This is a genomic window from Pseudoalteromonas sp. BZK2 (assembly GCF_014349195.1).
In the GTDB taxonomy this organism is placed as follows: domain Bacteria; phylum Pseudomonadota; class Gammaproteobacteria; order Enterobacterales; family Alteromonadaceae; genus Pseudoalteromonas; species Pseudoalteromonas simplex.
In genome coordinates this window covers 230,686-285,706 of record NZ_JACSOG010000002.1, presented here as the reverse complement: position 1 = coordinate 285,706, position 55,021 = coordinate 230,686, and the positions used below count along the sequence as shown (strand labels likewise).

The window sequence follows — 55,021 nt, the reverse complement described above, 5'->3', positions numbered from 1 at the left end:
ATCTAATTTTATTTGGTACATTACTATAATCACTCACATCACACACATAGTTTTGTTCTTCATAATAAAACATAACTCGACTTGTCATTGCTAAAGCTTGCTGTAATAGAGACTGATAAGATTTTGTTATATCACTTGATGTTAAACCGATGCGCTTCCAATAAACTTCACCATTTGAACTTACTAATGCTAACAGATTACTATCTTCTAATTGTATAGCTATAACTTCAGAGTAATTACACTCCACACTGAAAACTTTGCTTGATGAAATTAAACAGATTAAAAGAAAAATTACTTTACTCATAAAAACTCCAAATTAAAAAATAAAATTATTTTAAAATAAAAAGACAATAAAAAATTAAATCTAAGAAGCTATATAAATGAAATTAAACTCAAAGTCTCTTTAGGTCAACTTTACTTATCGTCGTTTTTTGAATTTAACAAGAACATATATAACCAGAAAAAACGTAGCGTTTACTGATGACTATATTAAATTTAAAAATCAATTAATTAACTCAATTCGTTTCAATGTTTCAAGTTCGTTGAAAACATTACAACTACCTGTTCCAATAAATAATAGCTTTTCATTTGTCGCTTGGGCCTTAACAATAAAACTCAGCATAGCTTTGGTTACTTCGTTATTTTCAAGAGGTAATACTAAATCCCACTTAGAGTTTTTATGGCAAGATGCACTGCTAACTTCAATTGTGTCTAGCTGTATGAAAAGCTTATCTCCAATATCTTTATCCAACATAATGGTTGAAATATTTGCTAACCTACTTTCAGCAGCATGCGCATTGCAAAAATTGGACACCACGAATGTAAATGCAATCAGCTTTAAAAATCTCATAATTCAACCTTTATTTATGTAGATTAACTAGGTGGTTATATATTTAACTAGACAGTATTATTTAATAAAACTTTTATAATTTATTCTTATTTTTAATTTAGTTACATTATAGCTACATAAATAGCTCTATATATACATTGCAATTTTGTTTCCACTATAGATGCCAAGATAAAGAAATAATCTTCTGTAAAATGTTATAAAAATTAAGGGAGTCTAACTGCATTAGCTTTACAGAAATTTAGATTGCTCAAAACGAAATTTTCGGATTCAGCCTTATATTGAACACATACTTGACCAGATTGAAACTTTGCTCCTAATATGGCTGAGTAAGCCAATGATTTATTCTCACCATTATGTGGAAGGTAAAACCTGTAGCATTCTGATGGGGTACTTTCTAGTTTGAATTGAACACCATAGTTATCACTCCCTGTTGTCCAAGTATCAACATTTTGAACCTTTCCACAGTGCCATTTCCAATTTTCAGACTTTACTGAAAATGAAACTAATAGGGTAAGAACTAAACAAAGTAATTTTTTCATAACAATCCTTAGAGTGAATAACCTAGAAAATTGACATCAACTTGTAGTTAGATGTTAGGTGGCCAGCAATAGTCTTTGATGACTGGTTCAACTCATACATAACATTAAATTCTTTATTTGCTAGTTTGTATGCAAGTAAAGTATTCATCAATGCAACATCTTCTGCTTCGATATAAGTTCGGCTATTACAGCTATCATCTATCGCTTTAGTTACAATAAGTGCATGAGCATTACTAACAAATCCAGAGCTATTAAGGCTTTGTACATATAATGTGGAAACTTTTACGTTGGTTACTAGATTAGCTGCGGACACAGCAGTAGAGCTAAACGCTATAAGAATTGACAAAATTTTTAAGGTTTTCATATGATTCCTTTCAAATACTGCATTAACCTTGACTGAATGGTAACACTAAACAGAAAGACAGTTAATAAACCTTTTTTCTTAAACAGGTAAAAAACTTAAATCAAGAACTTCTATCTGTTAATTTCAGAAAGTCGTCACAAAATATCACGGTAAAATTCAACTCTGAACAGCTTAAAACCATGATAAATTGCACCTGTTCCACTGTAGTAGTTTATGAAAAGCTCTTTTTTTGCGTATTTTGGAGCTAAGATAAACAAAACCATTACAAACAAAAATAAAACAGCCGAAAGTACCATCAAAATAATAAGAAAATAATCTATCATTTCACCAGTTCACATTTTCATATTTATCAGTAACTTACTATACCAATAAAAAGCAAGTTATGCTCCAACCAAACTTAAACACAATCTGGTGTTTTTAGTTGATAGTAAAGCACTGCGTTTGCTATTTTACGTCTAACACTAAATCAGTAATCGAGGACACATGGAAGCGCCTACTTTTGAATTAACCCGTGATAACTTTAACTCAATCTTTTTTCAGACTTTCATAAAAACGAAAGTGCAACCTGAAATACCTATCATAAGATGCGCAGTGCCTTTACCGAAAGCACAGAAATTCAAGGCAAAATTAATTACTGCCGTTATTTTCATTATTGCTTGCCACCTTGTTTGGAAAACACAATCCGGTGCAGGTGCAATTGCCGCTGTGGTCATTACTTATCTTAGTTATTTTTTAATTCAGATGTTTATTGCCAATAAGCGTTATTTCATCCATGAATCTCCCTTGTGCGAAATTAAAATAAACAAAGAAGAGGTTTACCTGCCTGCACTTTTATTCGATGACAGAAAAGCACGAACACTTAAAAGAGAAGATTTACTTAATGTTGAGGCCGTATGGAATTTTACACGCACCAAAAGCGGCTACGATATTAACGATCCACAACCTAGGCGTGCATATCTATTTTCTGTTATTTTTAAAACTCGCTATGGTGATTCAATTCCTTTAAATGACTGGAGCTTAGAACATCCTGAGCTTTTCAAGACACTTGTTGAGTATGATTACCCAGTCACTATGATCAGAACAGCCAAACGCGGGTCACCAATAACAGTTCACATAAAATGGTTCTTCCTATTTACCTTTATATGTACTCTCATCTACTCACTTATAAAGTATGTAATTTAGCGGACTTATAAATATGCAATTGGCAAAGTAACTGCGAACAAGCGCTTTGCCTTAAACTTACGCTTTATTGTTAAACAGCATACCAGAGTGATTACTAGAAGTAGGAGCAAACAATGAGTTTATCATCGTAGAAACATTACTTTTTACGGCAAGCTGGACTGCATTTATTTCTTCATCAAGTTGTTTATTAAGCTCTAGTAACTCACTTTCTCGTTGTTCTGGAGCTAGGTCTTTATTGCTTTTTAAACTATTAATCTTATTTTGTAACTCCTTTATTTTTACTACTAGCTCTTGTTGTGTTTGTGATATCTTTGGTTGAGCCTCAACTTCCGGTTCAGCATCGACGCCCGCTCCTTGTTGTTTAGAGCCTTGAAGGCTTCTTGCTCTTTCACTTGCTGGGTTTAGCTCATTTTTATTTTGCTGATCTAATAATCGCTCTTTTAGGAATGAAGATGTGTACGAAGTTAGCTGCATAGTTTTCCTATCGTGAATTTTTTGGCGTTTAGCTATAAACTTTTTAAAATCAAACTAGATGCACGATCCGTACCCATTTGGAACCCAAAAGCCATTATACGGCTAAATATGTAAAATCCTCTAAAGTTAGCGTTATTAAACTTTAACTTTTGAATCCTCATTTCAAATAAACCAACACTAAAGAACTACTTTTTAACTTTTAAACAACCTTTTTTGATCTTTTTTTAAACACCGTCCGTACGCCTTATTGAAGTGGACACGTCGTAACGTCCGAACATACAAAGATATAAGGAACAACGATGAAATACATACTCCTGGCTAGCAGCTTACTTTTTCTCACCGCGTGTAGCGATGATGATGACGATAATACCGAAGTTGTTACCCCTCCCCCAGTTGAAGAATTCACTCCAAGTAAAACCTATTCTGTAACTTTAAGTGGCAAACAAGAAGTGCCAATGAATGACTCAATGCAAACAGCGACTGCAACGGTAGAGCTTGACGAAAGTTTAATGCAATTTCGTGCAACACTTGATGCAAGCTCAGTCGAAGGTTTTAGCGCAGCACACATACACGACGGCGATTTGGGCGCTAATGGTGATGTTGCTTTTGCATTTGAAGCCACTACCGATGGTATGTATGAAGTCGCAATTACCGACCTTGATGAAAGCCTAATTGCTGATTTAATGGATGGTGATTGGTATATAAACCTTCATACTGAACAGTATGCAAGCGGTGAACTTCGTGCGCAAATTGTGCCAGATACAACGAGTATCATCACGTTTGTTTTAAATGGCGATCAGCAAGTGCCTATGAACGACAGTGACGCAATGGGTTATGGCTATGCATCTTATGACAGCGCCACGACAGAATTACGGCTTCGCGCGGTGACTATGGGTGTTGATGACGCAACAGCAGCTCATATCCACACGGGTAAATTAGGCTCAAATGGTGACGTATTCGTAACTTTAGAGCAAGACGACGAAGTCATGACTGACTGGGTTGTACCAGAAAATACCATGATCGACAGCGACACTTTGGCAGTACTTTTAGACGGCGGTCACTATGTTAATGTTCATACGCCTGAATTTGCCGGTGGCGAAATTCGCGGCCAAATCTTAACAGACAACTATGCAGTTGCGACCTTTGACTTAAGTGGTAATCAAGAAGTGCCTATGGTCAGCACCATGGCTGATGGTGATGGTTATGCCCTTGTTGATACAACAGACTACAGCGTAGAGCTTACTGTTGTAACATCAGGCTTAGACGATGCAAGTGCTGCGCATATTCATACAGGTCGTATCGGGACTAATGGCGATGTATTAGTGGCTCTTGAACAATCAATGGACGACAGTAACGTCTGGATGACACCAAGCAACACACAAATCAACGCGGATATTTTTGCAGTGCTGGCTTCTGGCGGTCACTATGTCAATGTTCATACACCTGCTAATGCTGGCGGCGAGCTTCGTGGGCAAATCCTAACCAGTAACTATGGTTTTACGAGCTTTAAACTAAGCGGTGAGCAAGAAGTTCCTGCTGTCGAATCTGATGCAAGTGGTGAAGGTTATGCATTAATTAACATGGATAACTATGGCTTAGAGCTATTAGTAAACACAATGGGTGTTGATGATGCGACAGGTGTACACATTCATACTGGCCGAATTGGCACCAATGGCGACGTTCTAGTAGCGCTTGAGCAGTCAACAACTGATGCAGGCATGTGGATGACGCCAGCAAATACCATGATCAACGCAGAGATCTTCGAGGTACTTGCATCAGGTGGTCATTACGTTAACGTACATACACCTGCTAACACGGGTGGCGAAATTAGAGGTCAGATCCTAACAGATAACTATCAACTCGTTACTTTCCCACTTAGTGGTATGCAAGAAGTTCCAGCGGTTGATACGATGGCATCAGGTAGTGGTTATGCATTAGTTAACATGGATAACTACCATCTAGAATTAAGAGCGTTAACCGAAGGTGTGAGTGACGCCACTGCTGCTCACATTCATACGGGTCGTATAGGCACTAATGGCGACGTACTTGCCGCGTTAGAGCAATCAAGCGATAACATGAACTTATGGCAAACACCTGAAAACACCATGATTAATGCAGATATTTTTGCAGTACTTGCATCAGGTGGTCATTACGTTAATGTGCATACTCCTGCTAACCCAAGTGGCGAACTTCGCGGTCAAATCCTTACCGACAACTATGTGTTTGTCACCTTTCCGCTAAGTGGTGAACAAGAAGTACCTGCGGTCACAACGGATGCGTCTGGCGATGGTTATGCGCTAGTGAATACCAATGATTACAGTGTTGAGTTGCAAGTGCTTACATCAGGTGTAAGCGATGCAACTGCTGCCCATATTCATACCGGTGTAGCAGGTGAAAATGGCCCAGTGTTAGCTCCACTTGAACAAGACAGTGATGATATGAATCGCTGGATGAGTAGCACTGGCTTGATGATAGACGCCGATATCTTTTCAGTTTTAGCTTCAGGCGGTCATTATGTAAACATTCATACCCCTGCAAACCCAAGCGGTGAGATACGAGGCCAAATTCAATAGTTTTATAGAGTCAGAGGCCAATATTTTTGGCCTCTTTTACTTACCTTTCAAGCTCAATTAATTTCACAATAACATCCCTCGGCGTCTGAATTAATAAACTGGCTATTAAAACCCGCTCGTAAGTTTGCAATTACTAACTCAACAAAGCCATTCTGACTTGAACAGGCGAGTCCTTTTGATAATGGCCCTGCATACACAAGCTGTTGATTTTCTGAAACAAGTACTGCCGCAGGTTGAGCGGGTAATATTGCAGCAACCGCAGATGTTGGTTTAATTTTTATTACTTTAATACCTTGCTCTGCTGCATAGCTGCTAAGGCTTATTATGTGCGGTTGTGAACGCTCTGAGCATACACAGGTATTTTCATCAATAATGTACAAGGTATCTGTATTAGTGATGCCAAGCCCCATACTTTGTTGAAAAGCAGGTAACCAATTAGCTGTGGCTAGCTTTTTATCTGGATCAAAGGTGCTTGCTTGTTGAGAATAAGCAAACACCAAGGCTAATGCTACAGAGGCAACCCAAAGTAGAGTTGCCATTATCAGCCATTTGCTATTTGAATTTAGCAATACCTTGCTCCAGTACATCGATACTTACATCAATTAACTGCACGCGATCGGTGAGTTTTTCAATCATCAAGTTGTCGTTGGCTTGGTTAGCAATTAAGGCCTGTGAATTATCGGCAATAGCACGCGTATTACCCGCTTGATTTTGCACTACATGAGCAACCGACTGTGAGCTACTTGCAGCAACATTCACCTGCTCTGTCATCTCGGTAATTTGCAGTTTCATCTGCGAACTAATGGCCGACAACTGCTCTATAAGCGCAACACTACCCTGCATCGACTTAGTTGATGATGCGCTGTTTTGCATCAAGCTTTCAAGCGTATTGGTGATTTTATCTGTGGTGTTTTTACTACGTGTTGCCAAGTTTCTCACTTCATCAGCCACCACTGCAAAGCCGCGACCTTGTTCTCCAGCACGGGCGGCTTCAATTGCAGCGTTTAGTGCAAGTAAGTTTGTTTGCTCAGCAATTGACGAAATCTCATTGAGTAATTCTGAGATATGCGAACATGCACTTACAAGTTGGCTAATGTTTTGATCTGCCTCTTGAAGGTTATTAGCAAGCTCAGCCGTTTTGCTGTCGGTATTCGCCACTTCATTGAGTGCCTCTGTGGCACTTAAATGGAGCTGCTCAAACTGTGTTTGTAGTTCATTACTTTCTTGTTCAACATGGGCAAAGCCTTCGGCGACACGTTCACCCGACTGTGCGATATCTGCAGATAACTTCTCACGATGAAGTGCTTGCTCATGTAACTCGTCGTGTACTTCAAGCAATTGTTTAGATTGATTTTTTAAAACACTACTTTGACTTTGAACATCACCTATCACACTCGATACAAAACCCAGTAAGCGGTTAAAGCCCGCCACGGCTTCACTGTGGGAGTCGTCTGCTCTTAAACTTATATTAATGCTGTTTTCGTCAGCCATTATCTGCTCAGTCGTTGTGCTTAACGATAAGCCAGAACTGCGTTCGCGGTGAAGGGTTTTAGCAATATAACCCGCTACAATTGCTTCAACAATGGCATACACGGCATGAATAAGTACAGTGCTAAAATATAATCTGTCTGGGTCAAAAACGTATAAGCCTACTTCGTTAATCTGTAAAAAGTAAAAGCTCAAATGGTGAACGGCCACAAAAGCAAGTGCAGTAATAAACACGCGCCATTCAACAAACATGATCAATACTGCCATTAAAATGAAAATTTCAAAATGTACTTCAATAAGGCCGTAGCTTTGTTGGATGTGTAAAAACGAAAACATCATGCAACCGGCAGCTACAACATGAGCAGTTAATTTGCTCGTTGGGTATTGATGGAGCATCCAAAGTGGTAAAGACAGCAATAATAAACCAGTTACTACCCCCGTTATCAAGGTCGAATAGATAAAGCCTAAAACCAAAGACTCAACAAACAATAAAAGGAACAAATAAGTAAAAAGGCGGCGCACACTCGTCATAGATAAAGCCTTAATGATTAAATACTTTACAAGAATACAATTAATCGAGCCATTACGGTTCGAACCGCATCGTGGTTCACTTTATTAATTGCAATAATGCTCTAAATTGATCGGTCCCTGCTTTTTCTAGCCATTGAAATATCACACTTTCTGTACAGGTAATAATAGCACCTGCTGCCAATAACTGCTTAATTGCTAACTCTTTGTGTTTTTCGTTGCGTGAGGCAATGGCATCTTCAACCACAAACACCTGATAGCCATTGGCAATTAAGTCTAAACAGGTTTGCAGTACACACACATGCGATTCTGTACCCGTCACCACTATTTGCTTACGATTAAAGCCAGCTAATTGGTGGTTAAATTGAATCTCTTGGCATGCGCTAAAATGTATTTTGTGATAGCAATTATTACCATTTATGAAGGGTAAAAGCTGTTCACTACTTTTACCTAACTTGGTTGGGTTTTGTTCAGTAAATAAATACGGAATGTCTAAAGCTTTAGCTGCATTTATCAACTTTTCGGTATAATTAACAGCTTGGCCAAAGTCGCTTATGACAGGCTCAAGCCCTGCTTGAAGGTCAATAATTAATAACAAGGCATGATTCTTTTGACTTATAAATGAATGACGCATAACTTTCCCTTAGGTTGCCTATTGGCTATTTATAGCACAGCTAACACTATGTTGTACCTTAATTAAACATTTACTAATTTATCTTTTCAGCTGACTCAATAACATTCATAATTGTGCTATATTTTGTTAAAAATTATATGCAAATAATAATTTAGGGTTAATCAGTCGGTGCCTAAACTTTTTCTTTTGATTTTCAATTTGCTGTTCTTCACACTCACCTTTTCAGTGAATGCACAAAACTATGCTTTGCAAATGCAGCGGATCTCTACAGATGAAGGGTTAACCCAAGGTAGTGTTACTAAAATCGTGCAAGATGATTTAGGCTTTATTTGGGTAGGTACCTATCAAGGCTTGAACAGATATGACGGCTATCAAGTAGCCGCTTTTGCTGGCGAATATATGCTTGATCAACGACAGATCACTTTTATGACTAAAACCAGTGATGGCAAGATTTTTGTGAGTACTGAGTTTTCAGGTGCTTACTTCATAAACCCAAAAACACTCAGTGTCGAAAAAGTCTATTCAGGAAAACTAACCCCTGAAGATGTTTATTTTTCCCCTATTCTTGCACTCGAAGAAGATGACAGCCATTTCTTTTTCGCAATCAATCAGCACCTTTATTCTTACCATAAGCAAACCAAAAAGTTTTTGCATGAGTTTTCAATCGATAAGCAAGATGACTTTATTCGTGCTTTAGCTCTGCATGATAATTTTTTATACATTGGAACAACCGCAGGACTTTTTTCAAAAAACTTAGTGGATGATCATGTTTCTCGTATTGAGCTTGCTGATGAAAATAAATTAAATAACGATAATAAAAACGCAAAATTTTTGCACCTTGATCCTCAATTAGGTCTCTTAGTTGGTACAGTCGAAGGAATGTACAACATTCCATTTAATGCAGATAAACTCCTCGCAGTAGATAAAACCAAACTATTGGTTCCTGAATTAAATATTTGGGATTTCGCATCTAGTAAATTTGGTGAGTATATTGTCACTGAAAAAGGCTTATTCGAATTTAATAGGGAAACTCTATCTGCCGAATTTATTTTGAGCTATGAGCAAAGTAAATTTTTAATGACCGACAATACAATTGTCGATGTGATGATTGATAAAACAGGATTGCTATGGCTTGCTTCTCGTTCGCAGGGAGTTTTTACATGGTCCACCTTAGCAAGACGTTTTAAGCATATCGAATCAACGTCTACTTCTGGTAATGTCAACAATAGTGTTTGGGCGGTATTGCAAGACAACGAAAACATTATTTGGATCGGCACCGAAAATGGCATGCTGAAGTATAACCAATTAACAAACTCCATCAGCCCTTACCTAGTTAATGACGATATAAAAGCCTTTCATGGAGAACATGCTGTATATGGCATTGCACAGGCAGAAATAGAACCATCTGAACGCTTTCTGTGGCTTATGAAGTACAGAGGCTTAGCGCTCTTTGATAAGATCAGCGGTGATTTAGTGCCTTTAAAAGGCACTAAAGAAGTGATTAATATATTAGAAAATGAGCCAAGTTGGGGCTTTCATGCTTTAGGTTCAGATCAATTTGCATTTATTACTCAAGAAAATTTTTATCGCTACAATGGTAAAACAGGTGAATTACGAACTATTAAGGGACTAAAAGAACAAGTCGATATTATCAATGCGCACTCTTTTTTAAAGCCACTCTCGAGTCACCCTAACGACTATTTGTTAAGTATGTCTGGCCATTTGTATCGTTATAATGAGCAAACTGAAAAATTGACACTTGTTTATCAAGTCGAAAACTTCAATCCACTCACATTTTCTGTGATTGATGATTGGGTTATTGACCACAATGATACACTTTGGCTGGCTTCATCTAACGAAGGGTTAATTGCTGTTGACTCTCACTCCTACGCTGTTAAACATCGCTTAGGCACTCAATCTGGTCTCAATGCAAAATCAGTGTATGGCTTACAAATCGACCGCTTTGGTTTTTTATGGGCTAGTTCGCAAAATGGCCTGTATAGAATTGATTTAAGTTCAAGAAGTGTCAATTCGTATTTTATCCGTGATGGCCTTTCAGCTAATGAGTTTAATGTTGATGCCGATGCAACGCTAGACAATGGCCAAATTGGCTTTGGTTCGACAAGGGGCTTATTGTTAATCGCACCTGAAGACTTTTTAACTTCACCAACAGACTTAGATGCGATAAATACTGAAATTACTCATGTTTCTTTGCTCTCTCGCGAGCTGAACTATCATCCATACAAATATATCAATAACCCTCTTCAAATGACTGCTGAAGACATCGGTCTTGAGGTTAGCTTTTCTAACTTTGATACTATCAATAAGGATAAAACAACTTATAAAGTAACTTTAGAGGGACCAACGTCATTAAATTACGACAAATTAACCACTAACAAAGTATTTTTTACCAAGCTACCTCCCGGACAATATATCTTGTCTGTTGCTTCTAACTCCGAGAGCTCCAAAGTCAGTTCAGCAACAAGACAATTACAGTTTAATATTGCCTATGCACCTTGGTCTTCACCAGTTGCGATAACAGGTTATGTGCTGCTCATTTTTGCCATACTCTTTTTCTTTTTTTGGCAATACAGAGCACGTCAACAAGTACTGAATAAAGCGCATGCTGATGTTGTTAAATCGCAACAACAAACTGAATTAGCACTGAGCAGTAACAAAAGTGGGGTATGGGAAGCCAATTTAAGCCAGCAAACGCTTTTAAATAATCGCTTTGTGACAGAGCTGGGTTACCACAAGAGTAACGAGAGTTTAGCCCTCATTGAGTTCCTTGATTTTATTCATCCAGCAGACCGTAGTGCCTACTTAAACCATTGGAATGCCTTTGCAAAACAATCAAATCAAGAACAATGGAATATCACCTACCGTTTAAATCATCAAAATGGTAAGTGGTTATGGTATCAGGACATTGGCCGTGTCGTCGAAGTTGATGAAGCAAATAAGCCAATAAAAGTAACAGGTATCTATACCAACATTACCGAACAAAGAGCAAATGCACTACAAGCAAGTGTGCTCGGTGAAGCTTTCAGCCAGATAAATGACTGGCTTTTAATTTTAGACAGCCAGTTAAAACCATTTTCAGCAAATACAAGCTTCAGTGATACGTTTGATATTACAGGCAATATAACTGATCTAACAATTAAGGACTTTGTTCGCACAATAGGTAGGGCTCAGTTCTTAAAATACATCAATGTGTTAAAAACATTAAAACCAAAACAAAACTGGAAAACAGAAGCTTATATACACACTCAAAAAAATCCATCCCACCCTGTTCATATCAGTGTTACTGCAGTTGCGAAAGATAATCAAGCGATTAGTCATTATGTGATTGTTATTTCAGATCTTACAGAACAAAAGCGTGCTGAAGATGAGTTACGTTATTTAGCGAATTACGACCCATTAACGGGCTTACCAAATCGTTCATTAATGCATTCAAAAATCAATAATTGTATAAATCATTCTAAAAAGCATAACAAGTTAGCAGCCTTGTTATTTATTGATTTAGATAAATTTAAGCCAGTGAATGACTCTTTTGGCCATGCTGTTGGTGACCAATTGCTGTGCAATATTACGCAACGTGTAAGTTTACTTTTACCTAATAATGCAACGGTTGGTAGACAAAGTGGCGATGAGTTTTTAGTGTTAGTCAAAGATCTTCATTCGCCTCAAACGTTGAGCGAATTAGTTAAGCAACTTACACAAGAATTAGCAAATAAAGTCATTATTGACGATTTTTCTATCAATATTTCAGCCAGTATTGGGGTTGCACTCTATCCTTTTGATGCTAAAACAGCTGATGAGTTAATACGCAATTCTGATATTGCCATGATGCATGCCAAACAATCTGGGCGAAACAATTTCAAATACTTTACCGAGCAGATGAATAACCAGCTCACTAAAAAGTTATTACTCGAAAATGCGTTAAAAGATGCCTTTAAAGATGATGAGCTTTTTAATAATTATCAGCCAATTGTTAATGCTAAAACGAAGCAAATTAATGGTGTTGAATTATTAATGCGCTGGAAGACAGAACAAGGTTTTATTTCACCTGCTGAGTTTATCCCTATTGCAGAAGAAATTGGTTTAATCGATGTACTTACAGAACAGGCTTTAAATCGAGCTTTAACAGAATTGCAGCCAATTTTAAGATCAAACCCTCGGTTTTACCTTTCTTTAAATGTATCGCCAACGCACATATTAAAGGCGAACTTAACCGAAAGACTCTTGTTGATCCTGAATAATTTTCGCATTAAGCCTGCGCAATTGCGCTTAGAGATTACTGAAAACACATTACTAGAAGACAAAGATAAAGCCTCAAAGCAGCTACGAAAGTTAAAAAATGCGGGTTTTAAACTATTACTTGATGACTTTGGTACCGGATATTCTTCACTGACTTACCTCAGTCAGTTTCCAATTGACGTCATTAAAATAGACCAAAGTTTTGTGCGCAATATTGGGCATGATCGAAGTAACGAATCAATTATCAAAACAATCCATGCGTTATCCGCTAATTTAGGCCTTTATTGTATTGCCGAAGGCGTTGAAACTATTGAGCAAATTAAATTTTTACAACACATGGGCTGTGATGACTTTCAAGGTTACTACTTTGCAAAACCTATGCTTTCTGAAGACCTACTTGCAGAACAAAACTTGCAATCTATTGTTGCTCGTTTAAAAGAGCTTTAAGCCATTTGTTTAAACACGCATATAATTGGTCTTTATTAATTGGCTTTGAGATAAAATCATCCATGCCAGCAACAAGGCAACGCTGCTGATCCTCTTCAAATGCATTCGCAGTGATGGCAATGATTATAGCCTGACCATACAAGTGCGGGTTCTGTTTTATTTCTTTTGTACATTGATAGCCATCCATATTTGGCATTTGGCAGTCCATAAGGATAATATCAGCTTGATAACTCTGCAGTATCTCAAGTGCTTCAAGGCCGTCATTTGCTTGTTTGAGATTACACTGAGTGGAACGCAGCATCTTTTTCAATACAATTTGATTAACAGGGTTATCTTCAACTAGTAAGATATTCAAACCTGCTAATTGGGGCGTCGCAGTACTTTGGTTATCCACTGAGGCTGAATTACTAATAATTACAGGCATCGTGATGGTGAACTCACTACCAACGCCTTCTTGACTTGTTAGCTTAAGCTCCCCTGCCATTAACTCAATAATTCGCTTACTAATGGTTAGCCCAAGTCCCGTTCCGCCATATTTACGTGTGGTAGAAATGTCGGCTTGAGTAAACTCGGTAAACAGTTTTGCCTGCTGCTCACTTGAAATCCCGATGCCTGTATCACGAATGCTGATCTGCATTCGGTCATTAACCATAGTACAGCTCATGGTAATGTCGCCCGACTCTGTGAACTTGCCGGCATTACTCAAAATATTATTTATAACTTGGCTAAACCTTAAAGGGTCTAAACTGATACAACTTGGTACAGAGTCACTAATGTTAAGCTTAAACGTCACCCCTTTTTTTACGCTTGTACTACTAAACACCTTGGCAATTTGTTCAAGTAACTTAGTTATTTCAACTGCACGATACTCTAATTTTAAAGCACCCGCCTCTATTTTGGAGAAATCTAAAATATCATTTAAAATCAGCAGTAAGTTATTCGCACTTTGATGGATCATCACTAACTCTTCGTGTTCTTCTTCTGCTAAATCTTTATTATCTAGTAACAGCTGAGTCATCCCTAAAATACCATTTAGCGGAGTTCGAATTTCGTGACTCATATTAGCCAAAAACTGAGATTTAGTGCGGTTAGCATTATTTGCAGCCCGTACAGCTTCAACCAACTCATTGGTTTTATCATCAACCTGTTTTTCTAGTTGTGCATTAAAGTCTTTCAGTCTTACGTTTAGTAATTCATTTTCGTGGTTCGCTTGATGTAGACGATTGAAGCTCAGTGCGAGTTTATTCGCAAGGCTCGAAAATTGTGATTGCAAGCGGCTCACTTCTAACCAAGTTTGCGGTAAATACGTGTCAGTATCAGCATTTTCTGGCTCAAATTTATCAATTTGTTCAGCAAGTTTGCGTATCGGTGTTGTCAGCCAACGACTTAGTTGAGTGATGAAAACGCTTGTCAGTAAAATAATAAAAATGATCATAACCAATGACTGTCCCCATGCATTTACAGCGACATCATTCGCGTGTTTTCGGTTTAGCATGGTCATAACCATCCAATTATGGTCAGCTAAGCGCGCTTGCTTAGCATAATATTGCTGCTCATTGTGTGCATCAAATATGATAAAACGCTCTTCATTCGCAAATGAATCAATCTCTTCATTGCTTAGTTGTTGCATCTCTTTAAAATCATCGATGGTGCTAAACACAACTTTATTAGCCGCATCGAGTATTAGTAAATCACCTTGATGACTAAATAAACTTGGACGTAAACTAGCAAAGTAATCAAACATCAGCGAGCCTTCGACCACGCCAGTAAACGTATCCTCAATATAAATAGGCGCTGAAACCGCAACAATGGGCAGAGAACCAAAACCACGCCCTTTAAAAATAGTCGAGATATAACCCTGCTTATTGGACGGTGCATGAATAAAGTAATCACGATCTGAAACATTTGCGCGAATGTTTGACTGCTGCAAACTTACAGCTAATGATTGGGGGTAAAAATGAGTAACATCTGCAAACGCATCAGTGATGATTTGAGTTCTAAAATCTGGGTACAGATTAGCCATATTCTCAAGTGCAACCTGTTTGGGTAGCCCATGAGCAATACTTTTTGCGGTTAGAACCACTCCTTTTTTATGGTGCTCTAAATGCGAATCGATAACTCGCGCTATTTCATTGGCTTTTTCATTAAGTTGAGCGTTAACCTCATACTCTATGCGAGCATAGTGATTGTTAGTCAAAACAATTGAAGTGAGTATTACCACTAAAATGACTAACAAGCTAACCACGTAATTAAGTATTTTATCCAAAGAGGAATAATATTTGTGCCAAGAGTATCGACTAAAGAAAAAGCTCAATAAATCTATTACAGACAAGTAAATAACTGCATTTAAACAGTACTTAGCCAATGCTATCAACAGAGTGAGTGTGGGTAATGCTAAAAAATAGTGCCCAAATACCCAAAGAATGGGTGAACCTATAACAAACCAAAAAAGCATCCCTCTCAAAAAGACAGGACGCGCCTTAGACAGGCAATATAATTGTAAAAATACAAGCTCCAAGGCAAAAACAATGGATGGCCAAGCATGGCCCCAGCGATAGAATATGAAGCCAGTACTAATGATAAAGGTGATAATTGCATAGCGCCAACCGAGTAAAAGCAGGCTTAAAATGACAAAAAATTGCCCTAGCAGAAACTCAGAGCTATCCAAAAAAAATACTGGCAATAAATTAACTAGACCTGCAATGCAACCAAGCAACAGCGCAGCTAAAAAGTTAATATAAAATGGCTTATTTTGAAGCAAAAAAGGCATCCTAACACCCTAGCGATACCTTTAAATTAAAAGAAAATTAAACATTTTGCCACTTTAATTAACATAATGGCATTCATGACTTTCGATTTGTAAAACACTTTTGTTTACTTTAAAGCGTGAAAGCAATAGCTGTTCTACTTTGAGTCGACACGCCTCATCATGCTTTTCCACGGTACAATGCTGCTTTAACACCACATGTGCTCCCACAACAATATCTTTGTCTTGGCGCATTACCGTTACATTATGCACATTTTGAACGTGTTCTATTGATGCAATACTTTGCTCAATAGCTGCTACATCAGGAAGCTTACTACGGTTTTCCAGTAACCCTTTAATACAGCGAATAATCACTTTAACCCCAGTGAACAATACAAAGATCGCTATGAGCATACTCGAAATAATATCGATTTCTGCCCACCCGGTTAAGTAGATTAAAATTCCAGCAAAGAAAGTAGAAACTGTCGAAATTAAGTCAAAGAACGAATGGAGAAATACCGCATATACATTAATACTTGCCTTACGCCCTTTATACAAAACCCATGCAGCTGCGCCATGAAACAAAAATCCAATAGCAGATATAACTGACATCAAATAGCTATTGATTTGTAGTTCATGCCCATCACTGTGATGGAAATAACGTTCTCCACCTTCGTAAAGAATAATTAAGCTAATGCTCAAGTACAAAACACCATTGATCAAGCCACCGGTCAGTTCAGCTCGTTGGTAACCATCGTTAAAGTTTTTTGCAAAGTAAATCGCCATGCTTGAAGCAATAAGTGCAATAAATAAAGAACTGTTATGAACAAACAAATGCCCAGCATCAGCAAGTACAGCAAGCGAATTAGAATAATAGGCACCAATGATCTGAATAACCATAAACGAGCACGTTATGGCTAAAGCAATTAACAAGCGGCGTCTAGAAGCTTGGTGTGTTGTAATATCTGTCATGAAGAAGTGGAAAACCTATTCGCTGGAGATAGAAATGATATAAAGTCGCAATTGTAATACGTGACGCGGCTAAACGCACTAAAAAGTTATGAAAGGCGGCCAAAAACCTAGCCTCGACCGCCTTTTGTAAGGTAATGCTATTGTTTCACTCTTATAAAGGGGCTAATCATTCCAGTAAAGAAAATCCCGCCTAATAGCCACCATAATGTATAGTCAGATTCTGTCTGTTTACCTTGTTCAACCTGTTCGAGTTTTTGGCCACTCACTTGCTGGCTAGCAGAACTTACACTGTTGGCAAGTTCTGGTGCAGCTTGTCCAGGAACTAAAGGTGCAAGACCAAAGCCAGTATTTTGCTCTTTTACGAACTCAGTAAATGTTTCATTGTCTGTAACTACATCATGTTGATTAGCAATTTCAGTGTAGGTTTCAAGCATTTTTTTCAGTGTCTCGGCATCAGCTTGCCAATAACCTTTGCGAACAGCCTCTAACATTCGCTCAATGATTTGTGCTAATGCTTCAGCGTTATGTTGCTCAAAGAATTCGCGCATTTGCATATCGTATTTATCATCAACATACACTGCAAAGAATTCTTGCCATTGATCATCTCTTACCGCGTCGGGGGTCATAACTTCCCAGCCCCACATGTTATTCATACGGTCTAAAATAGCGGTAGCCCCAGCATAACCTGAGTCTTGCATCGCTTTGATCCAACGAGGGTGGAAATAACGACTGCGCATCTCGTTACTGATAAACTGATCTAAAGTTTGAATTTTCTCCTGCCCCTTACGGCGTAAATTAGAGACATACATTTGTGGTGTTTTACCATCAATATTACGAACCGCTAGGCCGATGCCACCAAAGTATTGGAACGGATCATCATTCGTCATGAGTGCATAAAGGTTACTTGAACGAGAAAACACCACCCCATCTGTGCCCGACAACACCTTTTTATATAGTCCTGTTTCTGATAAATTTTCGCTCCAGCGGGCCTCATCTTTACCAAAACCAAAGCCCATTCGATCTAAATACAAATTAGCCAGCTTACTGTCATTTTCCCAGCTATCAGAGTCAAGCGCTCCCCCCGCAAGCCCAGTACCGTATGCACCACTTTCATTAGAGAAAATACGCACAGAAGATAAGTAATCTGCATCTTCTTCACTTTTACCTTCGTCTAATAATGTTTGCTTGAGGGTCATTGAGTGACGATAAACAAAGTTATTGTCTTCTTTCATCTTTGCCACTTTATCTATTGCCTCGGCAATCCATAGCATGACATTAGGAAATGCATCACGATACAAGCCTGTCGCAGAAACCACTACATCAATACGTGGCCTGCCAAGCTCTGAGTATGGGATCACTTCTGTGCCAACAATGTTGCCCTGATTATTCCATTTCGGCTTTATCCCCATTGCATGGAGAATTTGTGCTTCTAACGCACCTTGATGACGCATTGTTTCAAGTGACCAAAGTGAAAAAGCAAGCTTCTGTGGGTAGCGGCCATGTTCTGCTTGATACTGCTGTACAGTTTGTTCAAGCATCTTAACCCCAGCCTGATAAGCTTCTTTTGAAGGTACTTTCGCTGGGTTAAAGCCAATTAAGTTTCGACCTGTTGGTACAGCCGCCGGATTACGGATAGGGTCATTACCGTGGCTTACTGGTATATACTGACCATTCAAACCATTTAGCAAGCCGGTGATTTCTTCACTTTTGTGAAAGTTTTGCCAGTACTCTTTTGCTGTCGCGATATCGCTTTGTAACGACTCAGGAATGGCTAAGTTACTATTTTCACCCAGCACTCGCGCTAGTAACTGAAATCCTTCTAATGCCTCTAACTTTACAACCTTGCGCTCGTCCTCACGTTCAGACTCGCCAATAGCAATACTAATTTCTCGCTCAAATTCTCCTGCTCGTTTAGTGAAATCATCACCAAGCATTTGCAAAATAGTACTGTAAAGATGGGCATTGATTGGTAGCTCACCAAAAATATGAACTCCTAGCGGCTGGCTCATCTGTGCCAGTGTGTTCAAGTGATCTTGTAAGACAGTAATCTTTTCAGCAAATTGAGCAGCTAAAGTAGCTTCATCAAGATCAAGGTCTTTTAACATATTCAATTGCTTAGCAAGCTTAATTATTTCTTGCTGCGTATTTGATTTTGTTTGCCCTTCATCCAACATTAAATAGTTGGTGATCAGTTCGTTTAATTTTGCCACCTCAGTGTATAGCCCTGCTTTTGCAAAGCCTGGGGTTAAGTGACTGATCATGGTGGCACGACCACGACGCTTGGCCTGCATCGCTTCACCGACATTATCAATAATGTACGGATAGAAAACAGGAATATTGCCTATCGCTAAGTTTGGCGCATCATAGACCGATAAGCCACGCTCTTTACCACTTAGCCACTCTTGTGAACCATGAGTACCTAAATGCACCACCGCATCAGCATTAAAAACATCACGTGCGTATAGATAAATAGCTAAATAACTATGATTGATGACCGATTTAGTACTGTGATACTGGGCAGCATGCTGCTTTGCCGTTTCACCACGTACACCTTGAGGAAGTACAATCATGTTACCCAGTTCCATGCGCGGAATGACAAACATCATTTCGCCATTGTGCATACGCAACATAGCACTTTCACTTGGTTGACCATATTTATCAATAATTGGCTGAGTGACATGCTGAGGCAGGCTATCAAACCAAGTTTGATAGATACTTAGCGGTAAATAATCTGCGAGTCCGAGTTTTACCAAAGCCTCAGCATCTTCACCACGATAATAAGGACGAAGCAATTTACCCGCTTGCTCAACTAACGTGGCTGTATCCGTTTGTTTTACTTGGTAACCCTTCTCGAGCATCGCTTTTGCGATGTTAGCAATCGAACTCGGTACATCTAAAAATGCAGCACCAATATTCTTTTCACCCGGCGGGTAGTTCCATATAAAAGTGGCGACTTTTTTATTTGTGTTTTTAATGTGCGCTAAATTGGCATGGTTAAATGCACGCTCAACCAACGCATTAAGTTGCGCTTGCATTGCCACCTTACTGCCCTTTTCATTGGCAGCAATAATAATTGGGTCGGTGCTACCCGTATCTTCTGGCATTACAAGAAAGAACGGAGTGAGTGCTGGTGATACACCCGCATGATCTTCTTTAAAAGCCTGTTCATCGCCTTCGGTATAGTTAAGTGCATGAATAACAGGCACACCAATTTGCATAAACTCTGCGCGGCGTTTCTCAACATAGTGCAATGAGCGATAGTTAATGATTAAATCTACCCGTGAGCCAGTTTCATCACTCAGTAACTCTGGGTAGGTTAATGCTTCGTCATTGCCTTCAAAGAAAAACGCCAATGCTTTCGCACCTTTGTTCTGAAGACCAGTAATTAATGCATCAACTATTTGTTGCTGTTCATAATCAATGACTGAACGATGAATCGCTATCGCTATAACTGGTTGAGTTGGCTTAGCCTCTAACCAATTAAAAAACTGCGTTTCATCAGCACTAACATGGCCGTCAAACTCAGGGTGATATAAACCAACGTTTGGAATGACTTTAACTGGCTCTGCTGGCACATCTGAGAGTTTAAAAATGGCATTTGCAATATAAAGCATCATATTACGGTAATTATCGCGCCCAGCATTATTGTAATAACCGCCAAGGTCAGTATGTTGCTGCTCAGATAAACCGCTATTCATTGCTGAGTTATCCATATCACCGAGTGAGATAACTGGCACATTAGGGTACTCAGTTAAATATGGCTGATACTTAGCAAACATATATTTTGAAAGCGCAGGGTTGATACCATCCAACAAAATCAGCTCGGCATTTTGCCAAGCTTGTTTAATCTCTTCGTCTGTTTTGCCTTTAGTACTAAAATTAGTAAAGGTGAACGGTTGATCTTCAGCAAGGCTTGTTAGCAATGCCCCTTTCGATTTAGCCACATGACCCGACATCATTATAAGTACTTCAGGCTTTTGTGCGGCATGTGAAGTCAGTGCACTGAACAAAAGCAGCGCAAACGTTATTATTCTTATCATTGTGTATTCTCTTGTTTGCTCGTTGCTGAGCCATCACTTTCGGGTACATATACAAAGCTACCGTCAGCCATTTTATAAGCCACACCAGCGCGCATGCCCTCCCCAGAACCAATTTCACCGTTAGATTTATATTGTTTAATTTCTTTGCCTTCTTTAACAATTACTTCCATATTTGGCTCACCGGCATTTTTAACAACAGTCACGTTTTCTGCAGTAAAAGGGCTGAGTGGGTTTTGTGCAATTGCAATAAGAAGTGCAGCAATAATCACCAGAAATACATCAACCAGATTAACGGCACTGACAATTGGGTTTAACTCTTCATCTTCGTCTAAAAAGCGCATGTTATTGCCCTCTTAATTTACGAATATTGATAAGTTCTTGAGCGCACCAACGTTTTTTAACCGAAGCTGGCCAAAACGTTAGGGTCGAAATAACCAAGCCCCAAATAACCGCTGCAAAGGCAATGATTAAATTTTCGCTGATCCCCTGAATGTTGCCATCGGCAAGGGCTTTTAATGCAGGTCCCATTGGGATCATCGTCGCAATTAGTCCAAGCATAGGTGCAATACGGGTAACAACTCTAAGTACTTCTAGTTGTTTTAACGCAAACACTTCAAGCTCATCCTCAGATGCAGTTGGATTCGCTACATAGTAATTATGGACATAAAAGCCTCTGTAATTCGTGGCCGTTTTAGTATCGATATCTCGCTGATAAGCAAGCTGATTTTTTCTTCTGATTAGATATTCAGATACAAACCTCCCTGCTGCGAAAAACGCATAAACAAAGAGCACTGCAATCACTAAAATCACAGGTGCCATTAGAAGAGCTGACACATCAGCCATAAGTTGTTCGATTATTTGGATATTCACATTATTGCCCCAGTAAATTTGACGGGCTCAAATGTACGTGAAAACACACACCATTACAATAATGCAAATAGGAACAATTTGCATTTATATTGATCTTTGTAAAAATAAGCGTATTATTCTGGCAAAAATTAAACAGTTCTCTGTACATAAATAATATAAATCTCCTAAGGAAACCAATAATGCGCCTAGCTAAAACACATTCTTTACGCATTTTAATCGCTGCGACTCTTGCAGCTTCTGCAACACCTACCATTGCTGATGAATCAATCAAAGCTGACGATTTAGAAGTAATTGTTGTTAGTGGCTCGCGTACTGAAAAACCATTAAAAGATGTTGCTGCGAGTATTTCTGTAATCACAAGTGACGATATTGAAAAACAAGTTGTCACTGATATGAGTCAATTATTCTTATATGACCCAAGTATTCAGGTAACTGGCCGTGTTGGCGGTGCACAAAACATTCAAGTACGAGGTATGGGTTCTGATCGTATTCTGATGATTAAAGACGGCATGCGAATGAACGAAGGCTACGGTGCAAACGGCTTGAACGATATAGTGGGTCGTGGCTTTATTGATACCGATACTTTAAAGCAGGTAGAAGTAGCAAAGGGTGCTGCATCTTCGCTTTATGGCTCAGATGCACTGGGCGGAATCGTGGTGTTTACAACTAAAGATGCAAGCGACTATTTACAAGACGGTGAGCAGTTTGGCGGCCGTGTGAAATTAGGTTACAGCGACTTAGATGATCAAACCAGTTTAGGTGCAACACTGTATGCCCAACATGGTAACTTTGATCACCTATTGAGTGTAACAGCGCGTGATGGCGAGGAAGAGCAGAATAAACACGACAGCAATGCGCCATTCGAAATTGATTCACAAAGCCTTCTTTACAAACTTAAATACAACATAAACGATAAAGATTACATTAACTTCTCTGCTGATCTGTGGCGCCAAGATGTCAACGGCGACAGTGCTGATGGTCTTCTTACCTATTTCCGTGGCTTAGCGCAATATGGCTACAATATTGCCACCGAAAACACGCAAACAGAAAAAGATAGCGACTCATATCGTTTTAGTTACAACAATAACTCAGGCAATCGTTTATGGGATAGCGCTCAGTTTAACCTTTACTACACTAATAACCGCCAAGATGACCAAGAGTATGCGTTATTAGACATCAATGCGCCAATGTTTGGTACTGTAGAAATGCGTGACATGTGGAAAACAGGCACTTACGAGCAAACAACCTACGGCCTGATCTCCCATGCAAGTAAAAGCTTAAACAAACAACATACTCTTGGTTATGGCGTTGATGTTGAAACAACCGAAAGCTTACGTACTGTGCATGAATATCGTGAAGTTGAAGGCGAAACAACCAAAGACGATACCACCAATAAGTTCCCTGAAAATGATACTCTTCGTGCTGGTTTATTCATCAATGACGAAATCTCATTACTTAACGACAAGCTGGTTGTAACGCCAGGTGTTCGTTTTGATTATTACAGTATGGATCCAAACGGCGCTTTAAAAACAGATGGTGAAGAATACGCTAAAATTGATGAAAGCAACGTCTCATTTAATTTAGGTGGCTTATATTATATCAATGATATGTTGAGCGCTTATGCGCAATACGGGCAAGGTTTTAAAGTACCTGCTTATGACCTAGCTTACATTGAGCACTATAACCAACCTACCGCTGAATACATTTATGAAGTATTACCTGCAGATGATTTAGATCCAGAGAAAAGCGATACTTTCGAGCTTGGTTTACGTGGCCACATAGGCGATTTTACGGTTACAGCAGCGGTATTCCACAATAAGTTTGATGACTTTTTAGCAACCGAATTAATAGATCGTGAAACCGTATTTAATGACGATGGCTCATTTGGATATATTCACGATAAATATCAGTATCAGAACATTGACTCAGTAACCATCAAAGGTGCAGAGTTTTCTACAACTTACTATGCAACAGATGCTATTTCTGTGTTTTTAAATGCCAGTTATCAAGACGGTAAAAATGACGAAACCGATGAATACATCAGCTCAATCAACCCTCTATCAGGTAACTTGGGTGTGAGCTTCCAAGGTGACACATTTGGTAGTGATTTAATCGTTAACTTTGCTAAAAAAATGACCAAAGTGAACGAAGGCAATTACGAAACACCGGGCTATGGTACGGTTGATTGGTTAGCACGAGCAAGCTTTGGTCAAGCTAATCTAAACTTAGCTATTCGTAACTTGTTCGACAAAACTTATTATCAGCATGGCAGTCTTGCCAATCATTCAGCTTCAGATAGTTTAGAAGGGCTCGAAAGTTCTGGTCGTAGTATTTCTGCAAGCATTAGTTATAGCTTCTAATTAGTTTTAAAAACCATGTCGAGTGCAACAATGCACTCGACTTATGGCATTAACTTTTTTGCCTGTACACTTTAGGCGACATGCCATACCAGCGATGAAATGCATGATGAAATGCGCTAATTTCAGAGTAGCCACATAAAAAGGCTATTTCTGTGACTGAGAGATCTGTTTCGTTTAACAATGACACACTTTTTTGCTGTCTTAAACTTGCCAATTCTTTACTAAAATTTGTGCCCTCTTTTGCAAGACGGCGCTGCAGTGTTTTTTCACTCATATTAAGTGCTTTTGCCATTGCTTTACTGGTAATTTGGCCTTGAATTAAATGCTCTTCAAGTAAAATTCTCAGTACCTGCGTCACATTCGTTTGTGTCACCAGTTTCATCTGGCTTGATAACACAGGTTCACTATCGGTATTTTCGCTAAAAAATAGGCTATGGGTCGTAGCGCCGTATTCAATTTTGCAATTAAAGTGCGCATTAATCTCACTGTGAGGCTCTTTACGCTGCAAGCAAATGCGCGTTGGGTGCCAATCTTTTCCCTTTACAGTGCGCGCTATTTTTACACAAAACGCCATGGGCGCTTCGTAGCTTAGCAGTGACATATCCCGCTCACCATCACTAAAGTTAAAACGAAGTTCATACTCACTACCGTGATCGATCAAAGACACATTATGTGTATCGCCCATCAATTTTTGATAACGCAATATCAGCCGAAAAGCACTCAATAACTGTGTTGACTGAATAATCGCCATGCCTACCACCGGAATAGCGCGTACATTCATGTTACTGCCAACATAAAGACCTAAATGCGTGTTTGGTAACATGGCTTGCGCCTGCTTCCACAGCATACTGACACTGGCTTGTGGATAACGGGCTGTTTGGCTACTTAACTCTGCTAAAGGAATATTTGCCGCTGCAAACAACTCATTAATTGGTAAGCCCTGCCACTTAAACGACTCAGCCATAGCACGAAGCCACCAGCTTGATAAGGTTCTCATGCGTGTCCCAAATAAACAATTTAATGACCTATACTATCAAGTAAATAAAAGAATAAAAGCCTATTGTTAACCTGTAATTAACAACGGAGACAACAATATGGGCACTGTAGCAAGTAAACGCGAGTTCGCGAACTTTAAAGAGTTTTACCCCTATTACTTACAAGAACACAAAAATAAAGTCTGTCGACGCTTACATTTCATTGGCAGTTGGATTGTTTTAGCTATTTTGTTTGCCGCTATTTATCAGCAGCAATATAGCTGGTTAATTTTATGCCCTGTTGTGGGCTATGGCTTTGCTTGGGTTGGTCATTTCTTTTTTGAAAAAAATCGCCCCGCTACTTTTACACACCCTTTTTATAGCTTTATTGGTGATTGGGTGATGTTTAAAGACATTATTGTTCGCAAAGTACCATTTTAGGAAAACACCATGACCATAAAACACACAGTATCAGAGCAAGAATGGCAAGCCCGTGTTGAGCTTGCAGCCGCGTATCGCCTAGTTGCTTTATATGGCTGGGATGATTTAATTTTTACCCATATTTCAATGCGCGTTCCCGGCACAGACAACGAATTTTTGATAAACCCATATGGCATGATGTTTCACGAAATTACGGCATCAAGTCTTATCAAAGTAGATCAACAATGTAATAAGCTGCATGACAGCGAATACCCAGTTAATCCTGCGGGGTTTAATATTCATAGCTGTATTCATATGGCGCGTGATGATGCCCATTGCGTTATTCACACCCACTCACTCAATGGCACGGCTGTGTCTGCCAACAAAGACGGCTTATTGCCTATCTCTCAACAAGCTGTTGTTGTGCACTCGGGTCTGGGTTATCACGACTACGAAGGCATTGCTCTTAATCCTGCAGAGCAAGACCGTTTAGTGAATGACCTCGGCACGAACAACTTTCTAATGCTGCGCAATCATGGCCTATTAACTGTGGGTAAAACGGTCGCTGATGCATTTTTGTTTATGTATGTTTTTGAAGCGGCATGCGCTGTACAAACTCGTACTTCACAAAATACCGAGCACCTCGTACAAGTACCTAGCGCGATTATTGAGGGTATCAAAGGGCAAACTGAAGTTGCTACAAAGGGATTGGGTGGCGCAATTGCTTGGCCTGCCCTGCTGCGCTTACTCGACAATAAAAGCCCGGGTTACGATCAATAAGGATACACCATGCAAATTGATATCATGACTAAAATAGTGCTGCCTTTAGCACTATTTATCATCATGTTTGGCATGGGGTTAGGGCTTAAAAAGCAAGACTTTGGGGCGTTATTTATTAGCCCCAAAGCACTTTCAATAGGCTTAAGCTGCCAACTACTGTTATTGCCAAGCGTTGCGTTTTTAATAGCAATGAGTTTTACCCTAACCCCTGAGCTCGCTATAGGCCTGATCTTAGTGGCTTGCTGCCCGGGTGGTGTGACTTCAAATCTCTATACCTATTTATTCAAAGGGGATGTTGCGCTATCAATAAGTCTAACAACGCTAGCTACATTTATCTCACCGTTTACCTTGCCACTAATTATGCATTTTGCCATGCAAACATTGAGTGTGCCGGGTCACGAATTCGCTTTGCCAGTGATTAAAACCATAGTGCAAATGCTAATGGTAACGGTACTTCCTGTTTGCTTAGGAATGGTATTTAATCACTTTAAACCCCATTTGAGCTTGAAAATAGAACCCTTTATTCGTCGTTTTTCGAGTGTATTCTTAATTGTGATAGTGCTCAGCATTATTCATAAAAATGCTGACCAAATGCTGAGCTTTTTTGCGACTAGTGGCATTGCAACGCTGACATTAAACCTCAGCACGCTGTTACTAGGGCTGTTTTTTGCAAAAATATCGGGCTTAGATCACAAGCAACAAATGAGCATTGCGGTTGAAGTTGGGCTACAAAATGGCACCCTTGCCATTTTAATTGCAAGTACCTTAATCAATAATGCCGCCATGGCAATTCCAGGTGCAACCTATAGCTTATCAATGTTTGTAACAGGTTATATTTTTTGTCGCTTATTTAGCGCGCATCATACAAAACACCTTGCCATTCTCAACAAAGCTTAAAAGCCAAAAGTGATGACTAAAAACAAGGATGTTTTTAGCATGAAGAGCACATCACTCAAAAGTAATAACAAAGTTCATCAACCATCTTAACTAATAACTTTCTATTTATTTTTCAAAACTATACCTAAATTATTAGTTGTGAGATTAACACTGTGGTCAGTCTTGTTTAATAGCATTTTTTCATTCACTATCAATTTATGGCTTGTCATATAAGGACATATTGTGGCCGAACTTACTAACACTAAACTGCCTGTCCATATTGCTGAATTAAAGTTTGCACTTGATAACGTACCTGCATACGTTTATATAAAAAACGAACTATCCCATTATGTATATGCTAATAAACTTACACTCAGTCTACTGGCGTGCACAGAACAGGAACTTCAATTCAAAAGCGATAAAGATTTCTTTGCGCTTAATGATGTTAAGAAACTAGCTAAAATCGATTCGCGTGTGATCAAAGGAGAGCGCACCCGAGAAGAAGTGGAGTTAAATTTCCCTGATGGAAACAAATATATTTTTTGGGAAGTAAAAACTCCAATTTTTTGTGACACAGAGCCAAATAAGGTTATTGGGATTTTAGGTATTTCGACAGATATTACTGAACGAAAACAACTTGAAAAACAGCTCCTCTATGATGCATCTACAGATCCTTTAACAAAACTCTTAAACCGCCGATATTTTTATTCTCGCCTATCACTTGCGTTACAAGTTAGTAAACAAGACCTAAACTATGGTGCTGTCATCTTTATCGATCTTAACAAGTTTAAAGAGTTAAACGACCAATATGGTCATCTCATTGGAGATGCATACCTTATAGAAGTTGCTAACAGGATGAAAGCAGTCGTTCGCGACAAAGACTGTTTAGCGCGCATCGGCGGGGATGAATTCGTAATCATGCTTGAAAGGCTTGGCCGTGATGAACAAGCCGCCAAAAAAAACGCTCATCGTGTTGCCGATAAACTACAATCAGCAATTGAAACCCAATTTATATACCAAAATGTCAATTACTTCGGCTCTGCGAGTGTTGGGGTTACTATGTTTTTTGGAACTCAAAAATCGGCCAATGAAATTGTCGCACAAGCTGACCAAAAAATGTACCTTATAAAACGAACTTTGCCTCACCATGCTAATTGTTAGTTTTTAGGACAAAAATTTAATGAGCGAATTAAAAACACAACCCAATGATGCCAATGTAGATACATTTATTAGCCGTATTGAACACCCAACCAGAAAGGCAGATGCAAAGGTGTTACTGGAACTATTTTGTAAAGTAACCAAACAAACTCCCGTCATGTGGGGCGACTCAATCATTGGTTTTGGTAACTACAGTTATCGCAACTCAAAAGGGGAATACAACTGGTTGATGACTGGCATTTCGCCGCGAAAAAGCAATTTAACCCTATATGTAATGCAAGGGTTTAGCACTTACAGCGATGAACTTTTAACGCTAGGCAAAACAAAACACGCTAAATCATGCCTTTACATTAATAAACTCAGCGATATTGACCTAAATGCTCTTGAGCAATTCTTAATTAAAGTTGTGGCAGATATGCGAGCAAAGTACCAATGTAGTTAATGACTATAAACTGCATAAAATTAACCTATCTGATGTATAGCTTTCTGAATGTAGTGACATATGCTGTTACTATTACTCGCTAATTTAGCCTTATAAATCATTGGCGCAGGTTGCTTTGTGGTGGTAATCTGAGCAGTGAAAAATAATATTAATTGTATTAAGGAAAGTACATGGATCCCATTTCTAGCATTTTAGACCTGTTGTTAAATGTAGAAGTCTTTCTTCTAATTTTTGTTTTAGTGCTACTAAAAAGCAGCGTTAAATTTGTGCCGCAAAATCGTGCTTGGTTAATCGAACGTTTTGGTAAATACCATTCAACTAAAGAAGCCGGCTTAAACTTTATTGTGCCATTTATTGACCGTATAGCCGCTGATCGCAGTTTAAAAGAACAAGCGCAAGATGTACCTTCGCAGTCTGCGATCACGAAAGATAATATCTCGCTCATCGTCGATGGTGTGCTGTATTTCCGTGTGCTTGACCCGTATAAAGCTACGTATGGTGTTGATGACTATGTGTTTGCGGTTACTCAACTATCACAAACAACAATGCGCTCTGAGCTTGGCAAAATGGAGCTAGATAAAACCTTTGAAGAGCGCGACATGTTAAACACCAACATAGTTACCGCGATTAACCAAGCTTCTGAGCCTTGGGGTATTCAGGTTTTACGTTACGAGATTAAAGATATTGTGCCACCTAACTCTGTCATGGAAGCGATGGAAGCACAAATGAAAGCAGAACGTGTAAAACGTGCACAAATTTTAGAATCAGAAGGTGATCGTCAGTCTGCTATCAATGTGGCAGAAGGTAAAAAGCAAGCCCAAGTCCTTGCAGCAGAAGCTGAAAAAGCCGAGCAAATTTTACGCGCTGAAGGTGAAGCAAAAGCGATTATCGCCGTTGCTGAAGCACAAGCAGATGCACTACGTAAAGTAGGTGAAGCCGCCGATACAGAGCAAGGCCAAAAAGCAATTCAACTTGACCTTGCTACTAAAGCTATTGCTGCTAAAGAGGCCATTGCCCGTGAGTCATCTGTAGTATTACTGCCAGAGAGTGGCACAGATGCAAGCTCGCTTGTAGCTCAAGGCATGTCTATTATTAACTCTTTGAATAAAAAGCAACAAAGTTAGGTGAGCTAATGGCATTTTTAGATACCCATTTAGCCGAAGCACTGATGATTATAGGTGTTATCTCGCTCATTGTTGAAGTTGCTGTACTAGGTATGAGTACTTATGTATTACTGTTTTTAGGCTTATCTTTATTTGCCAGTGGCTTACTAATGAATATAGGCCTACTTGATACAAGTTACACCACCGCGCTTTGGAGCAATATTGTATTTACTCTTGGTTTTGCACTCGTGCTTTGGAAACCACTCAAACGCATGCAAGATAAAACCGATACAACACCAATACATAGCGATTTTGCTGAACTTACCTTTGTCGTTAACGCTGATGTTGATGATAAAGGTTTAACCACGCATCAGTATTCGGGGATTACATGGCAATTAAAAAGTCACTTTCCCATTGCGGCGGGTAGCACAGTAAAAGTCACCGATAAACAAGTCGGTGTACTTTGGGTAGAGGCGATATAACTCAGCTAGCGTCAAACTTCACTTAGAGTCAAAACTCTATTTCGTTTTGTAACCGTGTTTGTTATGGTTAGAAGCATTCACGGTTACAAGCAAGGTTGCGAAAATGAACAATAACAGGGCTCTCGTTGTAGAAGGTGGCGCAATGCGTGGTATTTTTGCCACTGGCGTACTGGATTCTTTTATTCAAGCTAATTACCAACCTTTTACTCAATGCTATGGTGTTTCTGCCGGAGCCACTAACATTGCCGCTTATTTGTGCGCACAATACAAACGTAACCATGCGGTGATCACCGATTACTCTTGCAGACCTGAGTTCATCGACTTTGTTCGATTTATTAGAGGTGGCCACCTATTTGATTTAGACTGGCTGTGGCAAGAAACCATGCGTGATATTCGCCTTGATCTCGACACTTTCGAAAAACAAGCCAGTGAGTTTTATATTGTCACAACCAATATAAAAACTGGTCAGGCTGAGTATTTAAAAGCAAGTACAACACTTCTTGAAGAGCAATTAAAAGCCTCATGCGCACTACCCATTGCTTATCGAGAATTTCCCGTTATCGATAATTTACAACTCACTGATGGCGGCGTGGCAGATTCGATTCCAATTCGTAAAGCATACGAAATGGGCAATAAAGAAATCACCGTGATTTTATCTCAGCCTCTTGGCTATAAGAAAAAGCCTTCAAAAGCGCCGTGGTTTGTTAAACGTCTTTATAAGAACACCCCGGCATTAGCAGAAGCCACCTTAAGACGTGCAGAAAATTACAATCAAAGTATTGATTTTATTGCCAACCCACCAAGCGATTGTAAAATTAATATTATTGCACCACCACCCGACTTTGCTGTTGGTCGAACAACGAAATCATTTGAAAAACTCAGTGCAGGCTATGAAATGGGCTTAAATGCGGGCTCGCAATTTTTAACTCAAGGCGCCTAAGCTAACACTTTAAAAATAGGCGCTGTTTTCAAGCGTTTTCGGTGCCATTGGCTATACTTTAAAGAGTTACGTTAGCCAAGGATTGACCATGAAACTCTTCCTACCTTTTATCACTGCCTTCAGGGTATTAATACTCTCTTCTTTATGTTTATGTTCATTTTTTAGCAAAGCTATTGAGTGGCCTCAACAAGTAAAAAAAAACCAAGGCACACTCATTGTTTACCAGCCACAACCCGAGAAACTAAACGGTAATACTTTAACAGCCCGTGCAGCAATGTCTTTTTCGCTTTCAGGCAATGATGCTGTGTTCGGCGTGTTTTGGTTTAGAGCTAAATTAGATACTGACCGCGAAAACGATACCGTCACCGTTCGCAATATGACAGTCACCGATGTACGCTGGCCTGAATCAAAAGATGCTGGAGAACAAAAATTTACTGCTGTCGTTAATGAAGCAATAAAAGCCAGCCAATTCGAAACCTCGCTTTCGCAACTCACCGCCAGCCTTGAAAGTGCAGAAGCAGCAGAGCAGAGTTTAACGCAATTAAAAACCGACCCTCCAACGATTATATTCAAAGAGCAACTGTCGGTACTGCTGAGTTTTGATGGTGAACCTAAGTTTAGTAAAGTTGAAAACAGCCAATATGAGCGTGCTTTAAACACCGCCATGACAGTGATTAAAGATAGCAAAAGTAAACTTTGTTATCTCACCGATGGGCAATTTTGGTATCAGGCAAAACAAGCCAAAGGACCTTATGAATTCACTCAAACGCCACCTACCGAACTTGTAAAAATGCTCCCTAAAGATACTGAAAGTTCAGGTCTTAGTGCGCCACCAGCCATTGTTGTAGCCACTAAACCCACCGAACTTATTGCAACTGATGGCGCAGCTAAATGGAAAAGCTTAACCGGTGGCGAGCTCATGTATGTGTTTAACACTGAAACCCCTTGGCTACGTGAAATGCAAACGAATAACATGTATGTCTTGTTATCTGGGCGTTGGTATCGCGCAAAACAACAAACAGGCCCGTGGACATTTATACGCGGCGACGAACTACCCGAAAGCTTTGCCAATATTCCACCTGAATCAGATTTAGCTGGTCTAAGAGTTTCAGTTGCCGGCACAGAAGAAGCTGACGAAGCTGTACTAGATGCAAAAGTGCCGCAAACAGCGGCTATCAGCCGTAAAGATACCAGTTTAACTGTGTACTATGATGGCAAACCTAAGTTTGAACGTATCCCGGGCACCCAAGTTTCTTATGCTATTAATACCGATGCACAAGTGCTGCAAATTAAAGGCAAATATTATGCAGTCGATAATGCGGTGTGGTTTAAAGCAAACTCCGCCCAAGGACCATGGCTTGTTGCTGATAGCATTCCCAAAGACGATATTGCAAAAATTCCTCCAAGCTCACCCGTTTACAACGTCACTTACGTCGAGATATACGAGTCAACTCCTGAGGTGGTGTATGTTGGTTATTACCCAGGTTACATGTGGTCATACCCTTATTATGGTGTGCCAGTTTATGGAACGGGTTGGTATTACCCGCCATACTGGGGCGGTGGCTACTACTACCCTCGCCCACCGACTTGGGGTTTTAATATTGGCTATAACAACTGGACAGGTTGGTCGTTTGGCTTGAGCTGGAGCAATGGCTTTTTGAATCTAGGTATGAATTGGCATGTCGGCTGGCCAACAAATTACCGACCTTATCATTGCTGTAATGGCTGGTATGGCGGTGGTTACCGCGGCCCTATTATTATTAATAATGGCAACATCAATATTGGTAACAAGATTAATGTCGGCCATAAACCTGGTCATCTTAATAAACAGCCAAGACATAACATTTATAAACGCGATAAAAGTAAATCTCGTTTAGCTTCAAAGCAGCAAGTGAAACGCGATTTAAAAACTGCCATCAGCCAACGCGATAAGGCAAACAACGTGTTTGCAGATAAAAATGGAAACGTGCTCAAGCATGATGCCGATAAATGGCAACAGCGTGTTGAGGGAAAATGGCAAACATTACCTTCTGATAAACAGCAACAAATCAAAGATCGGGCACAAAACATTGACCGCCAGCAAGTGCAAAATAAATTGCAAAGCATAGATAAAAGTAAAGCGAAACAAGCATTACAGCAGCGTCAGCATATGCAAAACAGGCAGCAAAATCGTATGCAGCAATTAAATCGCGCGAACAGAGCACGTCAGCAAGGTATGCAGCGTCAACAAATGCGCCGCAATACACAAAGACAGATACCAAGGCAAATACCCAATCGCGGCCATTAATGTAAAAATAGGAACAAAACAAAGCCAACGTGAAAATTGGCTTTGTTGCCTACAATATAAAGGCTGCATATGGTGACTTTACTAACTAAATGAGGTCTATCAAAAGAAAAACCCATCAAACAATTGCAAAAACTTGCTTAAAACCATTTCTCTATTAGTTTTAATAATAAGTCCCTACAAAAGTTTGCTCGCTCATGTTAAATAACTACACTGTTCGTACGAGATTAGCTGTCTTAGCTTTGTTACCAGTTGCTGTTTTTGTGATCACATCTATTTTCACGATGTCGATGATGTCTAATATGGTCAAAGGAATTGATAGTTTGTATAGAGACAGAGTACTCCCGTTAGAGCAAATAAAAACAGTATCGGACAATTACGCTGTTAACATTGTTGATTTATTTCATAAATACCGCGCTGATCAAATCTCCAAAGCTGACTTTCTAGCCGCAGTTGAAAACGCAAAGAATGTTGCTGACAATAAATGGAAAAGCTATTTAGCAACAAAACTCACTTCCGAAGAACAACGCTTAGTTAATATTGTTGAAAAGAATCTCTCTGTAGTCGAAAGTGAACTTAGCAGGTTTTTAAACCAAGTTAACAGTAACCAGCTAAAAGCGATCCCTAATGAGGTGTTTGTAAAAGAACTTTACGACGTGTTTGACCCTCTCAGTGAAAGTTATCAAGGTCTGATTAATTTACAGATCAATGAAGCCAACAAATTTAAAAATGCGGCAGATAAAGACTTTTCCCAAGTCACTATCGCAATGACAGCTTCGATAACTATTTTAATAATTATCTTGTTGTTTATTGCCTTTGTTATTTATCGTTCTATTCACAACCCTCTGTTATCGCTGAGCGAAACAATAGGATCAATCTCTGAAAACGCTGATTTACGGCTCCGCGCAAAAACCCATGGTAATGATGAGATAGCTCAGGCAGCAAACCACTTTAACGCTATGATGGAGCGCATTCATGCTCTTGTAAATGATGTAACCAGCGCAACACTTACTCTCTCATCTGCCGCTGAGCAAATGAACTCAATTAGCGACCAAGTTGCCAGCACTGCCACTGAACAAGAACAACAATCGGCAATGATTGCTACTGCTATTACGCAAATGAGCAGTGCTATTGAACAAGTTGCAGCTAATGCGCTTGCGACTTCAGAAAAAGCCACCCACACAGATAAGACAGCGAAGCTTGGCCAACAGTCTGTACAAGAAAATATCGATGCAATTAACCACTTGTCGCATATAGTTAATACCAATACTCAACTTATCAATGAGTTAAATACACAATCAACAGATATCAACCAAGTAGTGATGATGATCCAAGGGGTTGCTGAACAAACAAATTTACTTGCGTTAAATGCGGCCATTGAAGCAGCACGCGCAGGTGAGTCGGGTCGCGGTTTCGCTGTGGTGGCTGATGAAGTAAGGCAACTTGCGCACAACACGCAAAAAGCCACAGCGAGTATTAACGAAATGATCAGTAAACTACAAGCAATGGCGCAGCAAGCAGTGACCGCCATGGGCAATGCCGACGAAAGTGCTAAACAAAGTGTTGAATACGCAGAACGCTCATCACAATTACTGACTGAAATCACTCAAGAAATGGCACTTATTGCCGATATGAACAACGAAGTTTCTACCGCAACAGATGAGCAAACAATCGTTGCCAACGAACTTAGTTGTAATATAAATGAATTTAGCAGTAGTATTTCACTAGTTAGCGAAAGCTCGCAGCAAAACGCTCAAGCAAGTCAAGAATTAGCTTCATTAGCGTCGCGATTACAGCAACAGGTCCATGTATTCAAAGTATGATGGGCAACTGATTACTTTGCACACAGAGAACCTTATAAATGACTACAATTTGGCGCCTGTTTTTATTATTTTTAGCTTTGCATTGTTCTTACGCAATCGCGCAAAGTCAAATTGTAATCCAACTTGCTAAACCTATTTATACTGATGCAGTCAAACAGCAATACATTCATAAAATACTTACGAAAAGCTTTGCCGCGGTAAATGCTGATATTATCATCCGATATGATTCGCAACCAATGAATGATAAACGAATAGTAGAGCAACTTAGCCACAACAAAGCCATAACTCTTGCCTGGCTGTCATTACCTTCGCAGTTAAGTAATACCTTAGTAAAAACAACTATTCCTATTTATAAAGGCTTACACGGTAAACGGCTACTAATTATTCATAAAAAAGAGCAACTAAAATTTAAAGCTATCAAAAACCTGGAACAATTAAGACCACTACTTGCAGTGCAACAACAAAGCTGGTCAGATTATGATGTGCTAAAAGCAAATGGTTTATCTGTAAATGGAGAGCTTGATTACGCAGGAATGGTCAAAGCACTTGAAAGTGGTCTAGCAGATTACTTTCCTCGTTCTGCATTAGCAATAGGTGTAGAACTTCAGCGACTACAACAAACAAACTTTGTCATTGCGCCAGACATTATGTTGCAATACCCCAATGACTATTACTTTTACTTAAGTAAAGAAAATCAAAATATTAGGGATTTGCTAGAACAAGGCATGCAAAAGATACAGCAATCGGGTGAACTTGAGCAGCTTTATTTACAACACTTTGGTGATGTTGAAAAGCAATTTTCTTTAAGTCAACGCCACATCATAAACTTAAAAAATAGGGAATAATAATGCTAAAAGCACTGTTAATTTTCATCATAGCATTGGCTATTTTTGCTGCAGGCTTTATGGCTGGGATATACAGTTTGCCAATTTTAACTGAGCAACCAGCCCCTGAAATCAAGACTCTTGAACAACATCAAACGAGAGCTCTGTTTAGTGCAGAGTTTAAACCTGATCTTAAAGGCTCAGATCGCCTTCATTATGGTGATGGTATGGTTTATCTAACGAATGATGCTATTTCTATGCAAGGCACGTTATCACCAGGGCCTGACTATCAACTTTATCTATCGCGAAACTTTATTGATAACGAAGCCGATTTTTTAGCACAAAAAGGCACCATGCAGCGTGTTGCAGGGGTGCGTTCGTTCAACGGCTTTAAATTAGTTGTGCCACAAGGTATTGATGTCAGCGATTACAATACTGTGATTATTTGGTGTGAAAGTTTTGAGGAATTTATAACTGCAGCACAGTATCAGTAGCTCGATGAATAAAACAAAGCCGCCTTTGGAGAGGGCGGCTTTAAAGCGGCAGCTATGGGTGTGAGCTGCCTAATCAAGAGTCGCTAATTAAGCTGCATCTTCGGTGTTTTGAATCTCATCGCTGTGGCGAATTAAGTAATCAAATGCACCTAAACTTGCCGTTGCACCACTGCCCATGGCAATAATGATTTGCTTAAACGGCGTTGTTGTTGCATCACCTGCCGCGTAAACACCCGGTAATGATGTTGCACCTTTGCTGTCTATTTCGATTTCGCCAAAGCGAGTCAGTGCTAGTTCTGAATCTTTTAACCATTCAGTGTTTGGCACCAAGCCGATTTGCACAAAGATACCTGCAAGCTCAAGTGATTTTTCATCGCCAGAGATGCGGTCAATATAGCTTAAGCCTGTTACTCGTTTACCATCACCAACAACTTCTGTTGTTTGCGCGTTTTTGATAATCGTAATGTTGTTTAAGCTATTTGCTTTGCGAATAAGTACTTCGTCAGCACGTAAGGTATCAGCAAATTCGAGCACAGTGACATGCTCAACAATGTTTGCAAGGTCGATTGCCGCTTCAATACCTGAGTTACCACCACCGATAACCGCAACCGCTTTACCTTTAAATAACGGGCCATCGCAGTGAGGGCAGTAAGCAACGCCATGACCGCGATACTCTTTTTCACCGGGTACATTCATTTCACGCCAGCGTGCACCAGTTGCTAATACCACTGACTTAGCATTTAACACCGCGCCATTTTCTAGCGTGATTTGGTAATTACCTTGTTTAGTAAGCGATGCCGCACGTTGGTTTTGCATCACATCTACGTCGTATTCTTTTACGTGTTCTTCAAGTTGAGCAACTAATTTAGGACCTTCGGTCGCTTTTACTGAGATAAAGTTTTCAATTGCTAACGTGTCTGAAACCTGACCACCAAAACGCTCTGCCACAACACCGGTATTTAAGCCTTTACGCGCCGAATAAATTGCCGCAGAAGCCCCTGCCGGACCACCACCAACAACAAGTACATCGAATAACTCTTTATCGTTCAGTGCTTCGGCTTGGCGTGCAGCCGCTTTGGTATCTACTTTATTTAGAATGTCGGTCAGGTTAACAGCGCCTTGGCTGAATAACTCTCCATTTAAGTACACAGCTGGTACTGCTAACACATTACGCTCGTTCACTTCGTCTTGGAACAAGGCGCCATCAATCATAGTCGCCGTAATATTTTCATTGTGTGCCGCCATCAAGTTAAGTGCTTGCACTACTTTCGGACATGTTTGACAACTTAATGAAATATACACTTCAAAGTTAAGCGGCCCAGGCAATGATTTAATTTGTTCAATTTCAGTCTCTGATGCCTTGCTTGGATGACCACCAGTGTGAAGAAGTGCAAGGATCAAGCTTGTGAATTCGTGGCCCATAGGCACACCCGCAAATGTGATTTGCGTATTGTTAATAGGTGAAGACACCACCATAGACGGACGACGTACGTCTTGGTTAGGGTTATCTCGCACCGAAAACTTGTCGCTTAACGATGCTAAATCGTTCGCTAAGTTTTTAAGTTCTGTTGATTTATTGCTGTCATCCAAGGCGATAAGCAGCTCAACAGGGCTGGTAATAGAAGCAAAGTGGCTTGTTAATTGGTTTTTGATATTCGTATCTAACATGGCTTAGCCCTTGAGTTCAGAATAAATAATCTAGAAAAATTTTAGGGATAACTGCCCATCACCCGCTAATGTGCTTAATATGAGTTGTGATGGGCAATTAAAGTTGCATTGAGATAGCAAAGCAAAGCTTTGCTATCGTTTAATGCTGTGACAAATTAGATTTTGCCAACTAGGTCTAGTGAAGGAGCAAGTGTCTCTTCACCTGGCTGCCATGATGCAGGACATACTTCACCGTCGTGGTTAGCAATGTACTGTGCAGCTTGTACTTTACGTACTAACTCTTTCGCGCTACGGCCGATACCTAAGTCGTGAGTTTCGATTACTTTGATTTCGCCTTCAGGGTTCATTACGAATGTACCGCGAAGAGCAAGACCTTCGTCTTCAATCATCACACCGAAGTTACGAGTAATACGACCTGTAGGGTCACCAATCATTGGGAATTTGATTTTACCAATTGTGTCAGACGTATCGTGCCATGCTTTGTGAGTGAAGTGCGTGTCAGTTGATACTGAGTAAACCTCAACACCCATTTCTTGAAGCTGCTCGTAGTAATCAGCAACATCACCAAGCTCTGTAGGACATACGAAAGTAAAGTCAGCTGGGTAGAAGAAGAAGATTGACCACTTACCTAGCACGTCTTTTTCTGTTAGTTCTACAAAGTCACCGTTGTGGTAAGCTGTTGCATTGAATGGTTGTAGTTTTGTGTTAATTAATGAAGTGCTCATAATATTCCTCATTGATGTATTTAAAAAGTTTAATTAACGCAGCCTTGCGTCTGCTTGATTAATACAATAGAGGCCTGAGCGATTAAAATAAAATTGATTGTTTAGATTAAATTGATTTATTTTTTAGATTGAAAGATTGAAAATAGCAAAAACTACAAAGCCCTCAATAACTTACGCAATCAAGGGCCTTCATTTCAGGGAATAAAATTACTTACTAAAACCGTATAAACTCTTTGGTTTTATGTAGTTAGGCTCAATTCCTTGCTCTTTTGCAGCTGCTAACATCACTTGTTCAATCCAACCTGCATCCATAATGTTCATATAGTTGCCATCTGGGTCAAAGTTAATATTGGCTCCCATTACTATCATAAAGGTATCGGTCACTTCAGTGTTGTCTGCTGGGACTTGAAATTGATGAATCGAACCGCCTGGTTCAAATAAATAGCTACCCGCTACTTGTAAATCGTCAGGGTACTCAGTGTAGTGCCAGCTGCCCGCCATGGTATATAAATGCACAACACCAGTGTGAAAGTGCTTTGGCAAAACTGTACCCGGTTCAAATAAAACGCGTAAAACCCATACCCCATTCTCAGAATCCAGCATGAGTGGATAAATGTGCACGCCTGGTAAAGCGTTTTTAATTAGCTTTTCATCATTGGTATGAATAGTGAGTAAAAAATCTTGATGATTAATAATATCTGGTAATGCCATGTGTGTGCCCTCTTTAATGCGTGTTAGTAAATCAGCGTATTGTTTACGTTAATACATTGTTAAACTTTACTGACCTGTATTACTTTACTTTGTACGCAATTTTTTTTACTTTTTACGCCAGAGCGCAAAAAAGAGCATACTATGCCCCGATTAACACAAGCACCTGATCTAATTAGAGTATCTGCTCTACATGGCTATATTGAGCTGATCGAAAGCAAATTGGTGAACCCTGATATACTTTTATCACACGTTGGTTTAGACAGAAAACAACTACAAGATGCCAATAGCTTTGTGCAGTATCAGCAACTCATTCAACTGTTAGAGACCACGGCGAAAGAACTAAACCTGCCCTATTTTGGGTTAGAATTAGGGCGTTGGCAAAGCTTGAACATTTTGGGCTCTGTTGGTTATTTGGTGGGTAATTGCGACACCCTTGAATTGGCACTTAAAAATTTAACTAAGTATTATCACATTCATCAAAGTAGCGCTGATTTACTCCTTGAAGTAGACCAAAACTATGTAAAACTATCATTTTTAGTTCGTAGTAGCTTAAAAGTGAGTGTCTATCATGGCGCTGATCTAGCCCTGAGTGTTGGGGTTAATTTATTAAAGAAACTAACCGATGATCAAATAAAACTGTACCGTTTGGAACTTCCCCATAGTGGTAATGAAAATCCGAGTGTTTATCGCCAAGCATTAGGTCAAATTCCTGTGTTTAATTGTGCACACACAGCAGTCGTGTTTGAAAAAAAATACCTTAAACTCGCTATTAAGAACTCAGATAAGCAGTTGTTTTCTATACTCAGCCAACAGCTTGGGCTGATTCAAAACACCAAACGTGAAAATATCTCAGATCATGTTGAAGTGATGATCAAGCAGTACTTACTACACGAGGAGTTTGGGGTAAACCTTGTAGCCGAAAAGTTATCGATGAGTACCCGTAGCTTACAGCGCCACTTAACAAAGCATGGCACAACGTTTCGTGAATTAGTCGATGATGTACGCTGTCATTTGGCACATCAATATTTAATTGAATCTAGCCTCACTTTATCAAACATATCAGATATCTTGAGCTTTTCTAATTACAGCGAATTTACTCGATCTTTTAAACGTTGGTATGGTATTCCACCTAGAGATTACCGCAAGTTTCATTCCCATTAATGGCGTAAAAAGTCAAAAACAAGTCGTTTAAAGCTAAGTTTCACGTTAACAAATTGTATATATTCATTAGTCAAACAAGCTAAGGAATAACCATGAACACACATGATAACCTCACGCAATTAATTGAGCATAGTTGTAAGACTTATGCTGACTTTCCTGCCTACACAAGTGTGGGAAGAACATTCACTTTTTCTCAAGTAGAACAACAATCTCGCTATTTAGCCCAGTGGTTTCAACAGCAAAGTGGTCTTGTTGCAGGAGACAGAATTGCTATTCAACTACCTAATATTGTTGATTACCCTATCGTAACTTATGCAGCATTTCGTGCAGGATTAATCGTAGTCAATACCAACCCGCTTTATACTGCCCGTGAAATGCTACACCAGTTTAATGATGCAGAGGTAAAAGCCATTGTTATTCTTGATGCCCTTAGCGAAAAATTAGCAACAATTATTAATGATACATCCATTAAAACCGTTATTGTTGCAGCCGCTTTAGCTGAGCCAGCATTACAAGAGAATCAATTTTCGTTAAACGAACTCATTCGCCAAGGTGAAAGACTTGCCCCTCTTGACGCTCATCAAGCAAGTCGTGACGATATTGCTGTTTTACAATACACCGGTGGTACCACAGGAGTTGCCAAAGCAGCGATGCTTAGTCATGGCAACATCTTAGCCAATGCCGAGCAAATGAATGAGCGCTTTGACAACATTTTAACGCCTGGTCAAGAAACCGGTATTTGCCCGCTTCCGCTTTATCATATATATGCCTTTACGGTGAACATGGTTAGCTTATTTGCCATGGGGCAATTTAATGTACTTATTCCAAACCCTCGTGATTTAGATGCCTTAGTTAAACAAATCGAACCTTTTGATATTAATTACTTTTCAGGGATTAACACCTTGTTTATTGGTCTGTGTATGCACCCAAGGTTTAAAGCTCTAAATTTTTCAAACCTAAAAATGACCGTGTCAGGAGGAGCAGCTTTAACGCATGCTGCAGCTGATGCGTGGATGAGCACCACAGGTTGTACAATCACAGAAGGCTATGGCTTATCAGAAACCTCGCCTGTTGTGACATTAAACGATTTTCAAAATGAAGAAATTGGCAGCATTGGCCTCCCACTATCAAACACCACCGTGGAAATTTGGGATGAAAACGACGAGCCCGTTGCAGACGGTGAGTCTGGCGAGATAGTTGTTAAAGGCCCGCAAGTAATGATGGGCTACTGGCAACGCCAAGATGAAACCGATAAATGCATGAAACGTGGTTTTTTCAAAACCGGTGATGTGGGTCTGAAGCTACCAAGTGGTAATTACAAAATTGTAGACCGATTAAAAGACATGATTATTGTCTCTGGTTTTAACGTGTACCCTAACGAAGTTGAAAACATACTTTGTCAGCATCCGGCTATCTGCGAAGCGGCTGTTATTGGTGCAAAAGATGAAAAAACCGGTGAGCGTGTGTGTGCCTACATTACTTTAAAAGAGCAGATTGATGAACAACAAGTGAGTGACTACTGCCGCGAAAACTTAAGTGCTTATAAGGTGCCTAAATCAATCATTTTTATGGAACAATTGCCTAAATCGACGGTTGGCAAAATTCTACGTCGGGAGTTACGTCAGCAATAAAGCGATCGTTTTAGCCGCCTAACTGGTATAAAATAACTACGAGTTATTTTATACCAGTTAGGTAGTTTAAAGGTCATTATGGAAAAGTTTATTAATCACATTCAACTTGGTTACTTAGGTTTACTGCCTTTTTTAGGCTGTGTAGGCTGGCCGCTTATAGCAGGTAGTAATGCTGTTAACTTAGACTTTTTCACTTTTTATAGCATCGCCATTTTAGCCTTTATGGCTGGTAATTTATGGCATGCAGGCCAGCAAACGCATGCTGATGCCATCAAAGCAATTATTCCTATCTTACCGATTGGTTTTTTAAGCTTTTTACCGTCAAGCTGGATACTGGCTTGGCTTGCTGCGAGCTTTTGGCTCGTGCTGTTGTTTGAGAAAAGCACACCGCAGTGGCAAACCTATCACGTTGATTATCAAAAAATGCGATTCGTTTTAACCTCGGTTGTGTTTGTATGCCACATATTTGTAATTGGCATGAGTATCTATCCTGAGTAGCCCTTTTCTTGCGTTTGCGGTAACATCCGCGGCTCAGTTTTTTAAGGACTTGCTATGATAGATCAACTGCGCGCTAAACTAGATCACCTAGGTGAAAATTACGTAGAAAAAAACGCTCACTTTAAAATAAAAGTGATCCCATTTTTTTGTGCAATTCACATCAAAAAAGATCATAAAAACCAAGGCAACTTAAAGCTATACTCAAATCAGCTGATTGAAATATTTTTAGCTACCATGTTCTTGTTATTCGGCTTAATGCTTTTTGATACAGAAGCAGGTTTTACCCATGGCCCTATTCATATCGTTATTGCTGTTTTAATTAGTTTCAATCTAATTTTTAAGCAAATAGCCATAGAAGGCCTTAAAACTCGCTTAGCCCTTTGCCCTAAAATTTCAGTTGAAATAGCGCCAGAACAAGGCAAATAACCCCATGTATTTAGACCCTAGTTGGCGCATATTAACGGTAGGCGATGGTGATTTATCATTTTCACACTCTGTTGCTCGTTATATAAAACCAGCCAAGCTTGTTGCTTCAACTTATGATGATGCAAACACCATAGAACAAAAATATGCCGACAATGCACTTAGCGCCTTGCAACAACTTAATATTGAAACACTCACTGAGTTTGATGTAACAAGGCCAGACTCATGGCAGCGCTTAGATGGCGCTTGTTTCGATGTGGTTATTTTTCAATTTCCGCTGATACCTGCATTTAAAGGTGAAGCCGCATTTAAAGCACACACCCAACAAGGTGGTATGAATGTATTAAACCGTGCTTTGTTGCATCGCTACCTAGACTACGCTAGCCAGTTTGCATTAGATAAAAACGGCCCGATGTTATGTTACATCACCTCTAAAGATGTAAAACCTTACCGCGAATGGAATATTGAGGGCAGCTTAAATCAAGGGCTTAATTGCCAATATCTTGGCCAAATGCCATTCGATATTAGCGTGTTTCCGGGCTATAAAATTCGCAATGTTGATCGCGATAAACACGTTAAAGATACTAGCGGCATTACCTATGTATTTAGCGAAAAAACTAACAATGAAATTACCCCTAAGCTTAGTTTTCCTGCTTATTTAGGTGAAAAATACTGTGCATTATGCCGCGTTGGCCCTTATATGGCCCAAGAAGATGAAGACAAACATTTGTTAAGCAAAAAACATAAACAAATGGAAAAATTTGAACAGAATTGGCAAGCATGGCTTGTACAAAACAGCGAGGAGTAACCATGAACTTTGTGATTGTAGGTACCAATTTTATAAGCGATACACTACTGAGTGCAGCTAAAGAAATTGAACATTTCTCCTTATATGGTGTGTGCTCTCGAGAGCAGCAAACAGGCGAGGCTTTCCTTATAAAGCACGATGCTCAAAACGCTAAAGTGTTTACCAATATTGAGCAAGTATGCGAAGACCCATTAGTCGATGCCGTCTACATTGCTGCACCAAATAGCTTACATAAAGACTATGCTGTAATGTGTTTAAAAGCTGGTAAACATGTTTTAGGTGAAAAGCCTTCGGCTGCTAATAGCAAAGAGCTTGAGGCCATCGTTCAGGCGGCCAAAACGCATCAACGCTTATACATGGAAGCGATGATGACCACGCATTTACCAAACTTTGCACGCTTAAAAAGTGCCATGGCAAAGATAGGCACGCCACGCAAATATATTGGCCAATATAGTCAGTACTCATCGCGTTACGATAAATATAAAAACGGCGAACGCCCAAATACCTTCTTGCCAGAATTTGCTAACGGTGCATTAGTCGATTTAGGTATTTATCCGCTGTATATTTTACTCGCATTATGGGGCGCGCCTCAGAGTGTAAAAGCCAGTGGTGTGTTGCTTGAAACTGGTGTTGATGGCGCTGGCGATGTGCTTTTAAATTACGCTGATAAGCAAGCGGTGATCAGCTATTCGAAAATCTCGCAAGGCGATAATTTTACTGAAATTCAAGGTGAGAAAGGCCGAATACGTATTGAAGCGGTGTCATTATTAAAGCGCATGCAATTTATTGGTAACGATGGCACGGTTGAAGAACTGTCTGAGCCATTTGATGATCATTTTATGCGCCATGAGGTCAGCCACTTTATTCAAGCTGCGAATGCAGGACAAATTGAGTCATCTGTTAATACTCATACACTGTCAAAACAAGTTATGGCTGTACTTGATGAAGCACGAAATCAGCTTGGCGTTGTGTATCCAGCAGACCAATAAATGCATTACTCAAGGGTGGTTGACTCTGCCCTTTTCATTTTCAACATAAGCTTAAATGACCACCTCTAAATAACTTACCCGTAATTTTTATTGAATCAAAAATTTTGTACTATGGTTAATAGTACTTACTTTCAATATGAAGGGTAATACTTTGACTATACGCTTTTTACTCAGAACCGTTTTCGCAGCAACCATTACCCTTGCAGCCGGACTTCTCTTCATTATTTTATTTTTACAATCAGGCCAAGATGAGAGTATGGAGTCGGCTCAACAGCGTTATGAGCTAAGCCATCTTGCTCAGTTTTCATCTTCAAATTCGATTCGCCTTACTGAGCTTGCTCGTCAACATGTCGTAACCTTAGATCCTCGCTATGAAGTTGAATACCATCATCTTGTTGACCAAATTCAAGGAAAAGCAGCTTGGCTCAATGGTCAGAAAAAAAACTATGTGCAGCGCTTAAAAGCCTTTAATGTCGCTACCGATGATTTGGCTTTATTACAAAAATCCAACGATTTATCACTCAAACTAGTCGAAACAGAAGAAAAAGCATTTAGCTTAGTCAGTGATTTACTTGGTCGAGATACTAACAACTTAACCGTCAGCGAGCATAAAAGATGGGTGCAAGCTATTACGCTTTTAACCAACGATGCTTACATGGCCGAAGTTGAGAAAATTCAGCAGCCTGTAAAGGCCTTTTTAAATTCAATTGAGGAAAAAAGTGCAGCAGAGGTAAAAAATAATCATGACCGTGTGGTAACTTTAAGCCTAGTTAGCACCGCTTTAGTTCTAACCATCATTGCTACCTTGATAGTGTGTTATTGGCAATTAGAGAAAAAAGTGATTAAAGCAACTCATGCTTTAATTAATGAGGCCAAGCGTATCTCTGAAGGAGATCTCTCTCGCTATATTGACCATAAAGCTGATGATGAAATAGGCCAACTTGCGGTCAGCTTCAACATTATGGTTGATAAGCTCTCCCAGCTTCTAAAAGAAATACATAATCAATCAGAGCAAGCACAAGTGGCGGCGAAAAGTTTAGATGAAATATCACAGCAAGCTAAAACACTCAATGATATTCAAAGCCAAGCTATTGAGGTAATTTCAAGCTCAGTCTATGAAAACTCAACGGCCGTAAAAGAGGTTTCTCAAAACTGTGCAGAAGCGGCAAGCAGTGCCACCGCTGCTAATCAAAAAACCAAAGAAGGCCTACAGGTTGTCCAACAAGGGGTAAGCTCTGTTGAGTCAGTGGCCGACACCTTAACCAAATCGCTAACAGATCTTAATCAGCTGGAAGCCTCAGTAAATGAAGTCACTGCTATTTTAAGTGTAATAAGTAACATTGCCGAACAAACTAATTTACTAGCACTGAATGCTGCAATCGAAGCCGCAAGAGCGGGTGAACAAGGCAGAGGGTTTGCAGTGGTTGCTGATGAAGTAAGAACATTGGCTAGCCGCACACAGAGCTCAACCCTTGAGATCCAAGATAAAATTGACTCATTACAATCTGCAACCAATGCAGTAACGCAAAGGATCCGTTCAAGCGATGCGCAAATTAAAGAGGCGGTGCTCAATTCAGAAAAAGTAGGCCATATGCTTGATGAAATTAGCCTTCAAGCAAAAGCGATTTCTGATGCCAATATGACCATAGCTTCTGCATCTGAGCAGCAATCTCAAGTGACCGAAGAAATAGCCCAGCGTTTAAACGAAGTCCAAGATACAAGTCGTCAGTCGCAGCAACAAACACAAAGTATTTCAGATTCTTCAAGTAAACTGGCTAACTTAGCAAATAACTTAAACGGGCAGATTAACCGCTTTAAATTGAGCTAGTCGCTGGTTCTGCTCAGCGACTAGCGATTAGTTTATTTAAAACCGGTAAGTAACAGATGCACCGATTGTTTGTGGGTTTACAACTGCAACGTAGCCTTGTGGGTAACGGCCACTAGCAGGCTCTTTTGAAGTATACGCCTCTTCATCTAAGGCGTTGTTGATGAAAGCACTGATCAGCCACTGTTCGGTATCGTAGCTCATCGATAAACGCGTAATGGTGTAATCACCTGCAACGCGCTCTTCAGTGTTCGTTAAATCGCCATAAAACTCATCAACATAATTAGCACTTAAATTTACTTTTAAACTATCAGTAAACCAGTGAGATACACCCAAACTCGCGGTTAACTCCGGCGCAGAATTTAGTTCATTGCCAACGGCTTCTGGGAACGCAATTGATTCATCTATTTTAGTTTTCAATAAACCAAAACCGCCATGTAATTGCCACTGTTCGCCCAGCATGCTGTAAGCTTCAACTTCTAAACCATAGCTATGAGCATCTTCGATATTAGTGATTTTACGCTCAGAGCTTAGCGCTTGATAACCGTTGAAGTTGTTGTAAAACACGTTGGCACTAATATTAATATCGCCATTATTTAAAACGCTGCGTGAGCCAATTTCATAGGTATTAACCGTTTCTTCATCGTAGTAGTAATAATCTTCTGCGGTAAAATCAAGGGCGCCGCCCCCTGCATTGTAACCACGACGAGCACTAGCAAATAAAGTCGTTTCGTCGCTAATGTCATATTGAATCGCGAGCTTTGGTAAACGCAGTGTGTGAGAGTTATCAAGTTGTTCAACCAGCATATCACCACGAAATGCCATATTAAAATTACGTAATTGTTCTTCACGCTCAATGCGCAGACCCGCTGTTAATGTGAAATCGCGACTTAAGTTAAAGCTTGTTTCACCATATATTGCCGTCGATTTACTACTATCGTCACCGTAATAGTTGGTTGCACCTACACTTTCAAAGTCTTGGTCGCGATCAAAATAGGCAAGACCCACAAAACCAGAGTAAAAATCATTGCTTAAACCAAAGTTCAATTTGGTATCGACAGTGATGTTACTCTCACCCATTGATACATCAGATTCTGCGCTTTCAAGTGGCTCGTATGCTTCAAAGCCCCATTTATAATCCATATAAGCAACTAAAACATCTAGCGAAAAATCATCGTTAATTTTGTAATCAACATTCACTTGCGTGGTGTCAGATTCAGTATCCATAATACGTTGATATAGTGGCTCATAATCAAATGGCTCATCCGCTAAAAAGTACTTACGACCCGAGTTACCCTCTTCACTATAAGTTGAATATGTTAGCTGTACTGCTAAATCTTGGCTTGGTGTGTAAAGTAATTTAGCGCGTGTGCTACTGGTATTTAACTTGTTTAACTCACGATCAGTTGGGTTTGTTTCGTATACCGGCGGATTTGAAAATGTTTCGCCATCAACGTACTGAGTTGATAAACGAAATGCTAATACATCTTCAACTAACGCTCCTGATACCACTGCGGCAGTGTCTAGATAGCTATCTTGGTTGCGATAACCGACGCGCACAGCGCCTTCAAAATCTTGAGTTGGCGCTTTAGTTGTCATGTAGACAGCACCCGCAATACTATTACGACCATTGCTGGTTGATTGCGGCCCTCGGTAAACCTCAATTTGTTCTACATCCCACAGACCCGTATCACCAGTTAAATCAGCTACAAACGGCTGGCTTACACCATCGATTAAGGTTGAAACACGAGCCTTTGAACCACCACTAAATGAGTTAAAACCCGTTGCGCCACCATTACCAGACACACCTCGCATATCTGGCACCGAGCCCGTTAACACAACAACGTTCGCCATTTCTGACAGCGCTTCAGATATCGATGCAAGTTGGCCGTTTTCTAATAGCGACTTATCAACAACCGCCACTGACGACATCGTCTCTTTAAGTGACTTCTCAGTTTTTTCACCTGTAACAACAATGGTATCCATTGATTTTCGACTGTTTTGATCATCGTCGGCCCACGCTGAGCCTTGCGTAACAAGTAATGATGCAAGCATAACTTTGGTGAGTGAATTAAGTTTAAATGCTGTAGCCAATGTCCTTTCCCCGTAAGAGATTATTAGAATTAAACAAATTGCGTTTGATAAAAAACGCTAGGAAATTAACACAAGCTTAATGTTATTGCAATTGAGTTTAGTTATCATTTACAATAAGATTTAATGTTTGCTACAACTATAATCTCATGCTCATTTTTACTGTTACTCTGCTTATCTTTTTCGCTGTCAGTATTTTATATTGCACCAGAAAACAGCAGCGATTCTTAAAAAAACCAATTAAAAAACAATGGCGATTACTTTCAATTGCGTTAACTATTTGCGCATCAATACTTGCCCTTCAACAATTCTCAGTCACAGCGGCCGTGTTCTACATCATCTTTAGTGTGATGCTAATGTTGATGCTGCTCCCTTTTGCGAGCCTGCTGCAAAGAAAAGGATAACTCATGACAAGTTCAGCTAAACGCCAACCAACTTGGTTAGGGAAAACGCTAGCAGGTGCAATTTTAGGGCTAGCACTTTCATTTATTTTCGTTGCTTTTTTTGCTTGGTATGGCCCTGGAGGCATTGATGCTCGCGATAAAGTGCAATTTAACATGTGGATGCTCACGCCAGTTTGGCTAACCATTTTTAGTTTTAGTTATTTGTTCAACTCAGCAAAGCAAGCTTGGCTTGTACTTGGTGGGTTAACTGTGCTGCTTTATGGCGTATTTTTTATGCTAAGGAACGCATTATGAAAGTCAGATCGGATATTCTTCGCACCTATCAAGGAGTACACACATGGACAGGCATCATTGCAGGTTTAGTGCTATTCATAGGTTTTTATGCTGGCAGCTTGACCATGTTCAAACACGAACTTCAGCAATGGGCTGCCCCCATTCAAGCTCCTAAAGTCACCAGCTCTAGTTATGACTACCAAAAGCTTGTAGATACTGCAATTAATGAACATAGTGAGCAACTGGCCAAAGGCTTTAACCTCGATTTACATACCCCAAATGCGCCTCTTTCGTGGTATATCAAAGGCAATGCCCGAGGCATGGAGCTTGATAAACAACTGAACTTCGCCCACCTAAATGCTGATGGCAGTTTAAACGTCAGCGTACAAACCGAAAATGAACTTGCTGATTTAGTAGACTATTTACACCGTACAGCGGGCTTCATTGGCGAAATTGGCCATGACCAATCAGGGGTGTATATTCTTGGTATTGCCTGTATTTTGTATTTTTTAGCTTTGGTCTCAGGAGTGATTATTTTACTGCCGACATTAGTTAAAACTTTTTTTGCACTGCGAAAAGAAAAAGGGCCTAGTCGATTTTGGCTTGATAGCCATAACCTTGTCGGTATCGCCAGTTTACCATTTCATTTAGTCATTGCTTTTACCGTGGTGGTATTTGCATTTCATGATTTTATTTATGGTGGTTTAGCACAATTTTATGATGGTAAGCCGCTATTTCAGCGCCCTACGCCTGCGGCGCAAAGTTTTCATATTGAAAACTTGCCACGCATTGATGAGCAAGTACTCGCAGCGAAAAACTATGCCCCCGGCTATGAGCCAATCCATATTCGCTATAGTAATTTAAATTCAGCATCACCTTCTGCGGTGTTTATGATGAGTAACAATAATGCGGTAGTGCGTGGACCAGATACTGATTACCTATTCATGAACCCGTACACACTAGAAGTGGTTAACTCAAGCTACCCGCAAGGCGAAGATGCAGTGTGGGGTAACATGGTTGCCAGTATTTTCTCACTTCATTTTGGCACCTATGGAGGAGACTGGGGTCGTTGGGGTTACTTCATTATGGGATTACTTGGCGCCTTCTTATTCTATTCAGGTAATTTATTGTGGATAGACAAACGCTTCAAAAAAAATCCTAATAAACGCAGTACCTTGTTTATGGCAAAACTCACCATTGGCGTTTGTTTAGGGTCTATGATTGCCGTTGCTTTTACACTCGTCGCTGCCAAATGGCTACCTGCATTTGTTAGCAACACAAACTACGCTACCCTATACAGTTACTATGCAGCCTTTTTTGTTTTTGTAATATATAGCTTCTTAAAACCTGTGCAAAAGGCAACCACGGTTGGGTTTTATTTACTCGCAAGTCTGTGTGCATTAATGGTGTTATCTACGCTAGTAAAACTTGCCAGCGACACCAATTCACTATTTTACTCAAGCTATTTAGTTGATATTGTCGCTGCTATTTTTGCGGCTACTTTCTTTAAAGTGGCAAAACGCCAGCAGCAAAAACAGGCCACGCAAACCATCATGCCGACCTTTGAACAAGCAGGACAAAGTTAAGCACTCTCTTTATGGGTATCAAAGCAATTTGATACCCATAATTTTGCTTTATCGAAAATCTGTGTCTGTTTAACGAAAAACATTTCTTCTCCCTCAAAACATCAGTAGAATCGCCGCAAACTTGAACTATTAACTTTCATAAGGACAGTGATGCAGCGCACCATTCCACCGTTTTTTATTGCTGTTATTTGCGTGCTTCTTGCAATGGTTACCATTCAATCTGGTGCCTCTGTTGCAAAGCAATTATTCCCTTTAATAGGCCCTGAAGGTACCACAGCACTTCGATTAGGTTTTTCAGCTGCTATTTTGTGCCTGGTTTTTAAGCCTTGGCGAGCTTTTCCGCCGATAGGGCAACGCATGCCGATCATCGTTTATGGACTGAGTTTAGGTGGCATGAATATCCTGTTCTATTACGCGATTGAGCGCATTCCTTTAGGCATTGGTGTTGCTCTGGAGTTTACTGGCCCCCTTGCAGTTGCCCTACTTTCATCTCGTAAAAAGCGCGATCTGTTTTGGGTAGCCTGCGCCATTGCTGGCATTATTTTATTGCTACCTGACATGAAAGGCGAAGACAGCCTCGACCCTGTTGGTGTTATTTTAGCCCTTGCAGCAGGTGCATGTTGGGCGTTTTATATATTGTTTGGCAAAAAAACTGGAAACCAAGGCTCTGGCGGGATGACTGTAGCCATGGGGATGAGCGTCGCCGCGATTGTGCTTGTGCCTTACGGCGCCGTTTCGCAAGGCGCTGCATTATTGAGTTGGGAAGTATTACCACTTGGTATTTTAGTGGCTATTATGTCTAGCGCACTACCCTATACGTTAGAAATGGTGGCACTTCGCAATATGCCCGCACAAGGCTTTAGCATCATGATGAGTTTAGAGCCTGCGATCGCAGCATTGGCTGGTTTTATAATTCTCTCTGAATTTTTAAGTGTATGGCAGTGGCTGGCCATTTTATTAGTGATTACCGCTTCGGTTGGCAGTTCGATGTCAAGCAATTCTGATGATCAGAAAAGTCAGAAAAACAGATAATTTAACGCTTTATATACATTTTTTAATACTTAAAGGTTGAGATTTAGACTCAAAAACAGCTTTTATCGGCATTCGTAAAGTGAAATGGCTCACTATAATGCTCACTATTAATACAAAGTGGTCTTATCTCTTTGTGTCGGAATAAACCTAATCGTGGGATTTACTTATGTCGATAAAAACTAATTTGTTACTTTCAAGCCTTGCAGTTGCAAGTACATTCGCTGCATCAAATGCTATGGCAGCAAGCTGTCAGGGCGAAATTTTTGCAATGAACTCAGGCCGTGGTGAAACCGGTGTTGTATTTAGCCTTGACGAGCAAAATAAGTCGGCTACAGCACACTCAATCGCCCAATTTAGTTCTGCAGCCATTGCTTATGATGCCTCAACAAATCGTACCTACTATGCTTCATCACCCATTCCGTTAGAGTACAAAGTTGATGTAAACCATCTAGATGTTAGTGATGAGCAGTATTCTCACCTACCAATTCGTGCCGATAAATTCAAATATAGTCGCTTAGCCTATTTAGATCATGTTACAGGTGAACATGTTGTGGTTGGAACAACTAAATCTGTAATTGGTATGACATATGATGCAAGCTCTGATTCATTACTTGCAGTAAGTTTTACCAAGCTTTATAGCATTAATAAAACCACAGGCGAAGCAACTGTATTAGCTGATTACAGCGACCTTGAGGGCTTGAGCCGCGCTGATTTAGTCGTTAAAAATGGCGAGCTTTTGCTAATAACCTCAACCTCAGTTTATAGTATTGACCGCACAAGCTTTATGGCTACAGAGCTTTCAAAACACGATTTAATCGCGGTAGGTGGTGCGACTGTTAATAAAAATGGCGACCTTGTGATCAGCCGCTCTGTCATCAACGACCATGGCGATAAGAACGAATCAAAGCTATACCGCTTAAATCCATATTCAGGCGAAACCTGTCTTGCTGCAACATTGCCAGTTCGCATTAACGACTTAACGACCAATACGCTTAATGCTGTGGCATGTGATGTAGTACCTAGTTGCTCATTACCAAGTGAATTAATCCCTTACTACTCAGAAGCAGTGATTAAACAGCTTGATAGCAACTGGAAGAGCTATGACTTTGGCAACCAAGAATTTATAGCTCCTGCGGTATTTACTTCGGCACCGACATTTAATGGTAAACACGGTGGTACAAACCGTTTAACTGATGTAACACCTGTGGGTTATTCAGTATCTTTCCAAGAGTGGCAATATCTGCAAAATGGCAATGGTCACCCTCATATTGAGTCGTTTGACTTTTTAACTATGGACGAAGGTCGTTACACAATGAGCGATGGCACTATCGTTGAAATTGGTACCTTTACTCTAAATGGTACAAAAGAATTTAAAGATATTGTGTTTAGCAAAGAATTTACTGCAAAACCACATGTATTTTTGCAAACACAAACCTTTAATGGCCCACATACCGTATATACGCGAGTTACAAGCTTAAATAATACAGGTTTTAGTGCCGCATTTTTTGAACAAGATACTTTAAATGAAGGTCATTGGAATGAACGTGTTGCTTATTTTGCAATTCTTCCTGGCTCAGGCACAACAGGTACTCTTGAGACTCGTGCTGGTAATAAGCAATATAGCTTACATCAAGCAGATATAGATCATAACGGTGGCCAAATTGGTGAGCATTTCTACCTGATACACGAGGAACAATCTGAGGATGAAGAGATCAACCATACCAAAGAGCAGGTAATAGTAATAGATATTGAGGAAGTAAGCCTTGTTCAATCTATTACAAGTAGAGGTCCTGATAACTTTAGTATCCGCAGAAAATAACCCCTAAATTTAGGCGCCTCAGGGCGCCTTTTTTATTTCTAATTAGCCTTACTCCCTATCCGTTCCCAAAAAAGGAAGAGCGTTTACTTAAACGCGGTTATTACACATTTTTTGGTAAAAAATGATAATTATTAGATATTTTACTCTACTTAAGACTTGTTAATCAAAAGCTCACCTATATAATGCAAATAAAAATAATTAACATTTGTAAAACCAATTGAAACCTGCAATGACCTCTCTAAAAAAAACGGCTCTCGCTATTGCCATAGCCAGCACTATTATTTCTCCGGCTGTGTCTGCGGATGACGCCAACATTGAAAAAATTGTTGTAAAAGGGCAAAAAATAGACCGAACCTTACAAGAAACACCAGCAAGTGTTGCCGTGATAACGAGTCAAACAGTAGAGCGTGAAAACTTAAATGATTTTTACGATGTATTAGCGCGAACACCTAA

46 protein-coding genes (1 of these 46 cut by a window edge) are annotated in these 55,021 nt (G+C 39.8%); 28 read left to right on the top strand and 18 right to left on the bottom strand.

Annotated features, from left to right (window positions below; all coding sequences use genetic code 11):
* From BIZ38_RS02375 to BIZ38_RS02360, 4 genes are all read right to left on the bottom strand, one after another.
* Nucleotides 1-304, bottom strand: a 304-nt coding sequence (locus tag BIZ38_RS02375; RefSeq protein ID WP_187489469.1) for a hypothetical protein, incomplete at its 3' end; no start/stop codon positions are given.
* 198 nt (nt 305-502) lie between these two features.
* Entirely contained in the window at nt 503-850 is a 348-nt protein-coding gene (locus BIZ38_RS02370) for a hypothetical protein (protein ID WP_187489468.1), read from the bottom strand.
* 203 nt (nt 851-1,053) lie between these two features.
* A complete protein-coding gene (locus BIZ38_RS02365) occupies nt 1,054-1,389 on the bottom strand; it encodes a hypothetical protein (protein WP_187489467.1) in 336 nt (111 codons plus the stop codon).
* Nucleotides 1,390-1,411: 22 nt separating this feature from the next.
* On the bottom strand, nt 1,412-1,753 hold the full coding sequence (locus tag BIZ38_RS02360) for a hypothetical protein (RefSeq protein ID WP_187489466.1): 342 nt from the start codon (nt 1,751-1,753) through the stop codon (nt 1,412-1,414).
* A gap of 483 nt (nt 1,754-2,236) precedes the next feature.
* Between BIZ38_RS02360 and BIZ38_RS02355 the strand changes: the two genes are divergently transcribed.
* Nucleotides 2,237-2,935 (top strand): hypothetical protein, encoded by a 699-nt coding sequence (locus BIZ38_RS02355; protein WP_054554583.1) that lies wholly within the window; start codon nt 2,237-2,239, stop codon nt 2,933-2,935.
* Nucleotides 2,936-2,992: 57 nt separating this feature from the next.
* On the opposite strand, the gene BIZ38_RS02350 is transcribed toward BIZ38_RS02355, so the two are convergent.
* Nucleotides 2,993-3,409 carry a hypothetical protein gene (locus BIZ38_RS02350; protein WP_187489465.1) on the bottom strand — a complete coding sequence of 139 codons (417 nt, stop codon included), beginning with the start codon at nt 3,407-3,409 and terminating at the stop codon, nt 2,993-2,995.
* 299 nt (nt 3,410-3,708) lie between these two features.
* Here BIZ38_RS02350 and BIZ38_RS02345 point away from each other — a divergent pair, with 299 nt between their 5' ends.
* Complete coding sequence (locus tag BIZ38_RS02345; protein WP_187489464.1) at nt 3,709-5,982, top strand: CHRD domain-containing protein; 2,274 nt, start codon at nt 3,709-3,711, stop codon at nt 5,980-5,982.
* Nucleotides 5,983-6,035: 53 nt separating this feature from the next.
* On the opposite strand, the gene BIZ38_RS02340 is transcribed toward BIZ38_RS02345, so the two are convergent.
* The 3 genes from BIZ38_RS02340 to BIZ38_RS02330 all read right to left on the bottom strand — a co-directional run bounded on the left by BIZ38_RS02340 (nt 6,036) and on the right by BIZ38_RS02330 (nt 8,632).
* The gene (locus BIZ38_RS02340) at nt 6,036-6,521 is read right to left on the bottom strand and encodes a DUF6436 domain-containing protein (protein WP_187489463.1); all 486 of its coding nucleotides are present in this window, start codon (nt 6,519-6,521) and stop codon (nt 6,036-6,038) included.
* Between the two features lie 13 nt (nt 6,522-6,534).
* Nucleotides 6,535-8,001 carry a methyl-accepting chemotaxis protein gene (locus BIZ38_RS02335; protein ID WP_187489462.1) on the bottom strand — a complete coding sequence of 489 codons (1,467 nt, stop codon included), beginning with the start codon at nt 7,999-8,001 and terminating at the stop codon, nt 6,535-6,537.
* A gap of 76 nt (nt 8,002-8,077) precedes the next feature.
* Nucleotides 8,078-8,632, bottom strand: coding sequence for an isochorismatase family protein (locus BIZ38_RS02330; protein WP_187489461.1), 555 nt, complete (start codon nt 8,630-8,632; stop codon nt 8,078-8,080).
* A 168-nt stretch (nt 8,633-8,800) separates the two neighbouring features.
* Between BIZ38_RS02330 and BIZ38_RS02325 the strand changes: the two genes are divergently transcribed.
* Nucleotides 8,801-13,336, top strand: a complete 4,536-nt coding sequence (locus tag BIZ38_RS02325) for an EAL domain-containing protein (RefSeq protein ID WP_316247564.1) — start codon at nt 8,801-8,803, stop codon at nt 13,334-13,336.
* Here the strand turns inward: BIZ38_RS02325 and BIZ38_RS02320 are convergent.
* From BIZ38_RS02320 to BIZ38_RS02300, 5 genes are all read right to left on the bottom strand, one after another.
* Nucleotides 13,308-15,581 carry a response regulator gene (locus BIZ38_RS02320; RefSeq protein WP_316247566.1) on the bottom strand — a complete coding sequence of 758 codons (2,274 nt, stop codon included), beginning with the start codon at nt 15,579-15,581 and terminating at the stop codon, nt 13,308-13,310. The two genes, BIZ38_RS02325 and BIZ38_RS02320, sit on opposite strands and share 29 nt — an antisense overlap.
* Before the next feature lie 579 nt (nt 15,582-16,160).
* Nucleotides 16,161-17,054 (bottom strand): cation diffusion facilitator family transporter, encoded by an 894-nt coding sequence (locus tag BIZ38_RS02315; protein ID WP_187489459.1) that lies wholly within the window; start codon nt 17,052-17,054, stop codon nt 16,161-16,163.
* A gap of 137 nt (nt 17,055-17,191) precedes the next feature.
* A complete protein-coding gene (cobN, locus tag BIZ38_RS02310; protein ID WP_187489458.1) occupies nt 17,192-21,094 on the bottom strand; it encodes a cobaltochelatase subunit CobN in 3,903 nt (1,300 codons plus the stop codon).
* Nucleotides 21,091-21,435, bottom strand: coding sequence for a DUF2149 domain-containing protein (locus BIZ38_RS02305; protein WP_187489457.1), 345 nt, complete (start codon nt 21,433-21,435; stop codon nt 21,091-21,093). The genes cobN and BIZ38_RS02305 overlap by 4 nt, the downstream gene beginning before the upstream one ends.
* Before the next feature lies 1 nt (nt 21,436).
* Nucleotides 21,437-21,964 (bottom strand): MotA/TolQ/ExbB proton channel family protein, encoded by a 528-nt coding sequence (locus tag BIZ38_RS02300; protein WP_054554592.1) that lies wholly within the window; start codon nt 21,962-21,964, stop codon nt 21,437-21,439.
* Between the two features lie 179 nt (nt 21,965-22,143).
* Between BIZ38_RS02300 and BIZ38_RS02295 the strand changes: the two genes are divergently transcribed.
* Nucleotides 22,144-24,324 carry a TonB-dependent hemoglobin/transferrin/lactoferrin family receptor gene (locus BIZ38_RS02295; RefSeq protein WP_187489456.1) on the top strand — a complete coding sequence of 727 codons (2,181 nt, stop codon included), beginning with the start codon at nt 22,144-22,146 and terminating at the stop codon, nt 24,322-24,324.
* Nucleotides 24,325-24,373: 49 nt separating this feature from the next.
* Here BIZ38_RS02295 and BIZ38_RS02290 read toward each other — a convergent pair whose 3' ends face one another.
* Nucleotides 24,374-25,321: an AraC family transcriptional regulator gene (locus BIZ38_RS02290; RefSeq protein ID WP_187489455.1), complete on the bottom strand. Its 948-nt coding sequence runs from the start codon at nt 25,319-25,321 to the stop codon at nt 24,374-24,376.
* A 97-nt stretch (nt 25,322-25,418) separates the two neighbouring features.
* Between BIZ38_RS02290 and BIZ38_RS02285 the strand changes: the two genes are divergently transcribed.
* The 12 genes from BIZ38_RS02285 to BIZ38_RS02230 all read left to right on the top strand — a co-directional run bounded on the left by BIZ38_RS02285 (nt 25,419) and on the right by BIZ38_RS02230 (nt 36,924).
* Nucleotides 25,419-25,739: a DUF962 domain-containing protein gene (locus tag BIZ38_RS02285; RefSeq protein ID WP_187489454.1), complete on the top strand. Its 321-nt coding sequence runs from the start codon at nt 25,419-25,421 to the stop codon at nt 25,737-25,739.
* A gap of 9 nt (nt 25,740-25,748) precedes the next feature.
* The gene (locus tag BIZ38_RS02280) at nt 25,749-26,498 is read left to right on the top strand and encodes a class II aldolase/adducin family protein (protein ID WP_187489453.1); all 750 of its coding nucleotides are present in this window, start codon (nt 25,749-25,751) and stop codon (nt 26,496-26,498) included.
* 9 nt (nt 26,499-26,507) lie between these two features.
* Complete coding sequence (locus BIZ38_RS02275) at nt 26,508-27,395, top strand: bile acid:sodium symporter family protein (protein ID WP_187489452.1); 888 nt, start codon at nt 26,508-26,510, stop codon at nt 27,393-27,395.
* A 222-nt stretch (nt 27,396-27,617) separates the two neighbouring features.
* Nucleotides 27,618-28,535, top strand: coding sequence for a bifunctional diguanylate cyclase/phosphodiesterase (locus BIZ38_RS02270; RefSeq protein WP_138599411.1), 918 nt, complete (start codon nt 27,618-27,620; stop codon nt 28,533-28,535).
* Nucleotides 28,536-28,554: 19 nt separating this feature from the next.
* Nucleotides 28,555-28,974 carry a DUF1801 domain-containing protein gene (locus tag BIZ38_RS02265; protein ID WP_187489451.1) on the top strand — a complete coding sequence of 140 codons (420 nt, stop codon included), beginning with the start codon at nt 28,555-28,557 and terminating at the stop codon, nt 28,972-28,974.
* 170 nt (nt 28,975-29,144) lie between these two features.
* Nucleotides 29,145-30,098, top strand: coding sequence for an SPFH domain-containing protein (locus BIZ38_RS02260; protein ID WP_130052753.1), 954 nt, complete (start codon nt 29,145-29,147; stop codon nt 30,096-30,098).
* A gap of 8 nt (nt 30,099-30,106) precedes the next feature.
* Nucleotides 30,107-30,559 (top strand): NfeD family protein, encoded by a 453-nt coding sequence (locus BIZ38_RS02255; RefSeq protein WP_187489450.1) that lies wholly within the window; start codon nt 30,107-30,109, stop codon nt 30,557-30,559.
* Between the two features lie 103 nt (nt 30,560-30,662).
* Nucleotides 30,663-31,499: a patatin family protein gene (locus BIZ38_RS02250; RefSeq protein ID WP_166340745.1), complete on the top strand. Its 837-nt coding sequence runs from the start codon at nt 30,663-30,665 to the stop codon at nt 31,497-31,499.
* An 88-nt stretch (nt 31,500-31,587) separates the two neighbouring features.
* A complete protein-coding gene (locus BIZ38_RS02245) occupies nt 31,588-33,786 on the top strand; it encodes a carbohydrate-binding family V/XII (RefSeq protein WP_187489449.1) in 2,199 nt (732 codons plus the stop codon).
* A 194-nt stretch (nt 33,787-33,980) separates the two neighbouring features.
* Nucleotides 33,981-35,606 (top strand): methyl-accepting chemotaxis protein, encoded by a 1,626-nt coding sequence (locus BIZ38_RS02240; RefSeq protein ID WP_054553954.1) that lies wholly within the window; start codon nt 33,981-33,983, stop codon nt 35,604-35,606.
* A gap of 38 nt (nt 35,607-35,644) precedes the next feature.
* Nucleotides 35,645-36,451: a substrate-binding periplasmic protein gene (locus tag BIZ38_RS02235; RefSeq protein WP_054553955.1), complete on the top strand. Its 807-nt coding sequence runs from the start codon at nt 35,645-35,647 to the stop codon at nt 36,449-36,451.
* 2 nt (nt 36,452-36,453) lie between these two features.
* Nucleotides 36,454-36,924, top strand: coding sequence for a DM13 domain-containing protein (locus tag BIZ38_RS02230; protein WP_138599406.1), 471 nt, complete (start codon nt 36,454-36,456; stop codon nt 36,922-36,924).
* Nucleotides 36,925-37,011: 87 nt separating this feature from the next.
* On the opposite strand, the gene ahpF is transcribed toward BIZ38_RS02230, so the two are convergent.
* The 3 genes from ahpF to BIZ38_RS02215 form a co-directional block, all read right to left on the bottom strand.
* Nucleotides 37,012-38,592 (bottom strand): alkyl hydroperoxide reductase subunit F, encoded by a 1,581-nt coding sequence (gene ahpF / locus BIZ38_RS02225; protein WP_187489448.1) that lies wholly within the window; start codon nt 38,590-38,592, stop codon nt 37,012-37,014.
* Between the two features lie 155 nt (nt 38,593-38,747).
* Nucleotides 38,748-39,317, bottom strand: coding sequence for an alkyl hydroperoxide reductase subunit C (gene ahpC / locus BIZ38_RS02220; protein ID WP_054553958.1), 570 nt, complete (start codon nt 39,315-39,317; stop codon nt 38,748-38,750).
* Nucleotides 39,318-39,524: 207 nt separating this feature from the next.
* Entirely contained in the window at nt 39,525-40,028 is a 504-nt protein-coding gene (locus BIZ38_RS02215; protein ID WP_054553959.1) for a 2,4'-dihydroxyacetophenone dioxygenase family protein, read from the bottom strand.
* Between the two features lie 141 nt (nt 40,029-40,169).
* Between BIZ38_RS02215 and BIZ38_RS02210 the strand changes: the two genes are divergently transcribed.
* From BIZ38_RS02210 to BIZ38_RS02180, 7 genes are all read left to right on the top strand, one after another.
* Complete coding sequence (locus BIZ38_RS02210) at nt 40,170-41,189, top strand: AraC family transcriptional regulator (protein WP_187489447.1); 1,020 nt, start codon at nt 40,170-40,172, stop codon at nt 41,187-41,189.
* 92 nt (nt 41,190-41,281) lie between these two features.
* A complete protein-coding gene (locus BIZ38_RS02205) occupies nt 41,282-42,820 on the top strand; it encodes an AMP-binding protein (protein ID WP_138618330.1) in 1,539 nt (512 codons plus the stop codon).
* Nucleotides 42,821-42,898: 78 nt separating this feature from the next.
* A complete protein-coding gene (locus BIZ38_RS02200) occupies nt 42,899-43,318 on the top strand; it encodes a DUF3429 domain-containing protein (RefSeq protein ID WP_138618328.1) in 420 nt (139 codons plus the stop codon).
* Between the two features lie 54 nt (nt 43,319-43,372).
* Nucleotides 43,373-43,744, top strand: coding sequence for a hypothetical protein (locus BIZ38_RS02195; RefSeq protein WP_054553963.1), 372 nt, complete (start codon nt 43,373-43,375; stop codon nt 43,742-43,744).
* Between the two features lie 4 nt (nt 43,745-43,748).
* Nucleotides 43,749-44,549, top strand: a complete 801-nt coding sequence (locus BIZ38_RS02190; RefSeq protein WP_054553964.1) for a class I SAM-dependent methyltransferase — start codon at nt 43,749-43,751, stop codon at nt 44,547-44,549.
* A 2-nt stretch (nt 44,550-44,551) separates the two neighbouring features.
* Complete coding sequence (locus BIZ38_RS02185) at nt 44,552-45,538, top strand: Gfo/Idh/MocA family protein (RefSeq protein WP_054553965.1); 987 nt, start codon at nt 44,552-44,554, stop codon at nt 45,536-45,538.
* Nucleotides 45,539-45,689: 151 nt separating this feature from the next.
* Complete coding sequence (locus tag BIZ38_RS02180) at nt 45,690-47,366, top strand: methyl-accepting chemotaxis protein (RefSeq protein WP_187489446.1); 1,677 nt, start codon at nt 45,690-45,692, stop codon at nt 47,364-47,366.
* Nucleotides 47,367-47,402: 36 nt separating this feature from the next.
* Here BIZ38_RS02180 and BIZ38_RS02175 read toward each other — a convergent pair whose 3' ends face one another.
* Complete coding sequence (locus BIZ38_RS02175; RefSeq protein ID WP_187489480.1) at nt 47,403-49,418, bottom strand: TonB-dependent receptor; 2,016 nt, start codon at nt 49,416-49,418, stop codon at nt 47,403-47,405.
* A 443-nt stretch (nt 49,419-49,861) separates the two neighbouring features.
* Between BIZ38_RS02175 and BIZ38_RS02170 the strand changes: the two genes are divergently transcribed.
* From BIZ38_RS02170 to BIZ38_RS02150, 5 genes are all read left to right on the top strand, one after another.
* Entirely contained in the window at nt 49,862-50,152 is a 291-nt protein-coding gene (locus BIZ38_RS02170) for a hypothetical protein (protein WP_187489445.1), read from the top strand.
* Nucleotides 50,149-51,717, top strand: a complete 1,569-nt coding sequence (locus BIZ38_RS02165) for a PepSY-associated TM helix domain-containing protein (RefSeq protein WP_138618316.1) — start codon at nt 50,149-50,151, stop codon at nt 51,715-51,717. Before BIZ38_RS02170 ends, BIZ38_RS02165 begins: the two co-directional genes overlap by 4 nt.
* 150 nt (nt 51,718-51,867) lie before the next feature.
* A complete protein-coding gene (locus BIZ38_RS02160) occupies nt 51,868-52,749 on the top strand; it encodes an EamA family transporter (protein ID WP_187489444.1) in 882 nt (293 codons plus the stop codon).
* Between the two features lie 166 nt (nt 52,750-52,915).
* Nucleotides 52,916-54,568: a hypothetical protein gene (locus BIZ38_RS02155; protein ID WP_187489443.1), complete on the top strand. Its 1,653-nt coding sequence runs from the start codon at nt 52,916-52,918 to the stop codon at nt 54,566-54,568.
* Nucleotides 54,569-54,797: 229 nt separating this feature from the next.
* Nucleotides 54,798-55,021 carry the start of a TonB-dependent receptor gene (locus BIZ38_RS02150; protein WP_187489442.1) on the top strand. It continues 2,104 nt past the right edge of the window, so 224 of the gene's 2,328 nt are visible here — the first part of the coding sequence; it begins with the start codon at nt 54,798-54,800; the stop codon falls past the right edge of the window.

Bases quoted from the DNA above. Each gene is read 5' to 3' on its own strand.
- BIZ38_RS02370 (WP_187489468.1), bottom strand. From the start codon at position 850: ATGAGATTTTTAAAGCTGATTGCATTTACATTCGTGGTGTCCAATTTT.
- BIZ38_RS02365 (WP_187489467.1), bottom strand. From the start codon at position 1,389: ATGAAAAAATTACTTTGTTTAGTTCTTACCCTATTAGTTTCATTTTCA.
- BIZ38_RS02360 (WP_187489466.1), bottom strand. From the start codon at position 1,753: ATGAAAACCTTAAAAATTTTGTCAATTCTTATAGCGTTTAGCTCTACT.
- BIZ38_RS02355 (WP_054554583.1), top strand. From the start codon at position 2,237: ATGGAAGCGCCTACTTTTGAATTAACCCGTGATAACTTTAACTCAATC.
- BIZ38_RS02350 (WP_187489465.1), bottom strand. From the start codon at position 3,409: ATGCAGCTAACTTCGTACACATCTTCATTCCTAAAAGAGCGATTATTA.
- BIZ38_RS02345 (WP_187489464.1), top strand. From the start codon at position 3,709: ATGAAATACATACTCCTGGCTAGCAGCTTACTTTTTCTCACCGCGTGT.
- BIZ38_RS02340 (WP_187489463.1), bottom strand. From the start codon at position 6,521: ATGGCAACTCTACTTTGGGTTGCCTCTGTAGCATTAGCCTTGGTGTTT.
- BIZ38_RS02335 (WP_187489462.1), bottom strand. From the start codon at position 8,001: ATGACGAGTGTGCGCCGCCTTTTTACTTATTTGTTCCTTTTATTGTTT.
- BIZ38_RS02330 (WP_187489461.1), bottom strand. From the start codon at position 8,632: ATGCGTCATTCATTTATAAGTCAAAAGAATCATGCCTTGTTATTAATT.
- BIZ38_RS02315 (WP_187489459.1), bottom strand. From the start codon at position 17,054: ATGACAGATATTACAACACACCAAGCTTCTAGACGCCGCTTGTTAATT.
- cobN (WP_187489458.1), bottom strand. From the start codon at position 21,094: ATGATAAGAATAATAACGTTTGCGCTGCTTTTGTTCAGTGCACTGACT.
- BIZ38_RS02305 (WP_187489457.1), bottom strand. From the start codon at position 21,435: ATGCGCTTTTTAGACGAAGATGAAGAGTTAAACCCAATTGTCAGTGCC.
- BIZ38_RS02295 (WP_187489456.1), top strand. From the start codon at position 22,144: ATGCGCCTAGCTAAAACACATTCTTTACGCATTTTAATCGCTGCGACT.
- BIZ38_RS02290 (WP_187489455.1), bottom strand. From the start codon at position 25,321: ATGAGAACCTTATCAAGCTGGTGGCTTCGTGCTATGGCTGAGTCGTTT.
- BIZ38_RS02285 (WP_187489454.1), top strand. From the start codon at position 25,419: ATGGGCACTGTAGCAAGTAAACGCGAGTTCGCGAACTTTAAAGAGTTT.
- BIZ38_RS02280 (WP_187489453.1), top strand. From the start codon at position 25,749: ATGACCATAAAACACACAGTATCAGAGCAAGAATGGCAAGCCCGTGTT.
- BIZ38_RS02275 (WP_187489452.1), top strand. From the start codon at position 26,508: ATGCAAATTGATATCATGACTAAAATAGTGCTGCCTTTAGCACTATTT.
- BIZ38_RS02265 (WP_187489451.1), top strand. From the start codon at position 28,555: ATGAGCGAATTAAAAACACAACCCAATGATGCCAATGTAGATACATTT.
- BIZ38_RS02260 (WP_130052753.1), top strand. From the start codon at position 29,145: ATGGATCCCATTTCTAGCATTTTAGACCTGTTGTTAAATGTAGAAGTC.
- BIZ38_RS02255 (WP_187489450.1), top strand. From the start codon at position 30,107: ATGGCATTTTTAGATACCCATTTAGCCGAAGCACTGATGATTATAGGT.
- BIZ38_RS02250 (WP_166340745.1), top strand. From the start codon at position 30,663: ATGAACAATAACAGGGCTCTCGTTGTAGAAGGTGGCGCAATGCGTGGT.
- BIZ38_RS02245 (WP_187489449.1), top strand. From the start codon at position 31,588: ATGAAACTCTTCCTACCTTTTATCACTGCCTTCAGGGTATTAATACTC.
- BIZ38_RS02240 (WP_054553954.1), top strand. From the start codon at position 33,981: ATGTTAAATAACTACACTGTTCGTACGAGATTAGCTGTCTTAGCTTTG.
- BIZ38_RS02235 (WP_054553955.1), top strand. From the start codon at position 35,645: ATGACTACAATTTGGCGCCTGTTTTTATTATTTTTAGCTTTGCATTGT.
- BIZ38_RS02230 (WP_138599406.1), top strand. From the start codon at position 36,454: ATGCTAAAAGCACTGTTAATTTTCATCATAGCATTGGCTATTTTTGCT.
- ahpF (WP_187489448.1), bottom strand. From the start codon at position 38,592: ATGTTAGATACGAATATCAAAAACCAATTAACAAGCCACTTTGCTTCT.
- ahpC (WP_054553958.1), bottom strand. From the start codon at position 39,317: ATGAGCACTTCATTAATTAACACAAAACTACAACCATTCAATGCAACA.
- BIZ38_RS02215 (WP_054553959.1), bottom strand. From the start codon at position 40,028: ATGGCATTACCAGATATTATTAATCATCAAGATTTTTTACTCACTATT.
- BIZ38_RS02210 (WP_187489447.1), top strand. From the start codon at position 40,170: ATGCCCCGATTAACACAAGCACCTGATCTAATTAGAGTATCTGCTCTA.
- BIZ38_RS02205 (WP_138618330.1), top strand. From the start codon at position 41,282: ATGAACACACATGATAACCTCACGCAATTAATTGAGCATAGTTGTAAG.
- BIZ38_RS02200 (WP_138618328.1), top strand. From the start codon at position 42,899: ATGGAAAAGTTTATTAATCACATTCAACTTGGTTACTTAGGTTTACTG.
- BIZ38_RS02195 (WP_054553963.1), top strand. From the start codon at position 43,373: ATGATAGATCAACTGCGCGCTAAACTAGATCACCTAGGTGAAAATTAC.
- BIZ38_RS02190 (WP_054553964.1), top strand. From the start codon at position 43,749: ATGTATTTAGACCCTAGTTGGCGCATATTAACGGTAGGCGATGGTGAT.
- BIZ38_RS02185 (WP_054553965.1), top strand. From the start codon at position 44,552: ATGAACTTTGTGATTGTAGGTACCAATTTTATAAGCGATACACTACTG.
- BIZ38_RS02175 (WP_187489480.1), bottom strand. From the start codon at position 49,418: ATGCTTGCATCATTACTTGTTACGCAAGGCTCAGCGTGGGCCGACGAT.
- BIZ38_RS02170 (WP_187489445.1), top strand. From the start codon at position 49,862: ATGACAAGTTCAGCTAAACGCCAACCAACTTGGTTAGGGAAAACGCTA.
- BIZ38_RS02165 (WP_138618316.1), top strand. From the start codon at position 50,149: ATGAAAGTCAGATCGGATATTCTTCGCACCTATCAAGGAGTACACACA.
- BIZ38_RS02160 (WP_187489444.1), top strand. From the start codon at position 51,868: ATGCAGCGCACCATTCCACCGTTTTTTATTGCTGTTATTTGCGTGCTT.
- BIZ38_RS02155 (WP_187489443.1), top strand. From the start codon at position 52,916: ATGTCGATAAAAACTAATTTGTTACTTTCAAGCCTTGCAGTTGCAAGT.